Genomic DNA, 57,671 nt, shown 5'->3' with positions numbered 1-57,671 from the left:
TTTTCTAAACTTTGCAAGAATTCATTTTTGTTTAACCCAGGATATATTGGGGGCAATATTTCTATTACTGCCTTTCCGGGATTCTTTCTTAGAGAAAGTATGCTTTTTGGCCAAAACAAACCAGTGTTTAAAGCAACCGGTAACACAGGAACAGATAATACGCTATATAAAGCAGCAATACCTGGTTGATATTTTATATTTTGGTTTATAGTTGTTCTTGTACCTTCAGGAAATATTATTATGCTTCTATTTTCTTTTATACGCATTTTTGCTAGTTTGATTATATGGCGTATAGAACTGATACCATCTGAACGGTTAATAAAAATCATTTTCAGCGCTATAAGATGCAAACCAATGAATGGAATCCATTTCAATTCACGTTTTAAAATAAAAACCGCTTTTCTAAATAGTAGTATAAAAATAAATGTTTCAAATGGAGATTGGTGTTTAGATGCAATGATAAAAGGTTGCTTAGGGATGTTTTCCATTCCCCTCACTTCATATTTAATGCCACATAATAAACGCAGCATGAATAATACAACTCTCACCGAACAGACGAGGAAAATGGTTATTACACACTCAGAAAAGAAAATTACAGGGAGAGTAATGAAAGTATAGAATACCTCCCATAATATAAGAAAGAAATTAAACAATAAACTTGAAATCACAAACTCACATAAATTTATTTAAATTTAACTTTATTACAAATTAAAAACAATAAATTTAATTATTGATCATCTGAGTAATAGGATGCGAATCAGCTAATTTGTCCTTTAACTTTTCGTTAGCAATATGAGTATATATTTGTGTTGTAGAAAGGTTAGTATGGCCAAGAACTTTCTGTATCAACACAATATTTGCTCCGCTATCCAGTAGATGGGTAGCAAAAGAATGCCTAATCACGTGTGGAGAGATCTTATTTTCATCAATATTGCATTTTCTTGCTAACTCCTTCATTAATTGACCGACCCTCTGCCTTGTAATTGGTTTATTAGGTTTATCACCTGGGAATAGCCAATCAGACTCCTTTCTGTTAGAGAGCAGATTGTCACGAACTGATAAATAATTTCTAAGGCTCTGCAATGCTTGTTCATTAAAAAGAATTTGCCTCTCTCTACCACTTTTTCCTTTTATTATTATATAGCATTCTTTGTTATTACTGTTTATTAAATGCGACACTTCACATAATTTCATACTAATTAGTTCAGAAACACGCATTCCAGAAGAGTAAAGGATATCTAAAATCGCACATAGCCTTTTACTGCTTATCTCTTTATTCGATTCGCTTGCTGATTTTCTCACTGCGTCCATTAGCAAAAATATTTCTTCGACACTTAAATACTTAGGCAAAGGACGAGAAACTTTTGGATTCTTTAATTCAGCATCATTAGCCGGCGCTGGATTAAAATCTATTATTCCGTCATTAAATAGACACTTATAGAAATTTTTCATAGCGGATATTTTTCTTGATATAGAGCTACTTTTATATTTTTTTTGTGTACATAAAGATTTCACATAATCTTTAATATTGGTTTTGTTTACACCAACCAAGGTAGTGCCGCTTTCCAATAAAAATTCTTCAAACTGGTGTAAATCCGAACGATAACTTTCCAGAGTATTTTGTGTAGCGGACCTCTCTGAAGCTAAAGCATCTATGTAATATGTTATGTAAATATTTTCTTTTTTATTTTGCGACTGTTTATTTTTCATTATCAGCTCCTATATTTATTTCTTTGGCTATAATTTGATTAGAAGTGTTCCCTGTGTTTCTTATGAGAAAATATGAGACAAATAAAGCATTTATCAATAGAGTGAACATCACAAACTTTTGCTTTAACCTTTTTCTTAAATTTAATCTTACTCTTATCATAGTTAAATTATAACGTTAAATCTATAAAAAACACCTTATAAAGTGAGCTCTACTATAAATATAGAATACTTCTTAGCTGTATCTATCTATATTTATTATAACATAACATTGATTATAATTCTAACATGGACAGATAGAGATTTCAATTACGTTAGTGTTATGGGTGTTAATAAATTTTTAATATACACCTTTACAAAAGAAGAAATCAAATGGCATCTTTTTTTAATAAAGTGCTAATAAAAGGAACGGTCACATTCGACCCTATAGATTCATTATCTATCTTCTCTATAATTTTATCAATGCTATAGAAAGAACGTTCTATTCTTGCTAAAATATAATTAATCACTTTTAAATCAATTTTTAACTGTTTATCTGAAAATCGTTTTATTAGCATAATTCTTAATAATTCCTCGCTTGCAGGCAAAATTTTTACGCTGATAGTTGATAATATTCGAGAACTTAAATCTCTTAATTTGAAGTTAAGCTTTTTTGGTGAAATTGAAGAAGTGATTAGCAGCCTCTTGTCACTTTCTTTCATGTAATTGTAACAATGTAATAACATTGCTTCATCTTTAATGTTTTGTACGTCTTCTAAAATAAAAGCATCGCTATACCTAATCTCGCTTACGAAGTTATTCACATTGATAAAAATTGCATCGTTTATTGATTGCCAAATATGAGCAAGATGAGTTTTACCGGAGCTTTTAGGTCCAAAAAGAATCAGACATTTCCAAGATAAATCATTAACTACCGAATTATACACGTGCTTATTTTCATCTAAGACGATGTAATTTTGCCGACTATAATCAGCTTGATTGTTGTTAAATAAATTTAATTGCACGTTGAACCTCTTACGTAACCTCTTTCTGGTAGTAATTTTTGCGCAGAAATTTACTTACGCTCCTCAAATGTGTCAGGTATTCTGGGCTCATTTCTCCTCTTACCATAAATTGATTATGCAAAAGGTCTGTTAGCCGTTTTTATAAAGCTCACTTTTAAAATATTTATTGATTGCATATTCTACTGATACATTGAACATTGCTATTATTGGAATAAAAAGTAATATACCTATAAATCCAAAATATGAAGCGCATATAGTAATTCCCAGAATAATTACAGTTGGATGTATATGAACTTTTTTTCCTATTAATAAAGGAACTAATATGTTTGAATCTATTAATTGCCCAACACCAAATAATAGCAAAACAGCAGCACTTTCAAACCATCCACTAAATTGAGTGATAGCGCTCAAAAACCCAATAATGGTATATAATAATGGCCCTACGTAAGGTATGAACGTTAACATTCCTGATAAAATTCCAATAACAATAGAGTGTTTCAATCCGATTATGCTCAGGCTTACAGAGTAAAAGATCATCATGACAATACATACATTTACCTGCCCCTTTAGATAATTAGATATAATGAAATCCACTTTGAAAAAATAATCTGCAATTTTTCCCCTGTAAGGAATAGGGATTAATTTATTAGCTTTTTCTATAATTAAAGGCCAATCACGTAATATATAGAAAAACACTACAGGAGTAATCACCATTAATGATACCGTGTTAAAGCTTGAACTTAACACTTGGATTATAAAGTTACTAGCAATATCAAGAGCATTCATGAAATAAGATACATAGTTGCTGTAATTTTCTGCTAGATTTTTAGATAAGTGATCAAATAAGCTATCCTCGATTTTTATATTAAGAAATTCTAATACAGAGGGGATTACTTTAAGCTCTAATGAAGGCACTTTACTCACTAAGAAATTTAATATTGAAGTAATTTGAACATATATAATAGGTAAAACAAATGTTATGACTAGTATAAAAGCTATTAATAAAACAAGTATTATAAAAATTACAGAACATGAACGTGGTATTCTATACTTTTCAAACTTAATTACTAGCGGATTAAACAAATATGCAATAATAATAGATATTAAACATGGAAAAATCATAGTACGCATCAGGAATAACATCCCTATTATAAAAAGCAGTATGAAACAAATAGTTATATGACGTTTTTGCATGTGTTTAGCATAGCTAATTTACTGAAAAATATGCAATTTATTTTTCCTATGTTGAAAGTATTTTACGATTTGTAATACTATCGTTTTTTACTAAAATTTAGTTGTTTAATCCGCAGGCAAAGATAGATTTTGAGCTCTCTAAATATCTCTTTTGCTATTATAATTATGCTAGTTAATAGGGGAAGTAACTTTTATATGATGTCAGAAATTTTATTTTTCGGAAAGAATCTTGGATAGAGAGGAAAGCTTCTACAAAAAGAAATATGTGCGCTAAGAAATACAAAATAGCAGCATTAATAGTTGCAGCGGGAGTAGGCAGTAGATGCAATTCTACGATTCCTAAGCAATATATAAAACTGGCAGGTAAATCTGTTTTATTTCATACAATTAAAAGATTTCTGGCTAACCAATATATAGATTACATAAGAATAGCAATTAATAGAGACCATGAAAGTTTCTATGAGAAAGCTATATCACTAATTACAGACACTAAATTACTAAGCCCTGTATACGGAGGAGAAAACAGGCAAAGTTCAGTTAAACTAGGGCTTGAAAGCTTACAAAAAGTTAACCCAGATTTTGTAGTTATACACGATGCTTGTAGGCCTTTTGTGTCAGATGTTCTGATAGATAACTTGGTTGAATCTATGATTAATGATCAATATACAGGAGTAGTTCCAGCAATAGAAGTTGAAGACACTATGTCATTGGTGAGTAATAGTTTTATTGAATCTACGATTTCAAGAGGAAAGCTCAGAGCCATACAAACCCCTCAAATTTTTAATTTCAAAGAATTATTATCATGCCATCAATCAGTCAAAGAATTTACTGACGATTCATCACTAATGGTAGAGCACAAAAAACATGTTGCGATTATTAAAGGTGAGAAAAGCAATTTTAAGTTAACCACAAAAGAGGATATCAATATGGCAAAGCTTCTTTTTGAAGAGCCAAAATTTCGTGTCGGAGCCGGTTATGATATACATAAGTTCATTAAAGTTCAAAATGGTGCTGAAAGCTTTATAAAAATTTGCGGTGTGAAAATTGAACACAACATGGCAATAGAAGCGCACTCTGATGGTGATGTTGCAATACATGCAATCGTTGATGCAATACTCGGAGCACTGGGATGTGGCGACATAGGAGAGCACTTTCCTCCTAGTTCCTCTGAATGGAAAGATTGCAATTCATCTCACTTTCTTGACTTTGCTGCTAAAAAAGCAAAAGAAAAAGGGTACAGCGTGTCTAATTTAGATATTACTATAGTTTGTGAAGAGCCTAAAATATCGCCTTACAAAGTAGAAATGAAGAAATTCATATCAAAAGCATTAGAAATTGATGATGAATTTGTAAATATCAAAGCAACCACTGCAGAGAAATTAGGTTATATTGGAAGAAATGAAGGAATAGCAGTGCATGCTTCTGTGTTATTGCATACAAACTTTTATTGGAAATAGAAACGAAAAAACTTACTTGACATCCTTCACCAGCCCCCTTATCATGAAACTGAAGCTATTTATTTATCTTCTCTGTACAGATTAAATGACAAAAAAACTCACGTATCTGGCGTCCCATGTTTAATTTTTTGCACTATGTGCACCTTATGTCTTTATAAAATTTCTAGGTTTTTACCTAATATAAGCTGAAATGCGCTTATAAAGCATTTAAAACATCAAAAAACGCCGATTTAAAAAATGGATAGTGAATAACTAGCTACCCTAGGGTTTCTTTTGCCTTTTTTTCTGTTTAGTAAATTTCTTAATGTTTATAATTTAGATTAGTTGCGGCTTAAAAGCAACTAAATCGCGGTTATTAAGCGTTTAGAATAAAAAAACGCCATACTTGAAAGTATAATGTAAGTAATTAGCCAACCACGGGGCTTCTTTTGCCTTTTTTTTTATTTGGTAAATTTCTTAATATTTATGGCTAAACGACAATCGTCATCCCGCTACTTGTTAGCGGGATCTAGAGATACCGCGGCGGCATGACGTAGGACTGCTGTCATTCAAGTAGCTGACGCTGGAACCCAGCCTTGCTGTAATCTCATCAAGAACGTTGTGTTTTAACATAAGATCAGCCACTTTTATGCTTACCAACTTAATAAAATTCCTGGATCCAAGTAGTCAGGCTACTCGGATGACACCTTCACAAAGTGAAATGAGATCCCGCTAACAAGCAGCGGGATGACGGGAAAAGAGGTGCTAGAATGACACCGTTTACTATGTAACATCTCATCATATCACAATGTTCGTACAGTTGTGGCGGTATGACGTAGAAAAACTGTTAACTTAAATCTATATTGACATGTCCCATTTTACGCTTATCCCTAACCTCTTTTTTCCCATATATGGTTAAACTAGCTTTTTCGTTGCTCAAATACTTATGAGAATCATATATATCATTACCTATTATATTTTTCGTCATACAAGGAAAGCATAATACTACTTCCTGCATAGGTAGCCCGCATATTATCCTAACTAGCTGTTCAAATTGACTAACGTTACATGCATCCAAGCTCCAGTGGCAAGAATTGTGAGGTCTGGGAGCTAGTTCATTAACTAACAATTCGTTATCTTTAGTAACAAAAAATTCAATAGCCAGAATTCCTATTACATCAAGCGCATTTGCTATTTTCTTTGCAGCTCGTTGTACCTCTTGAGTTAATTTGCTATCTATTTTAGCTGGCACTGTTGAAGTATCAAGTATTCCATCAACGTGGTAATTTTCTGCTATAGGAAAAAAAGCTACTTTACAGTTTTTATCTCTTGCAACGACTATTGAAACCTCTTTCAGTAAATCAACACTTGCTTCAAGAATGTACTCTGTATTCCAATCAAAGGAAGCAAATTGCTTCACTTCAGAATCATTCTCAAGCACATATTGTCCTTTTCCATCGTAACCCATTTCTGTTGTTTTCAGCCTTATTGGATAGCCAAAAGCTCTACTGCTTTTCAGTAGCTCATTATAATTTTGTATACTCTTATAGTTAGCAGTTTTTATACCCAAGTTTTTAATAAAATCCTTTTCTCTCAGTCTGTTCTGCGAAATGTGTAACGCTTTTTTACCCGGATAAAAATTTACATCGATATCAATTGCACTACATGGAATATTTTCAGACTCAATAGTAACTAAATCCACACTCTGTGCAAAAGATTCAAGAGCTTTCTTATTAGAGAAACCTGCTATTGTGAAATTATCAGCAACAGAGCAAGCCGGATCGTCTTTAGCACTGGCAAAAACATGTGTTTTTTGTCCAAGTTTTGTTGCAGCGATAGCAGTCATTTTACCTAATTGTCCACCACCTATTATTCCTATTACTTTTTTGCTCAGTGCATCTGGTTCATTCATACTATAAATTGATATTTCCTAATTAAAGTATACTTGAAAAATCTATGAAAAAAGCATATAATTAGAATATTATCTTTTTATCATGAATATTCTATAATGATTCTAGAATACACATTGACTACCAACTTTGTTGAAGTTACAGTTTTACCAATTTACATTGAAGAGCAATCCATTCCTTATGAAAATTGCTATGTATGGATGTATAACGTTAAGATAAAAAACAAAAGCCAATCAACTATTCAATTGTTAAGTCGTCATTGGCAAATAATAGATTATAAGGGCAAAGTAAATGAAATTGCCGGAGTTGGTGTTATCGGAGAACAGCCTGTGATAAAATCTGGAGAGGTATTTAAATACACAAGTGGAACATACTTAAATGTACCGTCAGGAATAATGCAGGGTAAGTATGAATTTCTGAATGAAGAAAGCATAAAAGTTTTTGAAGTTATGATACCACCCTTTTCTTTGGATAGTCCATACATCAAAACTAGACCCCATTAACTGTCAAAATAGTTTATTTGTAACCAGACTGCATTCTGTGATTTTTAGCAAAGCACGATCTTTCATTTGAGCTTTCTTCAATTTAAAATAAATACAGAAACTAGCTATCTTCAAAAATATGGTTGAATAATTGTGTGTATAATTATTAATATTTTCAAGCATTTTTGCCATGGCTCTTTCAAAATTTCTCGATCCTCGCAATGATTTGTGTTTCAAAAAAATCTTTGGAACGGAAAAAAATAAGAATATCCTGATCCACTTTTTGAACGATATTTTAGGGTTTACTGAGATAAATGCAATACAAGAAGTTGAGTTTCTTAGCACTATTATGGATCCCGAAGTTGCCTCTGATAAACAAAGTATTGTTGATGTTCTCTGCAAGGATTCTCACGGAAATAGATATATAGCAGAAATGCAGCTCGCTAGAGACAAGGGCTTCGAAAAACGCGCTCAATTATATGCCGCTAAAGCCTACTCAAGACAATTAGATAAATCTGGCAACTACATTGATTTAAAGAAAGTCTTCTTTATTGCTATATCAAATTGTAACTTACTTCCTGAAGAAGTTGATTATATTTCTACTCACAATATACGTGATATAAAAACTAACGGTCATTACTTAAAAGATTTTCAGTTTGTCTTTATTGAGTTGCCTAAATTCGCAAAAAATAAAGTAGAGCAGTTAGAAAGTATAGTAGAAAGGTGGTGTTTTTTTTTTAGTGCGACCTGGAAGGTCATGGTTTTGTGGTGGTTAAATTCCATCTTCCCAGACATCAGGGATAATGTATATCTCACATTTCAAAGAGTGGCAACCTCTGGGATGCAAGCATGAGATAAAAGCAGGTAACACTAAATCTCGTGGTGAATCCCTGCAAACAGAGTTAGATATGATTACGAGAGAAACCTATGTTTGAATTGTCGTCAAAGCATAATATGCGAAAAGAGATTGAACTACGCATAGACCAAAATGGTACGAAGCAAAAAGGGAACTAAAGATTGAAGACTTTAGTTATTGATGTTCCAAGCTTCCGGCAAATAGTAGGAATCTAAGTTTAACGTGAAACGAAGCCATGGAACAGAGTAACCACATAGAAGCTCTTATATTCATTAAAATATAAGTAAGTAGCCAGCCACAAGCTACTATGTGGAAGGATTGTTTAAGAAGCTAATGCCCAAAGTAATATCTGGGATATGCAGACGTAAACACTTTAATTTGGAAGGTAAAGTGGTGAATAGTAGTGAATATGTTATGGACCAGCAAAAAGTTAGGTATGAATGGAATGGAATTCCTTGGCGCAAGCTAAAGAAATCTTCATTTAAGCTACAAAAACGAATTTACCAAGCTTCTAAATGTAATGATATCAAAAAGATGCATAATCTTCAGAGATTATTACTCAAATCAACAAGTGCAAAAACACTCGCTGTTAAGAAAGTAACACAGGACAATAGGGGGAAGAAGACTGCAGGTATTGATGGAAAAGCTAACCTTAATCAAAAAGAAAGATTACAACTATCATATTCTTTAGATATAAAAGAAAAAGCAAAGCCATCAAGACGTGTCTGGATTCCAAAATCTGGTAAGCCATCGGAGCATCGCCCACTTGGTATACCCACTATATCGTGTCGAGCAAAACAAACACTTGTAAAAATGGCTTTAGAACCAGAATGGGAGGCAAAACTTGAGCCAAACACTTATGGTTTTAGACCTGGTAGATCATGTCATGATGCAATTGAAGCCATATTTGATGTGCTAAAACAGAAAACAGCATATGTATTAGATGCTGATATTTCTGGATGCTTTGACAATATTAACCATAATAAATTGCTTGAAAAGCTCAATACCACACCAACATTAAAGAAAATCATAAAAGGATGGTTAGGAGCTGGTGTTATGGAAGATGGAAAGCTTCAATCCACAAAACGTGGTACAATTCAAGGAGGGACGATCTCACCGTTGCTAGCTTGTGTTGCATTACACGGATTAGAGCAACATGTCAAAAAAGCATTAACAAACGAACTCTTTCAATGCATGAAAAGAAAATATGGTAGGATATCGCATAGAAACGCGCAAAAGTCTATTAGTGTAATTTTCTACTGTGATGATTTTGTCATCATACATGAAAACGAAGAGATTATTCTTAAAGCAAAAATTTTAGTTGAAGAATGGTTAGAAACCATTGGACTAAAATTAAAGCCCTCTAAAACAAGAGTTTCTCATACATTAAGAACCATTGACGAAACAAAACCAGGATTTGATTTTCTTGGATTTTCAATAAGACAATATCCAATAAAAGAAAGTAAGAAAGGTTACAAGTTATTAATCAAACCAAGTCGTAATTCTATAAAACAGCATACACTAGCTATTAAACATAAACTCAGAGAAATGCGTGGAGCACCACAAGAACGTGTGATAAAGGATCTCAATCCAATAAACAGAGGATGGAGTCAATATTACTCCTCGGTAGTTTCATGTAAAATCTTTAGCTCATTGGATAATATTATGCATAGAAAACTCTGGAAGTGGGCAGTTTTTAGGCACCCAAACAAAGGGAGATGCTGGATAAAAAGAAAGTACTTTAAGAAGTATAATAACGAAAACTGGCGCTTTATGACAAGTAACAAGGTACGTCTTACTATACACAGCGATCATGTTATTAAACGACATATCAAAGTGCAAAAAACCAGATCCCCATATGATGGTGATTGGGTATATTGGGGTAAACGTCTGAGAAAAATACCAGATAAGCCACTAGGAGTAATAAAATTATTGAGGTTGCAACAAAGTAAATGCGATAATTGTAGACTATGGTTTAAAAGTGATGATACAATAGAAATACATCACAAAGACCGGAATAGACGAAACAATATGATCACAAACTTATCTTTGTTACATGGACATTGTCACGATGAATTACACAGGAGGTGTGCATGAAAAGCACCAAATTAGAGAGAAGCCGTATGAGGCGCAAAGTCTCACGTACGGTTTTGCAGTCGAGTGAGGAAGGGCGACCTTCTTCACTTAGACAACAATATGCAGATGAAACAACGGACGAAGATCTCAGAAAAATTGCGGAAAAATCACCAATAATAAAGCTAGCATATGATGAATTAGATAAGTTTCACTGGAATGAAAAAGATCTAGTAGCTTATGAAGAAAGAATAATGGATCTGCGCAAAGAAGAAGCCATTCTTGAATACAGACTTGATCTTGCTAAAGAGGAAGGTAGAAAAGAGAGGGAAATTGAAGTCGCAAAGAATCTACTTAAAGCAGGTGTTTCTTTTAATATTATAGCTCAAACTACTGGTCTTTCTATGAGTGAGATCAAAGAATTGCAGAATTAAGTGTGAATGGTTACGAAAAATATAAGTTTTTGCGATAAACGACATAGTGATGTATTTGTTGTTCAGCATGTCAGTGGAATATTTTCTGGTATCTGTTCAGACAATGGCGTCAACTTAAGAGCCTCCATTAGCAAACTCTCCTAAAGATATGATGGCGTTTGGGCTTATCTACCTTATCGCGGCTATACAATCGTCCCGGTCGGATTTTAACTTTAGCGCGTATACTTGCTCTATCAAAAAGGGCTTGAAAGTTTTTTGGCGCAATAAGTACCTGATAGAGTTTCTGCCTCATTACACCAAATAAAACCGAAAAATTTAAACGATACTCAGCAATTTGATCTGGATTCCAAGGCCCTTGTGCATTACACATATGAAGCGACAATATATTACACATGACTAAGTTTGCCCAAAATTCTTGTAATACAGCCTCTAAATTTACGCCAGAAAAATTCTCTAATTCTGCACCTATTTTGAGTCGTTTATAGCACTCCTCTATATGCCACCTTAACACATAAGCTTTGCTGATATCTTCCAAAGTAAATTTTACTCGGTCAAAAAGTGAAGTAATCAATACCTCTGTTTCTCCGTTGGCTAATGTCAGCACTATAACTCTTACTTTCTGTCCTTTCATTTTATTTTTTAGCTTTTCATTTTCTAATATAAAATCAAAATCTAATTCGCCAGCGTTCCCATATCTTAGAGGTTGTCCACAAACCAAGGAATACGTAGTATATAAAGAAAGAATATTGAGGTAAGAGATGAGGAAAAAATATCCAACAGATTTAAGTACTTACTATTACCCACAAATATAAATGTTTGTTGCATAGCTCTTAGTGGCATAACTTTTGCTTGAAATAACTGTTTATATGGTGCAATTTACAGCTTTTAGTTGCTAAAATTATAACTCTTAGTTTAATAATTTTAATCTAATAAGCTTTCAGGTTAATAAAATTAAATTATTTGAGTAAATACAATACTATGTTTTTATTTGTGGGTAATAGTAAGATTTAAGTAAAAGGGAATGGGCAAGAATAGAAAAACACTTCAGAGTATCGTACAAGAAAGGAGGAAGGCCACCAAAATACAGTAAGTGTGAGATAGTAAATGCAATTCTTTATATACTGCGCACAGGATGTCAATGGCGCTATTTACCACACGATTTTCCGCCGTGGAAGGCTGTGCATGAACAGTTTAGAAGATGGAAAAAGCAGGGAATTTTTGAGAAAATGAACTATGATATCACTAAATATAGTAGGTCAAAAATGGGAAGCCGAGCGCATGCATAGTGGACAGTCAATCGGTAAAAACCACGGAAAAAGGGGGGTCAAAGGTTATGATGGTGCGAAAAAGGTAAAGGGGAGAAAAAGACATATAATCACAGATACTCAAGGATTTGTGCTTGGTTGCTATGTAGGAGCTGCAAGCGAAAATGACAGAGATGGGGTGAAGATGGCATTGGACAATATGAAGGAAAAATACAGCAATATTAAGAAAATGTGGGCTGATATGGGATACCAAGGAAAAGATTTAAAGGATTACGTAAAGAGAGAATATGGGATAGATATTGAAATTGTCAAAAGGCCTCCATGTAGGTTTTGGGTGCATAAAGATACACCACTAGAACTATTGCCACAACGGGATCCTGGATTTTCAGTACAGCCGAGAAGGTGGGTGGTAGAGAGGACTTTTGCTTGGATCAATAGAAATAGAAGGCTATCAAAGGAGTACGATTTACTTACAACATCTACTGAAAGTTTCATATATCTGGCTATGAGTAAAGTTATGTTAAGTAGGGAATATGCTTGATTTACTGGTTTGTGGACAACCTCTTATACCAATTCCCATTACACGGCAAACAGATGGACAAAGATGGAAGAAAAGCCATAATGAAGTAAGTAAAATAGTTGAGGTATAAATGGCATTAAGATCAAAATTATTGGATGAAAAAGTAGTAGAATCAGCAAAAGAAATGCTGAAGAAAGTAAGGAATAATGCATATGTTTCAAAAAAACTAAATGCTGTAGTTGCAGCAAAAAAGTACAGTATAATGGCTGTAGCAAAAATATATTGCATTTCAAGAAGCGCACTAACTTCGTGGGTAAAACTCTTGAAATTTGGCAGAGAAGAAAAACTGTTTGCTCCTCCACAACGCCGTAGAAAAACTAAATTAAATCAGGTTCAACTACAGCAAATTGAAGAGTGGATAGAAGAAAATCCTAATATTACCATTAAAGAAATGAGAATAAGAATCCAGGAAAAGTTCAGATTAAATATCAGCAAATCTACAGTACACCGCTATATGCAAAAGATGAAATTCTCATATATTACACCAAGACCAGTTCATAATGGACAAGATAAAAGCAAACAAGAGGAATTCAAAAAAAAATCTCAATGGAGCTATTAGCAAGTATCCAGAAAAAGAGCTATTTTTCTTTGATGAATCACGGTTTGGCACACATTCAAAGGTTGGACATGGGTGGTTTAAAAAGGGGATTAGAACACAGGTTAAAACAAAATTAGGTAGGCAAAATTTCTATCTCTATAGTGCGGTTAATCCTAGAAATGGAGAGAGTTCTAGCTTATTTGCACCAAATGTCAACACTGATTGCATGAACATATTTCTTGAGCAGATGTCGCAATATCTAGAAACACGAGAGGCTTTTCTTGTTATGGATTGTGCTAGTTGGCATAGGTCAAAAAATTTAAAGGTACCTAAAAATATCGATATTATATACCTACCTCCGTACTCACCTGAGCTAAATCCTTACTATTACCCACAAATAAAAACATAGTATTGTATTTACTCAAATAATTTAATTTTATTAACCTGAAAGCTTATTAGATTAAAATTATTAAACTAAGAGTTATAATTTTAGCAACTAAAAGCTGTAAATTGCACCATATAAACAGTTATTTCAAGCAAAAGTTATGCCATTAAGAGCTATGCAACAAACATTTATATTTGTGGGTAATAGTAAGAGCTAAATCCTTACTTTTACCCACAAATGTAAAAAGTGAGTAAGCTAAATAATTTAGGATCAAAATGATAGAAACAAGTACAAGCGTGCAATATACAGATGGCTTAGGGGATAAATGGCATAAGTGTTGAAAGTAACACAAAAAAGACATAAAGAACTATTATTGCAAGAAAATGGAGGCAATAATGGATCAAATAGAAAGAGTACTAAATTTAATAAAAGATGAGGATTTAGAAAGGCTAGGAAAATTAAGTGAAGTAGATAAATGTAATACTAAATTGTTGGGCAAGATTATATTTAAAGGTCTAATGAAGTTAATATTAATGGGGCAAAAAACAAGCCTAAGAGCGCTAGAAATGGTAATAAACAGGTGTATAATGGATAAGAATAGCGATAAAAGTACAGTAACATACAGTGGTTTGTCAAAAAGGTTAAAAGTTATAAATCCAGAATATTTTAAGGGAGTATATATTGATTTGATGAGCAAGATTAAAAAGCTATTACCCCAAAAAACATTAAATAACTTACATAAGTTTGATTCGACGATCATAAATTTATCGGGATATCTCATAAAAGATGGGCTAAAAATAGGCGGTAAAAGTAACGACAGTCAAGTTAAAGTGAGTGTAGGATTAAAGGATCAATTGCCGACAAGTATAAGATTTTGTAAAGGACAAGAAGAAAGTAGTGAAGATATAGCATTAGTGAGAGCAATTAATGAAGCTAAAGTTGAAAAAGAGGATATTTTATTATTTGATAGAGGAATCAGAAAAGTTGGAACTTTTGCCGAATTTGATGAAAAGGAGTACAAATTTATCACAAGAGTTAAAGTAGGAAGAAAACATGATGTTATAAGCAGGAACAAAGTTATAAGAGAACAAAAATCGGATGGATCAGAGATTTTAGAAGATATAATAGTTAATCTTTATCGTGCACGAGGTAAAGTGGCAGAAAAGCATGATCTACGGCTAATAAAAATCAGAAATAAAATTGGAGATGAAATATGGTTTTTGACAAACTTGTTTGAAATGCCAGCTTATGAAGTAACAGAGCTATATAGGCGCAGATGGGATATAGAAGTGTTCTTTAAATTTATAAAGCAAAATCTTGGATATAAGCACTTTTTAAGCCATACTATGAATGGCATGAAGGTGTATATTTACATGATTATTATTACGGCTTTGTTATTTCTTGTTTATAAAATCAAAAATAATCTACATGGGTTCAAAATAGCATTACTGCAATTCACATTGGATCTAAATGACGTTCGATTGTTTTACTGTCGGGAGGTAATTTACATGCCGTTGATCATCTCATATCACGTTATTTTTGATACTTTCAACACTTATGCCATTTATCCCCTAAGCCATCTGTATATTGCACGCTTGTACTTGTTTCTATCATTTTGATCCTAAATTATTTAGCTTACTCACTTTTTACATTTGTGGGTAAAAGTAAGGGTTTAATGGCGGTGGGTTTCTCACTTACACACGCAATACAAGGGATCATGGGTGCAATAATTGTAATCACCACGATTGTATTTTCTTTATTTTTAATGATACCATGTATATTTCATATATTCATGCTAGTAAAATTTGGCGGCACTCCAGGACACTTGTTATTTAGCATGCGCGTAAAAGACAAAGATACATTTGAGTCAATCACTACAATGCAAGCAATGAAAAGGACTATAGCTCTTTTTATAATTTATTGCATATCACTTTGTAATCCCATTTTATTCTTAGCTATACTAATCTTAGTTTTAGTATGTGCAGTAGGTGATGAACATAAACAAGCTTTTCACGACAAAATTGCAAACACGGTAGTGATAGATTATAAACCTAGTTGATATTTTCCTTTAGCTGTCTGCCACCAAGGGTGGGCTTTGTTGCATCGCTACTTATGAAAGGCTAACTATAGTTAGGATTATAAGTAACCTATTGAAAATCTTGTTTTTTTGCAATCAATCTGATCAAATTTAAGAATAGTAATTTATTATTTACATTAATAAATTTAATTCTATTGAAAATAGCTAAAGCATTGAAATTCTTGAATTTTAGCCGGATTAGTGAGTGGTAGTGAAATTTCTTTTACTCAAATTTAGGTATTCACTGACCGTTCTTGTTATAAATACCAGAATAATAAGCTACTGATATTCTCCATCTTTTTTATCTTTAATCCATCATAGCTAGCGATGCAACAAAGCCCCAAGGGTGTCATTCCAGTGTCACGCGCTAACTTAAGGTAAATTGCCAACTTAACTATAAATATATTTTGGTAAATCCAAATTATTTTAGCTATAAGAGCGTTTTACTTTTTGCTCAGCATATCCATCATAACTGGCTTACTTTTAGTGATTAATGGAGTTAAAAAAGTCAGCATTGCTCTTTGTTAAAAGTAGTTTGTCACGTAAAAATTCCATTGCTTCAACGGGTCCCATAGGATTGAGTATCCTACGCACCACCCATATTTTATTTAGTATAGCCTTATCAACTAATAGCTCTTCCTTCCTTGTTCCGGATTTTGTAATATCAATAGCTGGAAATATACGTTTATCAGAAAGTTTTCTATCAAGTATGATCTCAGCATTTCCTGTACCTTTAAACTCTTCAAAAATAACTTCATCCATTTTTGAACCAGTCTCTATAAGAGCTGTGGCGATTATAGTTAAAGAACCCCCATTCTCAATATTACGAGCTGCTCCAAAAAAGCGTTTTGGTCTCTGCAGTGCGTTTGAATCTACACCACCAGTTAGAACTTTCCCAGACGAAGGAATAACCGCATTATAAGCACGTGCAAGTCTAGTAATATTGTCAAGTAGAATTACCACATCTTTTTTATGCTCAACCATTCTTTTAGCTTTTTCTATTACTATTTCAGCAAGCTGTACGTGACGGTAAGCAGGCTCATCGAACGTAGAACTTACTACCTCACCTTTTACAGAACGTATCATATCTGTTACTTCTTCAGGTCTTTCATCTATAAGTAACACTATTAATTCTACTTCAGGGTGATTTATAGCTATAGAGTTAGCCATTTGCTGAAGCAATACAGTTTTTCCTGTGCGAGGTGGAGCAACTACTAACGCTCTTTGCCCTTTTCCAAGAGGAGCTACTATATCTATAGCACGCATGCTTAAGCCTTTTTTATCATCACCATTATTACACTCAAGTACTATGCTTTCCTCAGGATAAAGAGGAAGCAAATTATCAAAATGGACGTACTTTCTTAATTCACTTACTTCAGTAGAGTTTATACTTTGAACCTTAGTTAAAGTAAAATATCTCTCTTTATCACCAGGTGGCCTTATTTCTCCATATGCCATATCTCCTGTACGTAAATTAAACTTCTTTATTTGCCCGTTAGAAATATAAACATCATCGGTACTTGGGGCATAATTTGCACTTGCTGAACGTAAGAAACCAAAACCATCAGGCAATATTTCCACTATTCCACTCCCTGTGGTTATGCCTCCTTCTTCACTCATTTTTTTCATTAAGCTGAATATTATTTCCTGCTTTAGCATTCTACCATTGCTTTTACCGTTAGTTGAAATTTTTCTTTCTTCAGCTAACTCTAACAATTCTTCTGCTGTTTTCTCTTTTAATTCGCTCAGATCTAATGTTTTTCTGTTTTTCTCAGTACCTTCATTAACCATCTGTTTTACTGTATCGTTATTGTAAATTTGCTCACTTTTTTCAGGTTGAGCTGTAACCTTTCCTTTTGCCAAAACATCTTCATTGATTGTTGCCATAATCCTCCAAAAATTTTAATTGATGCTTACTAACCTAAAATGTGACTATAAGATAATAAATTAGGCTGAGTTAGTTTCAGTGCGTATTAAGCTTAATTATCATTAAACCCCGTACTTTACTTACATTATACTAATAAACACTAGCAAGTCAAGTTAATTTAATGTTAACAAAGCACAAAAATTTGAGGATTTTCAATAGCTATTCTTTATATTTTTTTAACCTTTCTTGCTTCTCCTCTTCTACTTTTGCTTTTTCCACTTCTGCTTCTAAATTTTCTTGACTACATAAGCCGAGTAGTACAGGATCTTGGGGTTTTATATTTTGCATGTTATGATGAGATCCATCTCTTACCTGCTCAACTGTGTAATTTGTTGTACTAATTAATTTAGCTATAACGTTATTGTCCAAGATAGGAAATTTTTTTACTAAATAATAAATCGCATCAGGTTTATCTCTACGTCTTGCCGTAGAGACAAAGCCAAGAATGCTACCAATCGCTTTACTCCTTTTTTTTATATTTTTTATAATCAAATTTGGTACACGATTTGGATTTTTTTTGCAATCATCAATTTCTTTTTCAGTAATTATTCCAGAAATAATAGGGTTATATTTTTCTACTTCTATTTTCTCATCAGCTATGTCTTGTACTTCTTCAAGGGCCAATCTGCAACATTGTGCTATTTGATTAAAAGTTAAACCAGTGTTGTCTACTAACCAAGCAGCTATTTGCACTAGAAACTGTTTATTTCTATCGTTATTGCCCTTAGAAGATTCCATTGACATCAAAAAAGCATCTCCCATTTAAAGTATCCCTTACTGTTATACAGAGCTAAAATATAAACTATTAAAACTAAAAAAGCATTAATTTTGTCATTCAATAACTTTTTGTTTGTCACTTCCCACCTCTTAAGTTAATTAAATGCGCTTACCTTTAAGCATATTTCAAACAAAATATTTCCCCTTCCTAAGGTATAGTATAACTCAGTTAAACATATGTTCCTATTTAAGATTAGAGAGTTAAATTTTAAGTTAATATATTGTAATATTATATATATTAGCTAATAAAGCAACAGGTTTACAAGCATTAAATTATCACTATTCTATAATTAATCATTAATTAACTGGGTTTAAAATGAATGTTAAAAATTTTTTCACTAAAGTAACCGTTGTCCTTTTAGCTTGCTTGTTAATCTTCATGGGAATTGGCAACCTTTTATCAGGTGATGATGAAAAAGAAGAGGTAGCTAGGGTTGGAAAAGAAGTTATAACGTCAGATGAGTATAAATCACTATATCAAAATTATGAAAAGCAAATTTCTGGATCTGATGCGAGTAGAGAACAAGTAAAAAAGCTGAAATATGATTTGCTTAACGCACTTATAGAGCAAAAACTATTGTTTAACCTAACTAGTGAGCTGGGGTTGACAGTTGGAGAAGAATCTATAAAAAACCATATTAAAAACACCAAATACTTTCAAAATGATAAAGGTGAATTTGACAAAAATAAATTCTATGAAACGCTAAATGACCTGCATATGACAGAGAAAGAGTATATAGCAAAGCTAGAGAAAGTCCTGCCTGCAATGATGTTCATGACTTCATTATTTAAAGATAATTATCCAGTAACTTTTGGCGAGAAAATTGATGAGCAGATATACAAAAGTCGCTACCAAACTAGAGTAGTTGATATTGTTAAAATAACTGAAGATGCAGTTACAAACATTCCTGAACCAGATGATCAAGCCTTACTTGATTTGTACGAAAGAAATAAATCCCATTTTTATTATCCTGAGTATCGAACTGCGCAATATATTTCCCTAGGCCAAAAGTATTTTGAAGATCAAATCAAGATCTCAGATGAAGAAGTTGATGGTATAATAGAACAACAAGAACTTAAAGATCAAAGAGATATATTCAATGCAATATTTTCTACCAAAGAAGAAGCTGAGACAGCAAGAAGAGCATTTGAGGAGGGTAAAACAAGCTTTGAACAGATAGTAGAAGAGTTTGGCAAAGCAAAACTTGAGGAAACTAGAGTAAATAATATAACTAAGGATTTTTTACCAGAAGACGTGAGAGAGAAGGTATTTGCTCTCAAAGTAGGTGAAGTAAGTGAAGTTTTAGCAAGCAGTTTTGGTTGGCACATAGTAAAAGTGGAAAGTGCGCATCAAATCTCTGATGAAGACTTAGTTGATTTAAAAAAAGACATAAAGTCAGTTCTAACTAACCAAAAGTCTTTTGAAAGAGTCAATGATTTCATAAACCAAGTGAACTATAAGATATACAATGGTTCAGAAATTGAAGAAATATTGAGTGAATATAATTTACCTATACAAACTATTGGTCCAGTAGATGCGAGTGGAAAAGATCAAAGCGGTAATAACGTAGGAGATTCTGGTGATTTGATTTCTTTCATTTTTTCGCGAGAAAAGGATCAGAAAGGTTATTTTAAGGGCGTTGGGGACGCTGTTGTTAGTGTAAAAATCGTCGATATCGTTCCACCCAAATTGCAAAGTTTTGAAGAAGGCAAGGCATTAGCGGTAGAGCTTTGGCGTAGTGAGTTTATAAAAGAAAGAATGTTTAAATTCGGGCAAGAGGTTGCAGTCCAACTAAGAGAAAAAACAGATTTGGAAGAAATTCAAGGTGTGGAATTAGTTAAAGGTCAGCAGATGCACCACAATAAAGTGGATCAACAAAACTACCCCTTTTCTTTTGTAGAAGAGATTTTCAATATGAAAACAACTGGTTCAGTGACAGATCCTATTCAATACAATAATGAAATTATAATAGGTGTTCTAAAAGAAATGCATTCATCAAATGGCAAATTAAACACGCTTGACACCGGAAAACGTGTGATGATATCGCTAAAAGAGCAATTAATTAGCTATCTGGAATCAAAGTATAAAGTCGAAGTTAATCACGCTATACTTGATGATATATAATCAAAAATCTTATAAGTTGCTTCAAACGCATCCAGTGCCCAGACACACAACTGTACGAACATTGCGATTTGAGAGCAATCTTCACTAGAAAGGATGTCATCCCAGTGCCCAGACACTGGGATGGCTTTGTTGCATCACACTTTATGAGATGGTGATTTATGGTAAATTCATGTAACTATCTCAAATTTAGCCATACCAATATCAGTGAATTTATTAAGCAAATAGCATTTGATTAGCAGTTCTTTTTCTCGATTTATCTCAGATTTATTCCTAAAACTAAATCCGAATATTTGCTTTAATCTTGAGAAAAACCCTTCAATATAAGATCTTTTCCCATAATTTACTTCTTTTTTCCATTCTTTCATGCCATCTTCACCGTATAATTTTATTAACCTAATAGCAGCATTCCTGTCAGACATATAATCTATTTCTGGATGTTCTGCCGCATTGTTTATTGGTGGAATTTTTGTCTTTATATCATATTTGTTACACAACTTATAAAACTTGTGCCTATCACATGCTCTATCTGCATATAGTGCTTTTATGGCATGCTGAAAATCAACTTCTTTTAGCAAATCACAAGCTCCATAGTGATCAGAGTAGACACCGTTACTGTATTTTACAGCTATGGCTTTTTTGTTGTTTATATTCAACATTACGTGCAATTTTCTCGTTTGCTCATAGCCACGATATTTTCTGTCAGTGCTATTTTCCTTGCTGTGACCAGGAGTGTTGTTGTATATACTAATTCCTGTACTGTCTATAGCAATTTCGATATCTTCCATATTATTTTTATCAATTCTGCAATCATTTATCTTAATATTAAGTTTCTTAAACCTTCTTGATGCTTGTGAATAGCTGATAACTGCCAAATCTCTTCCTATTTGTTGCAAATACCCTTTTATAAACCCGACTGTTTGTCTTAAACCAATTCTAAAGAAACTGACGATTATATGCACCAAAATCACAACTTTATCACTATAAATATAGTTGCCGCCCTGCATTTTTGGACAATTCTCGTACCAATTTTCTATGGCGTCATTGATATAACAAAAAATGCTTCCTCTTTCTTGGAGAAATTTGTTATATTCATGGCAGTTACTGACTCTCATTTTTTGTGGCATATTTTTTCTTCAACAGTTAAATGGCTATTTATAATGAATTTTGTCAGTAACTGCCAGTTCTTTTCACTTGAGCGATGCAACAAAGCCATCCCAGTGTCACGCACTGGGATGACATCATCCTTTTTTTGGGATTCCAGCGTCACGCGCTGGAATGACAGGAGAAGGGGCTACTTTGATCCTTGAGGGTGCAATTATTGTGCATGAATTTAAATGGTACAACTTATGACAATTATCTTCGCACCACAACGCTTGTGGAACTCAACATTTACTCGCCTATTTGGCTAATTTTTATTACAATTACAACAAAATAATTTTAGCTTTGATGAAAACTGTATATGTATGTCAATTCTGTGGTCATAGCACTGGCAGGTGGGTAGGGAAGTGTATTGCATGTGACAATTGGGATACAGTTGTTGAAGAAATAGCAGTAAAAACGGGCAAAAGAAGTATATCTGCGCCAATTTTAATAAAGACGTTATCGGGTAGCGAAATTATCACTCCAAGTCGTTTTTTAACAGGAATAGAAGAATTAGATAGAGTTTTTGGTGGGGGTATCGTTCAAGGTGCTAGCATTTTAATTGGTGGCGAACCTGGAATTGGGAAATCCACCCTTTTGCTTAGAATTGCAGCTAATGTTGTGCAACTTTCCTCTTTTGAATGTCTTTATGTATCTGGCGAGGAATCTTTAGAGCAAGTGAGCCTCAGAGCAAAGCGTCTTAAGATAGATGAACCTAAAATCAAGCTTTTGTCTACAGTGTCTTTAACTGATGTGGTAGCAACAATAAAGGAAAATAAAAGTATTAAATTCTTAGTAATTGACTCTATACAAACAATGTATGATAGCAGAATTACATCAGCACCAGGAACTGTAACTCAGGTCCGCACTTGCGCTCATGAATTAACCATTCTTGCGAAACAATATGGTATTTCTCTCTTAATAGTTGGTCATATAACTAAGGATGGACAAATAGCTGGACCTAAAACTTTGGAGCATATGGTGGATACGGTATTATATTTTGAAGGTGAAAATAGCAATCAATACCGCATTTTACGCACTATTAAAAATAGATTTGGCCCTGCAAATGAAATTGGTGTTTTTGAGATGTCTGAAGCAGGACTTGTGCCTGTTGATAACCCATCATCATTGTTTCTGATGGCCCATGACAGAGAAGTAGTTGGCAGCGCCGTATTTGCAGGAATTGAAGGTTCAAGACCAATTTTAATGGAAGTGCAAGCATTAATAGCAGGGACTAATATGGCAACCCCAAGAAGGGCAGTAGTTGGGTGGGATATTAATCGATTGGCTATGATCATCGCGGTGCTAAATGCTCGTTGCAAAATGTTTTTGCATGATAAAGAGGTATACCTAAACATTGCAGGGGGACTCAAAATACAGGAACCATCGGCTGATCTTGCTGTTGCTGCTTCCCTTATTTCAAGTGTAGTAAATTTACCGCTGCCAACTTCTTCAATAATCTGCGGTGAAGTTGCACTTTCAGGAGAAATTAGGAATGTCTCGCATGCTGATCTCAGACTAAAAGAAGCACAAAAGTTAGGATTCAAAAAAGCAATTATGCCTAAAAATGGCAATTATTCTTCTCATGATATTGAGATAATTAAGCTTGGTCATGTAAGGGAATTAAGAGAAGTCTTTAATTACAATTAAATAATGCTTCAGCAAATTCTTTACTAGTAAACTCCCTTAAGTCCTCTATATTTTCGCCAATTCCTATAGCATGTAACTTTACCTTATAAGCTTCTGCAAGTCCAATTACTACTCCGCCCTTAGCGGTGCCATCTAGCTTTGTTACGATTAGCCCGGTAACATTGACCATCTTACTAAATGCCTCTAATTGGCTATAAGCATTTTGGCCGGTAGTTGCATCAAGAACTAAGATAACGTCATGAGGGGCAGTGTCATCCAATTTCTTTATCGTTCTATATATTTTTGATAATTCCTCCATAAGGTTCACATTATTTTGCAGCCTTCCTGCTGTGTCAATTAGAACAACATCAACGCTATCTTTCATAGCTTGACTTACAGCTCTATATGCCACACTCGCAGAATCGCTACCGTACTCTCCAGTAACGATAGAACAACCAGAGCGTTCTGCCCAAATGTTTAATTGTTCACTAGCAGCAGCTCTAAATGTATCGCATGCAACAAGCATAACGGACTTTCCCATCTCCTTATATTTATATGCGAGCTTACCTATAGTTGTGGTTTTACCATTACCGTTTACTCCGCATACCATTATTATGTGGGGTTTTTTATCCAAAACTAACGGCTGCACGACTGGATTTAATATAGCTTCTATTTCATTCACTAATTGCTGCGTGATAATATTATACTCAACTTCCTTGTCAAACTTGATGCTTGTGAGCCTATCGATAATCAACTTAGAAGTTTTATGACCAATATCCATGCTAATTAGCAATTCTTCTAGCTCATCTAAAAGCGACTGATCTAATTTTTTTTTGCCAGAAAAAATACTTTTCACCCCGTCGCTAAAGCGAGAAGAAGTTTTTAACAAGCCTTTATAAAGGTTACTAAACAAACTCAAGGGAATACTCCTTTTTAAATTATAAACTTAATACAGAGAATGACATGCACTACGTGAATTTGTAAAGTAAAATGCACTCACAAACCACATATTTTACTTTGCAAAAATTACTCTTTTTGAGTGTATTTTACTTTAGTTTTTAACCTAAATATGTTATAATGTAAAATAGCAGTTTATAGGTAATTTTATGAGTTATAATGAGAAAATTTTAGATCATTATGAAAATCCAAGGAATGTTGGCTCTCTGGATAAAAATGATCCAAATGTTGGTACTGGTTTAGTTGGTGCACCATCGTGCGGTGATGTAATGAAATTGCAGATAAAGGTCAATGACAAAGGTGTTATTGAAGATGCAAAATTTAAAACTTTTGGTTGTGGTTCTGCCATTGCTTCAAGTTCCTTGTTAACAGAGATGATAAAGGGAAGAACCATCAGTGACGTTACACAGATAAAGAATACTCAAATAGTGGAAGAGTTGTCTTTACCTCCAGTGAAGATACACTGTTCGGTACTTGCTGAAGATGCTATAAAGGCTGCTATTCATAACTATCAAAGTAAACAAAAGAATTAAGAAGCTACGAACATGGGTGAATATCAAGAAGTAGGCGGAGGTGAAACTGTAAAAAAGAATAAAAAACTTATCACTATAACTGCGGAAGCAGTAGAAAGGATAAGGTATTTATTGGACCAAAAGAAGCATACTAACCTTGAGAAACCGGAAGAAGCAATAGGAATAAGAGTGCTAATTAAGCAAAAAGGATGTTCTGGTTTAAAATATGATATTGAATATGCATATGATACTCGTCCTTTAGAGTCGGTAATTGAAGAAAACTGTAGTGATGGCCAAAAAGTTAAAGTGTTGATCGACCCAAAATCCGTCATGTTTATTCTTGGCTCTGAAATGGATTATGTAGAAGAAAAATTTTCATCGGGTTTTGTTTTCAAAAATCCTAATGAGAAAGGAAAATGTGGTTGTGGAGAGAGTTTTCATGTCTAGCAACTATTTTGCATTGTTTGAAATTGAACCAGCTTTCAATATCAGCTTTGATGAGTTAGAGAAAAAATATATCGAGCTAAGCAGGACTGATATAAATGAAAGACAGTCCCAAAACATGGAAAATATTAACAGAGCTTATCAGATACTAAAGTCACCGCTAAAACGTGCTGAGCATTTGTTGAATCTTTTTGGTGTGGCAAAGGATCATCCGAATTCTGAAATATTAAATGAATCAATAGAAATAAGAGAGTACTTACTAGACTGCAACGATCTACAATTTGCAAGCAGGATGATTGATGAAAAAATAAAAGGTTGCATTAAAAACCTAATTAACACTTTTGCTGTAAAGAATTTTGATGGAGCTGCTACACAAGTCTTAAGATTGAAATATTTATATAAGTCATTTGAGGAGGTGAAAAAAAATGCAACCAATTCAAATTTCTGAACCAAATTCAAATGAAGTAGTTTTTGGTATAGATCTTGGTACTACCAATTCTTTAATTGCCATGGTAAATAAAGCTGGCAATGTGGAGATATTTAAAGATAAGCAGGGAAGAGAGCTACTGCCTTCTGCTCTTTCATATGAAAATAATACATTGAAAACTGGCTACGATGTCGGTCAAAATGCAATCTACTCAATAAAGCGTTTAATGGGTAAAAGTGTTGAAGAATTAAATAAAGAAGGCCTCAATTTTGAAATAGATCATGAAAGCGAAAAAGTTATTAGAATAAAATGCGCAGAGGAAAAGTATCTTACTCCTATTGAGATTTCTGCTGAGATATTAAAAGCTTTATGTGAGAGGGTAAAAAAGTCTAAGGGACTGGAAGTAAAAAAAGCAGTGATTACTGTGCCAGCTTACTTTGACGATTCAGCACGTAACGCAACTAAATATGCGGCAAAATTAGCTGGCATAGAAGTTCTTCGCCTCGTTAACGAGCCAACCGCTGCAGCGCTTTCTTACTCCATTGAAAAGAACAATAGCAGTGGAATATATGCAGTGTATGACCTTGGTGGCGGAACGTTCGATATTTCGATATTGAAATTGCACCAAGGAGTGTTTCAAGTCCTTGCGGTTGGTGGTGACACCAACCTCGGCGGTGATGATTTTGATCATTTGCTGAGTTCAATTGTGATTGATAAGTATAGAGAGAAAGTATCAAATATCATTCCAGCGCTTGACGCGCAACTGTACGAACGTTGTGATGTAAGTATGATTTCCATTAAGAAAGATGTCATCCCAGTGCCCAGACACTGGGATCCAGAAAATTTAATTGCAAATGAGCACACCAGGCAATTGTATAGTAAGAACTGGATTCCAGTGTCAAGCACTGGAATGACACCACCTGCTGCGCAAACTACCTGCAAATTGCAACGTTCGTATGCTGAAGCGCGTGACGCTGGAATCTACAATATGCGTACTGTGAAGGAATATCTGAGCAAAAATACTGTAGGCACTTTTAAATTCAACATTAACGGCGAATTATTTGAATGCGAAATTACTAGAGAAGAATTCGAGCAGGCAATCAGTTCTTTGGTCAATAAGACTATCAATATAGTCACTTGTACTATAAGCGATATAGATCTTAAAATTGATGATATAAAAGGAGTAATTTTAGTTGGTGGTGCAACTAGAACACCATTGGTTCAAAATTCACTAGTCAAACTCTTTGGAAATAAAGTACTAAATGACGTGGATCCAGATAAAGCAGTTGCCATTGGGGCAGCTCTGCAGGCTCATGATTTAATTTCGAGCTCAAAAGATAGGAATATTCTCCTGGATGTTCTACCTTTATCACTTGGCATAGAAACTATGGGAGGCATAGTTGAAAAAATCATACCAAGAAATACGCCACTACCAGTTTCAGAAATAAAAGAGTTTACAACTTATGTCGATGGACAAACAGCAATGAAAATTCATGTTTGTCAGGGAGAACGTGAAATGATAGAGGATAACAAATCTCTAGCGCAGTTTGAACTAAAAGGTATACCGCCACTACCTGCAGGTTCTGCAAGAGTTGAAATAGAATTCACAGTTAACGTTGACGGAATCTTGACTGTTACTGCAAGAGAAAAAACCACCAGAATCGAGCAGACAGTTGAAGTAAATTCAAGTTTTGGCTTGAGTGAAGCTGATGTTCAAAATATGGTTAACCAGTCAATAAACAGCTTTGATGAAGATATGAAGGCTCGTTCCCTTGCAGGCGCTAAAATTAATGGAAATAAACTCATACACTTGGTTGAAAACAATAATAACCTTTCCACTGATCAAAAGTTGAAAAACCTATTACAAAACGCAAAAAACGCTTTACAAGGCAATGACTTGAATGAAATTAACAACGCTATCGCCGAGTTAGAAAATTCTTCTTTAGAGTTGTGTGAATTAACAAATAGGTAGAAAAAGCTTACACAACCTTGTGCAATACTCTATTTAATCTCAGAGCGACAGGTAGTCTGAAGTTAAATGGTAACCAATCGACCTTTCCTAATTTAAATGATAAACCAACTATGCTTACACGCCCAATGATATTTTCCATTGGTACAAAACCAACTTCAGGAAACCTGCTATCCAAAGAATTATTTCTATTGTCTCCCATAACAAAAAATTGATCGTTAGGTACATAATAAACCGGAGTGTTATATGATAGCTTATTAGAAATGTTATCTACCAAAATCTCATGCTCCTTGCCACTTAAAAGCGTTTCTATATATCTTGGTATGTTACGATTCGACTCATAATCAAAAAAACTTTCAATTTGCCTTCGCTCTACTTTCTGATCATTTAGGTATAATTCTCCCTCTATCATTTGCACTTTGTCACCTGGTGTTCCTATTACTCGCTTAACAAACCTGATGCTGTCATTTCTTGTGGGTTTGAAAACTACTATGTCGCCACGCTTTGGAGGGGTATAAAAAATCCTGCCGCTAAAAATGTTTGGAGAAAATGGAAAGGAGTGTTTACTGTAACCGTATGAATATTTACTAGTAAAAATGTAATCCCCTTCAAGTAGGGTGCTTTTCATTGAACCAGAAGGTATATGAAATGGCTCGAATAAAAAACTACGTATTGATAGCGCAATCAACAGTAAAAAAAACAATGAAGATAAAAATCTTCCCGTTCTTATCACCCAGTTTTTGCTTAGTTCTTCCAACTTTTCCAACTTTGTTTTTCTTATAGATTAAGCTTATTATAATACATAAATTAAAAAATGGTAATATGAAATTTTACTTGTGAATGTTATTCCTCTATTCAAAACAATTTTGAAAAGGCGGTTCATTTCTTTCAACGGTGTCATCCAAGTAGCGTGACACATAACTGTACGAACATTGCAATTTGCAGGTGGCAGATGAAAGTAGCTGATGCACATCTGTACGAACATTTGCTTTTGTTAAGGTAATATGGTGTTATGAAAGTAGCTGACACTGGAATGGCTTTGTTGCATCGCTACTTATGAAAGGCTAACTATAGTTAGGATTATAAGCAACCTATTGAAAATCTTGTTTTTTTGCAATCAATCTGATCAAATTTAAGAATAGTAATTTGTTATTTATATTAATAAATTTAATTCTATTGAAAATAGCTAAAGCATTGAAATTCTTGAATTTTAGCCAGATTAGTGAGTGGTAGTGAAATTTCTTTTACTCAAATTTAGGTATTCACTGACCGTTCTTGTTATAAATACCAGAATAATAAGCTACTGATATTCCCTATCTTTTTTATCTTTAATCCATCATAGCTAGCGATGCAACAAAGCCCACTGGAATCCAGGTTGTAACCGTTCACGCAATGGCGTCAACTTAAGAACTTTCATTAGCAAACTCTCCTAAAGACATGATGGCGTTTGGGCTTATCTACCTTATCGCGGCTATACAATCGTCCCGGTCGGATTTTAACTTTAGCGCGTATACTTGCTCTATCAAAAAGGGCTTGAAAGTTTTTTGGCGCAATAAGTACCTGATAGAGTTTCTGCCTCATTACACCAAATAAAACCGAAAAATTTAAACGATACTCAGCAATTTGATCTGGATTCCAAGGCCCTTGTGCATCACACATATGAAGCGACAATATATTACACATGACTAAGTTTGCCCAAAATTCTTGTAATACAGCCTCTAAATTTACGCCAGAAAAATTCTCTAATTCTGCACCTATTTTGAGTCGTTTATAGCACTCCTCTATATGCCACCTTAACACATAAGCTTTGCTGATATCTTCCAAAATAAATTTTACTCGGTCAAAAAGTGAAGTAATCAATACCTCTGTTTCTCAGTTGGCTAATGTCAGCACTATAACTCTTACTTTCTGTCCTTTCATTTTATTTTTTAGCTTTTCATTTTCTAATATAAAATCGAAATCTAATTCGCCAGCGTTCCCATAGCTTGCTATAATTTCTTTTTTGCAAGCGAAAAATAAAATCTACTTCCAAATCATAATGCTGCTGAATGAATTTTACTGAAGACGATCATAGATAAATAATAATTTCTTTTGATTTAATGAACGCATTTGAGTGATAACTTCGGGTAATTGCTCTTCCGCCAACGTTTGTTCACCTATATTCCAAGCCGCAAGACGAGCACTACAAATCAGCGAAGTACACAAATCAACAAACAAATTGCCAATGGTGGCATTGTGCCTGTTGTTCCATTTGGTTTAAAGCGGCCAAACTCGGATACAATTTCCTCAGAGCTGGGTAATCTCATACCAGAACCATCTGCTGCAATAAGTCTATAGCCTCTCCAACTCAGGTTCATCCTGATAGGCTGTTTGGATGCTTAAATTCTTGAAAGCCTGTATGGCAAATCTTATACCTTGCTTTAGAAAAAGCTTGCTTTGAGGGTACATGTCAATGGCTCCATAAGTTCACATTCTATTCCCAAACTTTTTTTAACTAACTTTAAAATCATAGAAAATACTGTCGAAAAAGGAAGTTTTCTTGTTCGTGTAAAACTCAACACAATGGATTCTCTGAAAAGCTTTCGAGTATATTATATTTTTAATTTGTAGAATAAAATTTTTTCCTTTTTGTTTGGTAGAAGTCATAGTTTTAAATCCTCCTGATTAAGTTTTATCGCTATGACTCCCCCACCAGAACCGTGCTTGCAGCTTTCCCGCACACGGCTCCACAATGTAGTATTCACAGCATTTCCTATTTTGTATATAATGAGTAGCATATTCTTGGTTTTGGTAATGGATTAACTTGTAGATAGTGTATAAATTGCTTTGAATTCATACTCTTCTTCTGACTACGTCGGTTTATCCATTTATACGCTAGCTTGATTACCCGCCAGAAGAATTTATTCAACCACCGGTAATTTCCGCTAACTCCGAAGTAGTTATAGTGTCCTGTTAGTTTTGCTTTAAGTGTAAAAGACAAGACTTAATCTGACAGACAAGAATTAACTGACAGAAGAATTGAGGTAGTCAAAACTAATATCAGTCTCTTGTGTAATGCTACTAATATTTTTCTGAAAAGCAACATGTTTGCTATCAAGAAAAGTCTGCATAGGCGTCTTACCATAGCAATATTTACCTGAATGCGGTCTTGTTTCATTGTAAGAACGCAACCAATAATCAACATCAATCTGTAGACCTTCCAAAGAATTGTAGATTTTCTTTCTGAAGATAATATTGTAACACTCATCTTGCATAGTTCTATGAAACCTTTCACATATGCCATTAGTCTGTGGAGAATTGGCTTTGGTCCTAGAATGATCGATATTTTCGATTCCCAAATAAAGCTGATAAGCGTGATTTTCAGGCTTACCACAATACTCTGTTCCTCGGTCTGTAAGGATACGCAATAATGGCACATTTTGCTCATCAAAAAATGGTATCACTCTATCATTCAGCAAGTCAGCAGCAGTAATAGCCGTTTTGTCTGTATAAAGCTTGGCAAATGCTACTCGAGAATAAGTATCAATGAAGGTCTGCTGGTAGATTCTTCCTATACCTTTTATATTACCTACATAATAGGTATCTTGAGAACCCAAATAACCTGAATGTTCGGTGTCAATTTCACCATGTGCTTCTCTTTGTTCTTTAACTTTTTCTAAAGCTGCAAGTTGCTCTTCGGTTAATATAATTCCATCTTGAGCTACTTTTGCTTCCAGTGCTTTAAGTCTTTTCTTGAAAGTTTCAAGATCATTTCTCAGCCATATAGATCTCACTCCTCCCTGAGAAATTATTATACCTCTTTTTCTCAGTTCATTTGCAGCTCTTTCTTGCCCATATGCTGGAAATTCTGTTGCTATACCAATCGCTGCTCTTTCTATATCGTCGGAAACTCTATTCGCTAATAGAGGTTTTTTCTTACTTATCTCATGTAATGCTTCTTCTCCTCCATTTTCGTACAACTCTTTGAATCGATAAAATGTATCTCTTGAGTATCCCATCACTTTGCATGCTTGAGATACATTTCCTAGTTGTTTTGCTAGTTCTAATAACCCTAGCTTTGGTTTTAGTATTTTTGTTTGTATTGTACTCATTTCTAACACTCCTTTCTTTTATTATTTTATAACTTACTTTTTTAAAGTGTCAGATCAAGTCTTGTTTAATACAAAAATAAATTCGTTTAGTATTACTTGCAGCGACTTTACACTTTTTCTTAAAATTAAGATAAATATGTCAATAAAAGATAACTTCCTCTTTCTCATAAAATCTTTTGAAGATGATTTATGGGATTCTATAAATTCTAGACTTGCCAATTCATTTTGAATAAATTTTATTACTGCCTTTTTTACTCATACTACCTTTAAACTTATTGGTATACATCATTATCCCATAAAATCTATCTTTTTTCCTTAACTTAATGCTTACTATTACCCACAAATAAAAACATAGTATTGTATTTACTCAAATAATTTAATTTTATTAACCTGAAAGCTTATTAGATTAAAATTATTAAACTAAGAGTTATAATTTTAGCAACTAAAAGCTGTAAATTGCACCATATAAACAGTTATTTCAAGCAAAAGTTATGCCATTAAGAGCTATGCAACAAACATTTATATTTGTGGGTAATAGTAAGAACTTAATGGCAGTGAGACGAGGTTATTGTCATGCCGCCACGAACCGTCATACCGCGATTCATTCGCGGTATCTCTTAGCCGCTAACAAGTAGCTGGATGACGATTGTCAGGGTGTAATCCCAGTGTCCCTATGATGTCATCCCAGTGCCCAGACACTGGGATCCAGGAAAGTTTGCTTGTAAGCAAGCAAACTAGCACAGAAAGTGGTTACAACATTTTCGATGAGATTATATGGAAAACTGGATCCCAGTGGGCTTTGTTGCATCGCTCAAGTGAAAAGAACTGGCAGTTACTGACAAAATTCATTATAAATAGCCATTTAACTGTTGAAGAAAAAATATGCCACAAAAAATGAGAGTCAGTAACTGCCATGAATATAACAAATTTCTCCAAGAAAGAGGAAGCATTTTTTGTTATATCAATGACGCCATAGAAAATTGGTACGAGAATTGTCCAAAAATGCAGGGCGGCAACTATATTTATAGTGATAAAGTTGTGATTTTGGTGCATATAATCGTCAGTTTCTTTAGAATTGGTTTAAGACAAACAGTCGGGTTTATAAAAGGGTATTTGCAACAAATAGGAAGAGATTTGGCAGTTATCAGCTATTCACAAGCATCAAGAAGGTTTAAGAAACTTAATATTAAGATAAATGATTGCAGAATTGATAAAAATAATATGGAAGATATCGAAATTGCTATAGACAGTACAGGAATTAGTATATACAACAACACTCCTGGTCACAGCAAGGAAAATAGCACTGACAGAAAATATCGTGGCTATGAGCAAACGAGAAAATTGCACGTAATGTTGAATATAAACAACAAAAAAGCCATAGCTGTAAAATACAGTAACGGTGTCTACTCTGATCACTATGGAGCTTGTGATTTGCTAAAAGAAGTTGATTTTCAGCATGCCATAAAAGCACTATATGCAGATAGAGCATGTGATAGGCACAAGTTTTATAAGTTGTGTAACAAATATGATATAAAGACAAAAATTCCACCAATAAACAATGCGGCAGAACATCCAGAAATAGATTATATGTCTGACAGGAATGCTGCTATTAGGTTAATAAAATTATACGGTGAAGATGGCATGAAAGAATGGAAAAAAGAAGTAAATTATGGGAAAAGATCTTATATTGAAGGGTTTTTCTCAAGATTAAAGCAAATATTCGGATTTAGTTTTAGGAATAAATCTGAGATAAATCGAGAAAAAGAACTGCTAATCAAATGCTATTTGCTTAATAAATTCACTGATATTGGTATGGCTAAATTTGAGATAGTTACATGAATTTACCATAAATCACCATCTCATAAAGTGTGATGCAACAAAGCCATCCTAGTGTCAAGCACTGGGATGACAAAAAAAGGAGCACTGGAATGGCACCATTTGTTATGTTTAACAAAGTTCGTACTTAGCTTCATGTTAGCCATAAATATTTAAGAAATTTACCAAATGGAAAAAAAGGCAAAAGAAGCCCCATGGTTAACTAGTTCTGACACTGGTTTCCATCCAAGACGGCAGTAGCCCCTTCGGTGTCATTCCAGTGTCAAGCACTGGAATGACACCATTTTGGATGGAAACCAGTGTCAAGCACTGGAATGACAAAGGAGAGCAGTGTCAGCTACTTGGATGACACCTTTTTTCTACTTAGTGTGGGTTATACAAGAAGTCTATTGTATGGCTATTGCTGGTCGTATATTACTTATAGCTTATCTATTCAAATTGCAACTTTGTTTTTCATAATTAATTATTGACAGAAATTATTAATTGGGTTATTATTAAATTATCGTTAACAAGTGAGGCAAAGAAATGATGATATCCAATAATTCTTCATTGCTAAAAGATAGTCAGGAGCTTACTAAAACTAAGCAGACTATATGGAAACCTTTAATTGCTGTTTCATTATTATCTATATTTAGTTTCATATCTGGTCAATATCTTCCTTATGTTATTATAGCAGTTTCTGGTTCTGGTCCTATTGCAGCAGTTCCTTTAGCAATTTTTGCTGTTTCTACGGCTGTTGCATTGATTTCAAAAATATATCTCATTAGACTGGCCGTTTCTAGAGCTGACAATAAGAAAGAAGAACCACAAAAATTTGTGTGTGAAAATTGTACTAATCTGGAGAATAAATCAAGTGTGCCTACTCCTACACCGCCTCCAGTAACATTGGGTACACAACCAAATCCAAGTGTCAGTGTACCACCGCCGCCACCTCCTCCATTGCCACAAGATGCTGCACTACCACCTCCGCCTCCGCATTTTTTTACAGCTTCCAAGCGTACGGAGCAACCTAAGAATGATGCACCGAAGAAGGCTGGTGAACCTGAGAATAATAATCATTCTACTCTGTTTGAACAGATAAGAGGAGGTACTACGTTAAAAAGAGTGGGCAGCAACAAAATTTTACAAATGAATTGAAAGCAAAATTAGAAAGTAGTGGGGGCACTGACAAAAAAGAAACACCAGAAGAGTTTGCTGCAAGAATAGATAGGGAGCAAGCAGAGAGAAAGAAGTCGGATGATAATGATTCAGATTAGACAAAGAGACTTAAGGAGAGAGTAGCAGTCATGCAATTCTCAGATAGTGAAAGTGAGGATTCTGATTCTATTAGCGATTCAGATTGGACTACAGATGAAAGCAAAGACAAACAAAAAGAGATAGAGCAGGAAAAAGAGGAGCAGACAAAACACACAAATTCCCCATCAAGCAAGGAAGAAGGAAGCGGGGGTCTTGACAGTGGTATAGGATCTAGAGCCACATCTCCGATACATCCTGAACAAGAAACAGAGGAGTCACCGGTACCGCCAAGTTCGTGTGTTGATTCACCACAAGTAAATAATGTTGACTCAGTGGATAATGAGGTGCAAGATTCACCTCCTCTTTCTGTTGAGGATCGCATAGCACAGTTTGGTGGAAAAGCGTTGCGATGCCAAAAGGAAAATGTTGTATAAGGACTATGATAACTATGAAATGGTCAGCCATGCACTTTCCTTCCTTTTCAAAATAAGTTTACCTACAGGTCTGATTGTATTAAGATTACTTAATACAATCAGATCTATTATATGCGTTTATCCAAATATTACCTGCCAACTCTAAAGGAAAAGCCTGCCCATGCTAAAATTATCTCCCATCAATATTCTTTGCGTGCAGGTTTAATAAAGCAGATAGCATCTGGCATCTATACGTGGTTACCACTTGGTCTCTTAGTGCTTAAGAATATTGAAGATATTATCAGAGATGAAATGAACAAATCCGGTGCTATTGAAGCATTAATGCCTTGTGTGCAACCAGCAAGTCTTTGGCGAGAATCAGGGCGTTACGATGATTACGGTAAGGAAATGCTACGCATAAAGGATAGGCATGAGGAAGATATGCTTTTTGGTCCAACGCATGAGGAGATAGCAACTGATTTAATTAGAGATGTGGTAAAAAGTTACAAAGATTTGCCACTTTGTTTATACCAAATTCAATGGAAATTCCGTGATGAGGTAAGACCACGTTATGGTGTTATGAGGGGCAGGGAATTTTTGATGAAGGATGCATACAGTTTTGATGTAGATTACGAAGGTGCACTGAATTCATATAATTTGATGTACAAAACTTACATAAAAATCTTCAAACGCATGGGATTTACTCCAATTGGAGTTCGAGCTGATACGGGGCCAATTGGAGGAAATTTGAGCCACGAGTTTCATATATTGGCAAACACTGGTGAGAGCACTTTATATTATGACAATAAATTTTCTGAACTACTAGAGGGTGAAGATATTGAAAGTTTAAAGAGTATATATGCAGTTGCAGATGATATGCATGATCCTGAGACTTGCCCTATATCACAAGAACAGTTAAATGTTAGTAAGGGTATTGAAATAGGGCATATTTTTTATTTTGGTGATAAATATTCGAAGCCTATGAAGGCAAGTGTTACTTCTCAAGATGGAAAAAATGTCAATATACATATGGGTTCGTATGGCATTGGGGTTTCAAGACTTGTTGGTGCAATAATAGAAGCTTTTCATGATGATAAAGGAATTATCTGGCCAGAATCGGTAGCTCCTTTCAGAATTGGTTTAATCAATTTACAACCGAAAGTAACGGAGGCTGCAGATAAAATATATAAAGCTTTGAAAAGCGATGAAGTGCTTTACGATGATACGGAAGGGAGTGTAGGAGTAAAATTTTCTAGAATGGATCTGATAGGCTTGCCGTGGCAAATAATTGTCGGAAAAAAGGCAATAGATGAAAAGATAGTTGAAGTAAAAAATAGAGCAACTGGAGAGGTAAAGGAAATGCAGATTGAAGAAGCAATAAATCACTTTAGCACAAAATGATACACGGTATCGGCACTGACATAGTATATATACCAAGAGTATCGAGGATATTACAAAAATACGGGGAAAAATTTCTCAATAGAATCTACACTGAAAAGGAAATAGAGCTAAGTAGAAAGTATAATAGTCAAGAAATGCGAGCAAGGTATTTTGCTAAACGCTTTGCAGCAAAAGAAGCTTTTGTTAAAGCACGAGGTAGTGGTCAGGGTATTACAATGAAAGATATAGAAATATACAATGATGTAAGAGGCAAGCCATATCTTACCGTTAGCAAGGATTTTATCTCCAAAATTCATCTTTCTTTAAGTGACGATGGAGATTACGCTACTGCATTTGTTGTAATTTGCGTCTATAGCTCACACAGATAAAGTTTACTCTTTTGTCATCTTATGGCTTACTGTATGAACATTCATTTTTAAAGGTAAACTGCACAGCAAATGGTCAGTGCTTGACACTGTCCTCCTTTGTCATCCCAGTGCCCAGACACTGGTTTTCTGCAATCTCATCGAAAACGTTTTTCTATGCTAGTTTGCTTGCTCACAAGCAAACTTTCCTGGATCCAAGTAGTCAGGGCACTGGGATGACATCTTTGTTGTGTTTAACAAAAACAAATGTTCGTACAGTTGTGGAATGAATCGCAGTATAGCTATAGCATACACAAACGACTAGTTTGCCAAAAAAACATAGCGGTTTTTCTATGATTTTAGTATAATTCTAGCTTTACCTAAACAAAAAGATGAATTATTTAATGGACTGTGTTTTAACGTCTCTTTCCTTACCATTTTCAATTACTGAGAATTATTTATTAATTACTGCGTTGATTCCACTTTTAAGTGCGTTAGTTATTTTTTTTACTGGTAAATGGCCCGGAGTGAACAATAGTATTACTGTCACTTCTTCTGTACTTCTGTTTACGTATACGTGTCTGTGCACTTTATATTGGGTATATGGTGATCATTCTCAATTTATTCTCATGGATTTTGGTAATAATTTGCACATTAGTTTAAAGCTAGAGTCTACCGGAGTAATATTCAGTTTATTAATATCGTTTTTATGGGTGCTGACCAGTATATATGCAATATGTTATATGCAGAATAACTATGCTGATAGCAATCACTCAAGTTTTCTATGCTTTTTTTCAATATCGATTGGCTGTGCAATGTTTATTGCTTTTTCTGGAGACTTGCTCACTACATTTGTCTTTTATGAGCTTCTAACTATTAGTACATACCCTCTGGTTACTTACAACTCAACAAATGAATCAATGATTGCAGGACGCTATTACTTTGGCGTGCTATTTTTCTCTTCTTTGGTATTATTTTTTCCTGCAATAGGCCTTTTATATCATGAATTTCATACTTTAGACTTTGTAAGCGGTGGAATATTCAAATTTGATACTTCACTCATCACTTTCATTGCAGTGTGTTTTGCTATGCTGATTTACGGAATAGGAAAAGCTGCATTAATGCCAATGCATTTTTGGTTACCAAAAGCAATGGTTGCACCAACTCCTGTGAGTGCACTACTGCACGCTGTTGCTGTTGTGAAATCCGGAGTTTTCATCATCATAAAAGTTATATTATACACTTTCGGCATCGATAATATGCAACGTTTTGTGCAGCAAAATTGGTTTGCTGGAGGGTGGCTTCCGTACGCTGCTGGATTTACTATTATTACTGCATCATTGATTGCACTAAAGCAAAAAGAATTAAAGAAATTGCTTGCTTACTCTACCATCTCTCAATTGTCGTATATTATATTATTCGCTTCAATTTTTAGTGATCTCAGCATGAAGGTTGCAATTTTTCAATTAGTTTGCCACGCATTTGCAAAAATCACTTTGTTTTTCGTTGCCGGAGCAATAATAACGAGAGCAGGTGAGAAATATATAGATAAGATTTACGGTATAGGACGCAGTATGCCAATTAGCATGACAGCATTTGCTATAGGTGCATTGTCTATGATAGGGGTGCCGCCTGCTCCGACTTTTTGGGGTAAATTTCTCATTTTTCAAGCTGTTTTCAACTCTGGCAATGTAATACTTTCTGTGTTTGTAACTCTAGTGTTAATTGTTAGTACTATACTCAACGCTCTGTACTTTTTACCGATAATTTACAACGCCTTTTTCTTAAAACCTTCTCAGAATTACTTTATTAAAAAAACACCAATTCTTCTAGTTTTACCTCCAGTTATTACTGCTATGTGCACTTTGGTTATTTTTTTTAGCTACCAAGTAATATTTTAAAATCTGTATTTATAACCATTAACAATAAATTTAAATGGTATTATACCAGCCAGAGTTGCTTTTATATTCGACAAAGTGAAGCTAATCTCCACAGTATCCTCCTTATTTTGCTCGGTTGTAAAAACTACAGTAGCATTTCCAGCAAATGTAACTAAGTCCTTGGTCGATCGATCAATAGATAATGTTATTACATTTATGTTGGCGATTTTTCTTTTAGATAAAGACAAATTACCAGCTTCATTATTCGTTTTTTCCTGAAAGCCTTGATAGATTTTATGTATAGAATTGTTTCTTATAAAATTTTCTTGGTACTTCGGTTCAACGATCTTAATGGACTCGTATATTTCAATGTATTTACTTATTAAGTACCTCGCTGTGGAAGTGTATTCATCTTCCTTTTTACTGAAACTAAGCTTATGCATTGCAGAGAACTCATCTTCTGTGTGGTTCATATACTTCACAAAATTTAAATCTTTTTTAATAGGAAATAACAGGTATATGTTTAATGTTAATAAACATAAGCATACTAGGAGAAGCGATACTATTAATGCCATCCAAGATCTTTCTGCTACACAAAACAGATACCTATGGCAGTACCATTCGACTGCTTTACTGAAATAACTTTTGTTTTTTACTGATTCAAGCAATTTATCTTCCATAACACAATACTACCAGACCTAATCGGATCATTATAATAACAATAAGCTTAGATACTCTAAAAAAAACTTTAAAATATGTCTAAATTTTCCCAAATAGGATGAATGATTATATCACCTTGTTCTGCAATGAGGTAGAATTTATCGATTTTGCTCACATCTATATTTATCATTTTTACACTGAAATTTTCAGGATCATAAGTATTACTTTCTACACTTTTGTGATAATTATAATAATGTAATTTATTTTGATCATCAAAATAACCAAATTCATCAGCAAAGGTTCCCACTTTTCTACCTTTACCACTTTTGACTAGCTCAAATAGATCAATTACATGGTTTTGGGATCCAGGCTCAATAGGCCCTTCTGCAGCAAAAAATTTAGGTGCATGACCAATGTATTCCTTAAATTTTAGATTATGAGTCTTTTTTACACTACCAAAATCCACAAATTTATATTCATCTGAAATACCAGAATATTGTGGATCATACTTTTTATATTCAAAAAACTCATTACCTAAAAAATTACAAAACGTTAATTTATAATTATCATGATCGGATTTTACGACTTTAAGGTAATGAAAATCTCCAGGAATCTTTACTTCCTCTTCCGTAATATGATTACGTACAACAAGCTCACCATTTAGCATATGATAGCCAATTTTTGGCAAAGTAGCTATATTGATTGTCTTGTTTAGCTTAAAATTTGCTTCATAAATGCCACTTAACAACTCCTTTCCTTTTTCTAGGGTTATGTCTTGATCTGAAGCTATATTCTTAATTAAGCTTAATTTTTTCTGCATGTTCAATATGGCTTTCGTCAAAACTTCTATTGATTGCCATACAGTTAATTTATTATCAGTCAAATTATATACTTCGAGTATTAAATTAACAGAATTTTATCATGAATTTATGTTAAAAGTATTATACTTCGTAAACTTATGTCATGATATTAACTACATTAGCTAAAACATGCTTTTTATCTAAGTGAAGTTGCTTAGCAACAACGAAAAGTTCATCTATTTTTTTCCACTGACTTAGCAGAATTTCAACACCATTTACCTCTCTCTTTATGCTTTCTAAAATGAAGGCCTGAATTATATATGATGCTAGTTCTAGTTCGATTTCGCTATTAATTACTTTATTAATCATATTGGGATTCTTTAAATCATGAAGAAATTTATAAAAGCATTTGTATGCTTCATAAGCATCACTACTTATTGCATTTATTATCATTCCTGGCATTCCAGGAAATAAAGTAATCATTTCATCAAACGTTTGATCATCAAACTTACATTGAGATGAAGCAACTTGCTTTGTTTCATCATAAGTTAATGGAAGTAAATTCAGCTGAAAGCACCTACACAAGATAGTGGTTTGTATATCATATGGCTTATGGCTAATTATAAATATTTTAGAATTTTTTGGCGGCTCTTCTAATATTTTCAATATTGCGTTTTTAGCGTTATTAGTCATTGCCTCTAAGCTATCTATTATAGCTATTTTGTGTTCTGATTGAATGGGACTTAAGTGTAAAAAGTTTTTCATTTCTCTGACTTTTTCTATTCCGATAGCATCACCTTCAACAATGTGTAAGTCCAATGCTACTTCATTATAGTTTTTTATGAGTAACCAATTGGAGAAGGATTTTGCAAGTGTTGCTTTTCCTATACCTTTTTTACCACAGATCAGCCAAGACTGAACAGATAAGTTGTTCATTAATTTTTTTTTGGCCTGGTTGTGACCTATTACTCTTTTCATTTTTTCTCCTATAGATCTTAGTTTGGAAATGCGTTGTTTACTGTTTGTAATAAAATTGCACCTTCCCTTAAAACCTTAATCTTATCTTCGGTTAAGTCAATAATAGTAGATTCTATACCAGAAACTAGTTCGTCATCTTCAATCACTACAGATAAATGTTGCTTAATGGATTGTGGTATATCGTTTGCCTTACATACACTTTTTTCTCCTGAAATATTTATACTAGTTGCAACTATTGGAACTTTCAGTTTGTTTAGTATTGAAATTGCAATAGGATGATCAGGGATTCTGATGCCTATATTATCTTTAAAGAATTCGTTTGGCAATATGTTGTTGTTTTTAAGTGGTAAAATATAGGTAATTGGTCCAGGAGAAAAGTGGTTTATTAAATCAATATATCTTTCCTTTACCTTTGCTATTTTTGTCAAATTGTAAATATCACTAACAAATATAGACAGTGGTTTATTTTGAGAGCGTTTCTTTATCTGATATATTTTTCCTATAGATTCATTATCTAGTGCATTACAAGCAAGAGCATACACTGTTTCTGTTGGAAAACACACTAACAAGTTGTTCTGTATTGCATTTATTATTTTAGATACCATATAGCTCAAAACTTATTTATAACAACTAGATCAGTTTTGTTGCATTGTATCTTATATAGTAACTGCTAGTTTGTATCCGTTCAGGCAATGGCGTCAACTTAAGGAAAAATATCAGCGATAGTGTATAAAATTTCTCTCTAAATTTTTTATCATTAAATTATCCAAAGAGTGCAATAAACAGCACTTTTGTTTCTGTTTTATTTCAATAAAGAAGTCTAAAATGTGTCCTTTTTAGGTGAAACATGCGTGCGCCAAGCAAAGTGCGTAAAGTCCAGTTGGTGAAAATCCAACCCAGGCAAAGCCTAGCCAGCAGGCTGGAACAAACCACTATGCTGCGTAAGGTAACGAGCGTAGTAAAGCTAGTGGAATGGACAACACAGGGTACAACGAAAGTGAAGGTATTGAGTCCCGAAATTCTCGATGTCATAGAGGTCGACACGTTGCATATAGTGGAAGACAGCAAGAAGGGTAACAATAGGGCAAGTTATCACTCACTCTATCGGGATCTGAGGCCGTATCACGTGTTGAGATGGAGTTTACGTAAACTTGGGAGATCCTTTGTATTCCTATTAAGGTACGTTGGAACAAGTCAACAAAGGCGAGTACTGACGGAAGATATAAAGGAAGTCGGACTGATTGATAGTACTCAGAGTGTGGGAAAGCCACATACAAGGGGAAGCGGTCAGCAATATAGTGACTGGTTTAGGAATTGCTATGCCAATACAACGGAGGTTGGAATAACGTGCAAAGAAAACTAAATCAGATAGCAGTAAGAGCCAGGCAAGATAAACGATTGAAATTTAATCGTTAATTCATCTGATAAACGCAGAGAATCTTGCTGAATGTTATAAAGAGCTAAAGCATAACAAAGCATGCGGTATAGACCAGGTGACAGTAGAAGCTTATGGAGAAAATCTTGAAGAGAAGCTCAACACTCTGGTGGATAGTATGAAAAGAAAGCGATATCAACCGCAACCAGTGAAAAGAGTATATATACCAAAAGCTGGAAGCAAAGAGAAACGCGGGCTTGGAGTACCGTCTACAGAAGATAAGTTAGTCCAGATAATGCTGAAGAAGATATTAGAAAATATTTATGAAGCTAACTTTCTGGATAACTCATATGGTTTTCGTCCTGGTAGAAGCTGTCATCAAGCGGTAAATGCACTAAATAAAGCAGTTATGTACAGACCAACTAACTATGTAGTAGAAGTTGATATCAAGAAATTCTTTGATAATGTCCAGCACAAATGGCTAATGAGATGCTTGAGAGAACGGATAACAGACCCAAACATACTGTGGTTAGTAAAACGATTTCTTAAGGCAGGAGTAGTCGAAGCAGGACATTATGAAGCAACTGAACTAGGCACACCTCAGGGGGGAATAGTAAGTCCTATACTAGCTAATATATAGTTGCATTATGTGCTGGATTTGTGGTTTGAAAAGAAATTCAAGCTAAGATCTAAAGGTTATATGGAGCTAGTTAGGTATGCAGACGATCACCTGATTTGCTGCGAAAGAGAAAAAGATGCTAGAGAACTCTTAGAGTCACTGAAACAAAGGCTAGGAAAATTTGGACTGGAAATATCTGAAGACAAAACAAGAATAGTAAAGTTTGGCAAAAAGGAGTGGCAACAAGGAATAAGGGAGAAACGAAAAACGGAAAGTTTCAACTTTCTAGGATTCACCCATTATGGTACAAGGAGTCGTAAAGGTAGAGTAATGGTAGGTCATAAAACCTCGAAAGAAAATCTATCTAGAAAACTTAAAGAAATCAAAGAATGGGTGAAAAAGATCCGAAATAAAGTTCACCTTAAAGATTGGTGGTCAATACTTAAAGCAAAACTAACAGGACACTATAACTACTTCGGAGTTAGCGGAAATTACCGGTGGTTGAATAAATTCTTCTGGCGGGTAATCAAGCTAGCGTATAAATGGATAAACCGACGTAGTCAGAAGAAGAGTATGAATTCAAAGCAATTTATACACTATCTACAAGTTAATCCATTACCAAAACCAAGAATATGCTACTCATTATATACAAAATAGGAAATGCTGTGAATACTACATTGTGGAGCCGTGTGCGGGAAAGCTGCAAGCACGGTTCTGGTGGGGGAGTCATAGCGATAAAACTTAATCCTTACTATTACCCACAAATATAAATGTTTGTTGCATAGCTCTTAATGGCATAACTTTTGCTTGAAATAACTGTTTATATGGTGCAATTTACAGCTTTTAGTTGCTAAAATTATAACTCTTAGTTTAATAATTTTAATCTAATAAGCTTTCAGGTTAATAAAATTAAATTATTTGAGTAAATACAATACTATGTTTTTATTTGTGGGTAATAGTAAGAACTTAATCAGGAGGATTTAAAACTATGACTTCTACCAAACAAAAAGGAAAAAATCTTATTCTACAAATTAAAAATATAATATACTCGAAAGCTTTTCAGAGAATCCATTGTGTTGGAAAAAACAGTTTTACACGAACAAGAAAACTTCCTTTTACGACAGTATTTTCTATGATTTTAAAGTTAATTAAGAAAAGTTTAGGAATAGAATGCGAGCTTATGGATCCATTGACTTGTAAAGTTCCACCCTCAAAGCAAGCTTTTTCTAAAGCAAGATATAAGATTTGTCATACAGGTTTTAAAGAATTTAAGCATCCAAACAGCCTATCAAGATGAGCCTGAGTTGGAGAGGCTATAGGCTTATTGCAGCAGATGGTTCTGGTATTCGATTACCGAGCTCTGAAGAAATTGTATCCGAGTTTGGCCGTTTTAAACCAAATGGAACAACAGGTATAATGCCACCATTAGCAAGGGTTTCTTTGTTTGTTGATTTATGTACTTCGCTGATTTGCAGTGCTCGCCTTGCGGCTTGGAATGTGGGTGAGCAAACGTTAGCAGAAGAACAATTACCTGAAGTCGTTACTCAAATGCGTTCATTAAATCAAGATAGATTATTATTTATCTACGACCGTCTTCATTAAAATTCATTCAGCAGCATTATGAATTGAAAGTAGACTTTATTTTTCGCTTGCAAAAAAGAAATTATAGCAAGCTATGGGAACGAATTTCATCTGGTGAATTAGATTTTGATTTTGTGCTAGAAAATAAAACGAAAAGCCAAAAAGTAAGAGTAATAGTGCTGACATTAGCCAACGGAGAAACAGAGGTATTGGTTACTTCACTTTTTGATCGAGAAAAATTTACTTTGGAAGATATCAGCAAAGCTTATGTATTAAGGTGGCATATAGAGGAGTGCTATAAACGACTCAAAATAGGTGCAGAGTTAGAGAATTTTTCTGGCGTAAATTTAGAGGCTGTATTACAAGAATTTTGGGCAAACTTAGTCATGTGTAATATATTGTCGCTTCATATGTGTGATGCACAAGGGCCTTGGAATCCAGATCAAATTGCTGAGTATCGTTTAAATTTTTCGGTTTTATTTGGTGTAATGAGGCAGAAACTCTATCAGGTACTTATTGCGCCAAAAAACTTTCAAGCCCTTTTTGATAGAGCAAGTATACGCGCTAAAGTTAAAATCCGACCGGGACGATTGTATAGCCGCGATAAGGTAGATAAGCCCAAACGCCATCATGTCTTTAGGAGAGTTTGCTAATGAAAGTTCTTAAGTTGACGCCATTGGTTGAACTCATCCTTGGTAAAGGTGCTAATATTGAAGCTAAAGATAGGGATAGTTGTACACCTTTGCACTATGCTGCATTGGGAGGTCAATTAGAGAATGCTAGGTTTCTAGTTGATAAAGGTGCTAATATTAATGCTATCTGTCATACCGATCGTAGAAAGCCTATCCACACTGCTGCTATGGAAGGCCATAAAAATGTTATAGAGTTCTTCATCAGTAAGGGTATAAATGTTAACGATGTTGCCACTGGAAATGGTTGGACATCACTACATTATGCTGCTTACTATTACCCACAAATAAAAACATAGTATTGTATTTACTCAAATAATTTAATTTTATTAACCTGAAAGCTTATTAGATTAAAATTATTAAACTAAGAGTTATAATTTTAGCAACTAAAAGCTGTAAATTGCACCATATAAACAGTTATTTCAAGCAAAAGTTATGCCATTAAGAGCTATGCAACAAACATTTATATTTGTGGGTAATAGTAAGATTATGCTGCTAGCGCAGGTAAATTAGATGCAGTTAAAACGCTTGTAGAGAAGGGGGCTAACATTGGAGCTAAAAATAAGGATGGTAAAAACCCTTTAGATGCAGCAAATCAAGATGGCAAATCACAAGTGGCAGGCTTTTTAAGGCCGTTAATGCCCACTACTACTACTCCCACTACTACTCGCTCTCTTCGCAGAAGAAATTGCAACGGTTGGAATAAATTTTGGTCTCCGGGGTGGTGCGCAGAACTCGTTCGCCGCCGTCGCTCTATGGATCAATCCCACATAGAACCACCTTTCTCAACTAATTCTGATAATCAGGCTTTAGCTCCTAATATAACAAGAGCATTACCTTCACTAAATCTTGAATCAAAGATTAAGGGTTCTACGGAATCTCCAGCTTTAGGTGTACCGGAAGTAAACGCTGCTCTAGTAAATAACACAATAATATTAGGCATTTTAGCTGCTGGTCTGTTTAACAAAACACAACATAAGCAACCAATTCATGAAAACCTTTTGTCACCAAGAGAGCAATCGATGAGGTTAAATACTTACTATTACCCACAAATATAAATGTTTGTTGCATAGCTCTTAATGGCATAACTTTTGCTTGAAATAACTGTTTATATGGTGCAATTTACAGCTTTTAGTTGCTAAAATTATAACTCTTAGTTTAATAATTTTAATCTAATAAGCTTTCAGGTTAATAAAATTAAATTATTTGAGTAAATACAATACTATGTTTTTATTTGTGGGTAATAGTAAGGGTTAAATAACATAGATGAGGACATGATTATAAGAGCTATGCAGCAGAGTGAAGAATTTGGGGATCCTGATACTAAGATGGATGAAGTGAAAATTAGTGGTAACAAGACTGGGATGTGTAAAGGAGGTAAATAGTTAATATGCCTCTTACGGAGATAAACAAAGTTAGAGATTTAAGACTGAGGTGAAATATTAATTTCTTAACTTCTGAATTTCATCTATCGAAAGGCCGGTAATTTGAGCGATAACATCAATAGAGACACCGGCCTTAAGTGAATTTTTAGCCACTGCTATTTTAGCCTTACTTTTACCCACAATTTTGAGAGGTTATGATGTGAAGCATAACAATGCTCTCCTTAAGGTTTTCATAGCCCCGCCATAGAGTCATAGACCCTGGTAAATTATCACTTTTTCTATTCATAAATCACCCAATTTTCCTAACCAAATAATAGCTTGTTTTATGTTTGGAGGTTCTTCGGGTAATGTTGCTACCCGATACTCACGCATGTAAAGGACCTTCCACTCTTCGTTGCTTAAAATTTTAGTACAAATTTCCATGGGATTTGATAAAGCCACTTTTGTCAAATATAAAATTTTAAACGCGATTATACTTTTTATAGCAATTAACTTCTGTAATCTTTCTTTTGTAGCTAAGCGGGAGCTTTCTATCTTACATCCTGATTTTAAAATCCTAAAATACTCTTCAATTTTCCACCTTAGCTTATACCAATTTATCTTTTCTATGGCATCTAAAGTATTATTAATCGGTACATTAGTTAGTAGAGTCCAGTCGATAGCTTCCAATCCATCAGGAGGATTTGTTTCTTTTGCACTTACCACATATACAGGGATTTTATCACTTATTTTATGTATTGTATCTTTTGACCCATAAATGGAAGAAGATCTGATAGGTATATAGCCTTTCATATACTTAACTTCAATATTAGCTTTCCTTGATCTCTGGTTTCCACCTTTAGTAACTTCTAGAGAAATTTTCTTTTTTACTGGCAGTTGAGTGATGCGTGTTTGCAAATCTGTTTTTCCGACTTCAGTACAGATAAATCTTCTATTAGCTCGATTGCGGATTACATAAAAACTACCTAACGTCTCAGCCACCCATAAAAATTTGAAGATGTCTGCTTCCCTATCACCAAGGGTAACAAGTTGTACATTTGGAGGAAGGTTGTTTATAGTTTCTTTAAGAGCTGTTATCCACTTATAACTTTCTTTTTCTTCTATGGAGGTACGGTATTTTCTGTTTGCTTTTTCTTGTGCCGTTTCTTCTTCCCTAATAGAACGCGCCCAACATTGTTGGGAAGATAGACCTAAAGGTAATCCGTCTCTGCTGACTATTAAGGCACTATGCAACAGTAAACCCATTTTTTCATTGCTAAATAATCTATATGCACCCTTAGCTTCTTTCCACCCACTACAGCTTTGATTAATTGAACCAGATGCCTTACCCTCTATGCAATAACTTGTTTTTATAAGCCTTTTATTAAGCCTTTTATCTCCCAAATTAATGTGTTTTAACTCTCTTTCCAGCCATTTATCCCATAAGTGTTGAAAGTAACACAAAAAAGACATAAAGAACTATTATTGCAAGAAAATGGAGGCAATAATGGATCAAATAGAAAGAGTACTAAATTTAATAAAAGATGAGGATTTAGAAAGGCTAGGAAAATTAAGTGAAGTAGATAAATGTAATACTAAATTGTTGGGCAAGATTATATTTAAAGGTCTAATGAAGTTAATATTAATGGGGCAAAAAACAAGCCTAAGAGCGCTAGAAATGGTAATAAACAGGTGTATAATGGATAAGAATAGCGATAAAAGTACAGTAACATACAGTGGTTTGTCAAAAAGGTTAAAAGTTATAAATCCAGAATATTTTAAGGGAGTATATATTGATTTGATGAGCAAGATTAAAAAGCTATTACCCCAAAAAACATTAAATAACTTACATAAGTTTGATTCGACGATCATAAATTTATCGGGATATCTCATAAAAGATGGGCTAAAAATAGGCGGTAAAAGTAACGACAGTCAAGTTAAAGTGAGTGTAGGATTAAAGGATCAATTGCCGACAAGTATAAGATTTTGTAAAGGACAAGAAGAAAGTAGTGAAGATATAGCATTAGTGAGAGCAATTAATGAAGCTAAAGTTGAAAAAGAGGATATTTTATTATTTGATAGAGGAATCAGAAAAGTTGGAACTTTTGCCGAATTTGATGAAAAGGAGTACAAATTTATCACAAGAGTTAAAGTAGGAAGAAAACATGATGTTATAAGCAGGAACAAAGTTATAAGAGAACAAAAATCGGATGGATCAGAGATTTTAGAAGATATAATAGTTAATCTTTATCGTGCACGAGGTAAAGTGGCAGAAAAGCATGATCTACGGCTAATAAAAATCAGAAATAAAATTGGAGATGAAATATGGTTTTTGACAAACTTGTTTGAAATGCCAGCTTATGAAGTAACAGAGCTATATAGGCGCAGATGGGATATAGAAGTGTTCTTTAAATTTATAAAGCAAAATCTTGGATATAAGCACTTTTTAAGCCATACTATGAATGGCATGAAGGTGTATATTTACATGATTATTATTACGGCTTTGTTATTTCTTGTTTATAAAATCAAAAATAATCTACATGGGTTCAAAATAGCATTACTGCAATTCACATTGGATCTAAATGACTCTTTTATACGTTCGATTGTTTTACTGTCGGGAGGTAATTTACATGCCGTTGATCATCTCATATCACGTTATTTTTGATACTTTCAACACTTATGGGATAAATGGCTGGAAAGAGAGTTAAAACACATTAATTTGGGAGATAAAAGGCTTAATAAAAGGCTTATAAAAACAAGTTATTGCATAGAGGGTAAGGCATCTGGTTCAATTAATCAAAGCTGTAGTGGGTGGAAAGAAGCTAAGGGTGCATATAGATTATTTAGCAATGAAAAGCTTGAAGATAAGGAAATTTATTCTTCCCATTATAAAGAAACTAAGGAAAGAATAAAAGGAAACCAGTTGGTCTTTTCAGTTCAAGATACAAGTTATTTGGATTTTGACTCTCATATAAAGACCAAGAGACTAGGCAGTATTTCTAAAGCTTATACAAAGCATAAAATGGGTTTACTGTTGCATAGTGCCTTAATAGTCAGCAGAGACGGATTACCTTTAGGTCTATCTTCCCAACAATGTTGGGCGCGTTCTATTAGGGAAGAAGAAACGGCACAAGAAAAAGCAAACAGAAAATACCGTACCTCCATAGAAGAAAAAGAAAGTTATAAGTGGATAACAGCTCTTAAAGAAACTATAAACAACCTTCCTCCAAATGTACAACTTGTTACCCTTGGTGATAGGGAAGCAGACATCTTCAAATTTTTATGGGTGGCTGAGACGTTAGGTAGTTTTTATGTAATCCGCAATCGAGCTAATAGAAGATTTATCTGTACTGAAGTCGGAAAAACAGATTTGCAAACACGCATCACTCAACTGCCAGTAAAAAAGAAAATTTCTCTAGAAGTTACTAAAGGTGGAAACCAGAGATCAAGGAAAGCTAATATTGAAGTTAAGTATATGAAAGGCTATATACCTATCAGATCTTCTTCCATTTATGGGTCAAAAGATACAATACATAAAATAAGTGATAAAATCCCTGTATATGTGGTAAGTGCAAAAGAAACAAATCCTCCTGATGGATTGGAAGCTATCGACTGGACTCTACTAACTAATGTACCGATTAATAATACTTTAGATGCCATAGAAAAGATAAATTGGTATAAGCTAAGGTGGAAAATTGAAGAGTATTTTAGGATTTTAAAATCAGGATGTAAGATAGAAAGCTCCCGCTTAGCTACAAAAGAAAGATTACAGAAGTTAATTGCTATAAAAAGTATAATCGCGTTTAAAATTTTATATTTGACAAAAGTGGCTTTATCAAATCCCATGGAAATTTGTACTAAAATTTTAAGCAACGAAGAGTGGAAGGTCCTTTACATGCGTGAGTATCGGGTAGCAACATTACCCGAAGAACCTCCAAACATAAAACAAGCTATTATTTGGTTAGGAAAATTGGGTGATTTATGAATAGAAAAAGTGATAATTTACCAGGGTCTATGACTCTATGGCGGGGCTATGAAAACCTTAAGGAGAGCATTGTTATGCTTCACATCATAACCTCTCAAAATTGTGGGTAAAAGTAAGGGTATTAGAAGGTGATACTGGAAGTGGAGAGGTATGGGGAAAACTTTCAGAGCTTTTGAATCATCATTTTATCGGTGAAAATGGGCTTGAATACATGATAAGTATGATGGCGGTAGATGCTGGGTATGCAACACAAGAAGTATACAATTGGGTAAGGGGTCACCAAGGGTCAGGGAGAGTAATGGCAGTAAAAGGGGCAAACAAAGCGCTAGTGCCACTGAGCAGCCCAAGTAGAGTAGATGTAACAGTTAGCGGACAAAAGCTAAAGAGAGGAATGAAGCTGTGGCCAGTTGGAGTATCGATATTGAAGTCCGAGCTTTTCCAATTACTTAATGTTTTAACAGAAGGGGCGCCGGGGTATTGTCATTTTCCAGAGTATACACCTGAATATTTTAAGCAACTTACTGCAGAACAACTAATTACCAAGGTAGTAAAAGGGTATACCAAACAAGAATGGCAAAAGATAAGAGATCGAAATGAAGTACTAGATTGCAGAGTTTACGCAAGAGCAGCATCGATAGCACTGGGAATAGATAGGTGGCCAGAGAGTAAATGGGAGAGTTTAGTAGGTGAAAAAACTAAAAAGTCAAAAAGAGTGAGAAAGAGTCAATGGTTAAGCGAGAAAAATGTACAGTGAAGAGTACTTAGCGCAAGTAGAAGAAGCGATAAAGAAGCTACAGAGCGGGGAAAGGGTTGTCTCAATTGCATACGGTGATCATGTGGTTAGGTATGGAGAAGTTCAGATAAAAGATCTATTGGACTTAAGACAACGAATTAAATCTGAATTGAAAATCGCAGGTGTGAGGCCAAAGAGAAAGATTATTATTTCAACGAGTAAGGGGATTGACAAAATTGTGTAAAAATGTTATAGTCTATAGTTGATGTTTTCTGGTTAATCATATGGCTCAAAGTCAAAAAAAGCTCAATATTAATGTAAGTTTCGAGGGTGAATTTGCTCAGTATCTTACAGAGGTCGCAAAAGCATGGAATAAAACTATACCAGAAGTTTTAGTGTGTCTTGTGAAAGAAGAATTTGAAGCAGAGAAAGAGATGGCTGAAATTATAAAAGAACGTGATGTGCCAGATGCAAAGACGGTCAGAAATGAGGATGTCGATTGGGATAAAATATTATCTGCAAAGACAATTAAAGATGAGTGAAATACAATATTATCTATTCAGAAAAGGTTCTTGAGAGAGATTTCCTTACTTTACCACCAACAATAAGATCAAGAATTAGAAGAGCTATAGACGAGCGGCTTACAATTGATCCAATTAATCTTGGTAAACCATTAAGTGGTAGATTAGTAGGAAGTAAAAGATTAAGAGTAGGCGATTATCGGATTATTTATAAAGTAGATAAATTAGAGAACACAGTAATCATCACAGAAATAGGACACAGAAGTACCATTTATTAAGAGGTAAATGCACTATAAAAAGTCAATGACCAAATTCTCCAGCAGCTTGCTGAAATTTCTCAATATTAAACCATAAATTTGTGCAACAACCTGCTGCATAATTAAAACAATCAGAGGCTAAATGTTATTGAAATCATTCAAACAGTTATTTCACAAACGACCAAAACCAAAAAGTTCAGCCTGGGATGCATCAGGTTCAGGAAGAAGATTATTGCACTTTCAACCAGAGTCAGGAAGTATAAATAGCTTACTCTCTCACAGTCTTGAAACTTTGCGTAGTCGATCTCGAGATATGGTAAGAAAGAACTCCTATGCGGATCGATACGATAGTGAGTAATTGCGTTGGAACAGGAATAAAACCGCAGTCAAAGGCGAAAGATGCAGAATTTCGGAAAAAAGTGCAAGAATTATGGCTGAGATGGACAGATGAAGCAGACAGTAGCGGAGTAAGTGATTTTTATGGATTACAAGCTTTGGTTTGTAGGAGCATGATAGAAGGAGGAGAATGTTTTGTACGGCTGAGAACGAGAAAACGAGAAGATGGTCTTTGTGTGCCGTTGCAACTGCAAGTACTTGAATCAGAGCATTTAGACAATAAGAGCAATCAAACCCTTGCCAATGGTAATGTAATAAGAAACGGCATTGAATTTAACCGACTTGGGCAAAGAGAAGCATATTACCTATTTAGAGAACATCCAGGTGAAGGCTCGTTTGGCGAATCAGTAAGAGTACCAGCAAATGATGTTTTACATATTTACAGACCATTAAGACCTGGGCAGATTCGAGGAGTACCATGGTTGTCCAGTGTACTGTTAAAGCTCTATGAACTTGATCAATACGATGATGCGGAATTAGTGAGAAAAAAGACTGCTGCAATGTTTGCTGGGTTTATTACGAGACTCGATCCAGAAGCAAATATTTTAGGAGAAGGTGAAGCAAATGAGCAAGGAGTAGCACTATCAGGTTTAGAGCCAGGAACTATGCAACTGCTTGATCCAGGTGAGGACATAAAATTTTCAGAACCATCTGATGTTGGAGGAAGTTATGAGGCATTCATGAAACAGCAGCTCAGAGCAATAGCAGTAGGCATGGGAATAACTTACGAGCAGCTAACAGGTGACTTAACAAATGTCAATTATTCATCAATCCGAGCAGGATTAATAGAGTTTCGCCGGAGGTGCGGAATGTTACAGCATAACGTAATGGTATTTCAATTTTGCCGTCCGGTATGGGATAGGTGGTTAGAATTAGCAGTACTATCTGGAGAACTGGATATAGGTGAAAAAAAAGGGGGAAAAGAAGAGGTAAAATGGATAGCGCAAGGGTTTGATTGGGTAGATCCACTGAAAGACCAGCAAGCACAGCAAATGGCGGTAAGGAATGGATTTAAGAGCAGGTCAGAAGTAGTATCAGAGCTAGGTTACGATATAGAAGAAATCGACCAAGAAATTGCTGAAGATCAAAGACGTGCAAGTGAACTGGGCTTAAATTTTGATTCTGATGTGAATTCTAATGCTGAAATGATATAAAATTCTATTTCTATGACAAATGGGTTTTTATTGCCCCAGACACAAATAAAAAATTTTAAAAACATATGATGACACAAATAAATTGGATGAACAAGCCAATGATGATAGAGGCAAGAAGTTTTGAATTACTGTCATTACATGCAGGAAAGCAGCCAATTTTTAAAAACATAAAACATGCAGTAAGAAATAGTGAAAGGGGAATAAAAGTACATGGAATCTTGACGAAGAATTCAGAAGCTTTTGATGATGTGTTGGGGATGACATCGTATGAGAAGATACGTGAAGAGATAGAAGAAGCTTTAATAGATGAAGAAGTAGAAACAATAATTTTGGACATAGACAGCCCTGGAGGAGAAGTAAACGGTTTATTCGACCTTTCGGACTTTATTTACGAAGCAAGGGCATTGAAAAAGATCGTAGCAATAGCAAATGATGATGCATATTCTGCGGCGTATGCAATTGCATCAAGTGCTGAAAAGGTGTATGTAAGCAGAACATCAGGGGTAGGAAGTATAGGAGTAATAGCAAGTCACATTGATCAAAGTGGATTCGATGAAAAGCAAGGTATTAAGTACACAACTGTTTTTGCTGGAAGTCGAAAAAACGATTTAAACCCGCATGAGCCAATAACATCTGAAAGTCTGGAAAGCTTACAAGAGGAAGTAGATCGTCTATATGAGATGTTTGTCCAGCTTATAGCACGAAACAGAAATCTATCCACGGAAAAAATCAAATCAACGGAAGCAGGGCTATATTTTGGAGAAAAAGCGATAGAGGTAGGACTTGCTGATGGAATTACAACATTTTCAGAATTTATAGATAATTATAGGAGAAATAATATGACTAAAACTGAGATAAAAGAACAAGCAATAGATATTGATGAGCAAGGAAGATGTTTAGGGTACGAGAGCTGCCGTAAAGAAGTATTAGAGGTGATAAGATTATGTAATTTATCAAAGATGCCAGAGAAGATAGGAGAATTTATCGAGCAGAATGTAAATGCCAAACAAGCGCAAGAGATATTAATGTCGATACTAGCAGAGAGAACAAAGAAGACAGAGATTTTGAGTACAATACCGCAAAGTACACCGGAAGACTTGATGATGCAGGTAGCGAAAAGTCGAGCAAAATCGGGCATTTGATGGTAGCCTACTCTTAACCGCGGTATATAATGCTAACATACGCTGTAAAAGACAAGACTTAATCTGACAGACAAGAATTAACTGACAGAAGAATTGAGGTAGTCAAAACTAATATCAGTCTCTTGTGTAATGCTACTAATATTTTTCTGAAAAGCAACATGTTTGCTATCAAGAAAAGTCTGCATAGGCGTCTTACCATAGCAATATTTACCTGAATGCGGTCTTGTTTCATTGTAAGAACGCAACCAATAATCAACATCAATCTGTAGACCTTCCAAAGAATTGTAGATTTTCTTTCTGAAGATAATATTGTAACACTCATCTTGCATAGTTCTATGAAACCTTTCACATATGCCATTAGTCTGTGGAGAATTGGCTTTGGTCCTAGAATGATCGATATTTTCGATTCCCAAATAAAGCTGATAAGCGTGATTTTCAGGCTTACCACAATACTCTGTTCCTCGGTCTGTAAGGATACGCAATAATGGCACATTTTGCTCATCAAAAAATGGTATCACTCTATCATTCAGCAAGTCAGCAGCAGTAATAGCCGTTTTGTCTGTATAAAGCTTGGCAAATGCTACTCGAGAATAAGTATCAATGAAGGTCTGCTGGTAGATTCTTCCTATACCTTTTATATTACCTACATAATAGGTATCTTGAGAACCCAAATAACCTGAATGTTCGGTGTCAATTTCACCATGTGCTTCTCTTTGTTCTTTAACTTTTTCTAAAGCTGCAAGTTGCTCTTCGGTTAATATAATTCCATCTTGAGCTACTTTTGCTTCCAGTGCTTTAAGTCTTTTCTTGAAAGTTTCAAGATCATTTCTCAGCCATATAGATCTCACTCCTCCCTGAGAAATTATTATACCTCTTTTTCTCAGTTCATTTGCAGCTCTTTCTTGCCCATATGCTGGAAATTCTGTTGCTATACCAATCGCTGCTCTTTCTATATCGTCGGAAACTCTATTCGCTAATAGAGGTTTTTTCTTACTTATCTCATGTAATGCTTCTTCTCCTCCATTTTCGTACAACTCTTTGAATCGATAAAATGTATCTCTTGAGTATCCCATCACTTTGCATGCTTGAGATACATTTCCTAGTTGTTTTGCTAGTTCTAATAACCCTAGCTTTGGTTTTAGTATTTTTGTTTGTATTGTACTCATTTCTAACACTCCTTTCTTTTATTATTTTATAACTTACTTTTTTAAAGTGTCAGATCAAGTCTTGTTTAATACACATACGCCGCGGTAAAATACTTACTTTTACCCACAATTTTGAGAGGTTATGATGTGAAGCATAACAATGCTCTCCTTAAGGTTTTCATAGCCCCGCCATAGAGTCATAGACCCTGGTAAATTATCACTTTTTCTATTCATAAATCACCCAATTTTCCTAACCAAATAATAGCTTGTTTTATGTTTGGAGGTTCTTCGGGTAATGTTGCTACCCGATACTCACGCATGTAAAGGACCTTCCACTCTTCGTTGCTTAAAATTTTAGTACAAATTTCCATGGGATTTGATAAAGCCACTTTTGTCAAATATAAAATTTTAAACGCGATTATACTTTTTATAGCAATTAACTTCTGTAATCTTTCTTTTGTAGCTAAGCGGGAGCTTTCTATCTTACATCCTGATTTTAAAATCCTAAAATACTCTTCAATTTTCCACCTTAGCTTATACCAATTTATCTTTTCTATGGCATCTAAAGTATTATTAATCGGTACATTAGTTAGTAGAGTCCAGTCGATAGCTTCCAATCCATCAGGAGGATTTGTTTCTTTTGCACTTACCACATATACAGGGATTTTATCACTTATTTTATGTATTGTATCTTTTGACCCATAAATGGAAGAAGATCTGATAGGTATATAGCCTTTCATATACTTAACTTCAATATTAGCTTTCCTTGATCTCTGGTTTCCACCTTTAGTAACTTCTAGAGAAATTTTCTTTTTTACTGGCAGTTGAGTGATGCGTGTTTGCAAATCTGTTTTTCCGACTTCAGTACAGATAAATCTTCTATTAGCTCGATTGCGGATTACATAAAAACTACCTAACGTCTCAGCCACCCATAAAAATTTGAAGATGTCTGCTTCCCTATCACCAAGGGTAACAAGTTGTACATTTGGAGGAAGGTTGTTTATAGTTTCTTTAAGAGCTGTTATCCACTTATAACTTTCTTTTTCTTCTATGGAGGTACGGTATTTTCTGTTTGCTTTTTCTTGTGCCGTTTCTTCTTCCCTAATAGAACGCGCCCAACATTGTTGGGAAGATAGACCTAAAGGTAATCCGTCTCTGCTGACTATTAAGGCACTATGCAACAGTAAACCCATTTTATGCTTTGTATAAGCTTTAGAAATACT

The 57,671-nt window shown here is 34.5% G+C and carries 48 protein-coding genes and 13 pseudogenes (2 of these 61 only partly in view); 35 read left to right on the top strand and 26 right to left on the bottom strand.

Annotated features, from left to right (window positions below; all coding sequences use genetic code 11):
• The 4 genes from NL281_RS07765 to NL281_RS07750 form a co-directional block, all read right to left on the bottom strand.
• Nucleotides 1–668 carry the 5' portion of a lysophospholipid acyltransferase family protein gene (locus tag NL281_RS07765; protein WP_010963063.1) on the bottom strand. 58 nt of this gene lie to the left of the window's left edge, so only the first 668 of its 726 coding nucleotides appear in the window; the start codon lies at nucleotides 666–668; its stop codon lies off the left edge, out of view.
• A 55-nt stretch (nucleotides 669–723) separates the two neighbouring features.
• Nucleotides 724–1,710 carry a tyrosine recombinase gene (locus tag NL281_RS07760; RefSeq protein ID WP_253303296.1) on the bottom strand — a complete coding sequence of 329 codons (987 nt, stop codon included), beginning with the start codon at nucleotides 1,708–1,710 and terminating at the stop codon, nucleotides 724–726.
• Between the two features lie 365 nt (nucleotides 1,711–2,075).
• Entirely contained in the window at nucleotides 2,076–2,711 is a 636-nt protein-coding gene (locus tag NL281_RS07755; protein ID WP_077188602.1) for a DnaA ATPase domain-containing protein, read from the bottom strand.
• 129 nt (nucleotides 2,712–2,840) lie between these two features.
• A complete protein-coding gene (locus tag NL281_RS07750) occupies nucleotides 2,841–3,905 on the bottom strand; it encodes an AI-2E family transporter (RefSeq protein ID WP_077188603.1) in 1,065 nt (354 codons plus the stop codon).
• Nucleotides 3,906–4,168: 263 nt separating this feature from the next.
• On the opposite strand from NL281_RS07750, the gene NL281_RS07745 reads away from it, so the two are divergent.
• The gene (locus NL281_RS07745; RefSeq protein WP_155969285.1) at nucleotides 4,169–5,362 is read left to right on the top strand and encodes a bifunctional 2-C-methyl-D-erythritol 4-phosphate cytidylyltransferase/2-C-methyl-D-erythritol 2,4-cyclodiphosphate synthase; all 1,194 of its coding nucleotides are present in this window, start codon (nucleotides 4,169–4,171) and stop codon (nucleotides 5,360–5,362) included.
• An 826-nt stretch (nucleotides 5,363–6,188) separates the two neighbouring features.
• On the opposite strand, the gene NL281_RS07740 is transcribed toward NL281_RS07745, so the two are convergent.
• Nucleotides 6,189–7,253 (bottom strand): 5-(carboxyamino)imidazole ribonucleotide synthase, encoded by a 1,065-nt coding sequence (locus NL281_RS07740; protein WP_253303295.1) that lies wholly within the window; start codon nucleotides 7,251–7,253, stop codon nucleotides 6,189–6,191.
• Nucleotides 7,254–7,352: 99 nt separating this feature from the next.
• Here NL281_RS07740 and apaG point away from each other — a divergent pair, with 99 nt between their 5' ends.
• From apaG to NL281_RS07720, 4 genes and pseudogenes are all read left to right on the top strand, one after another.
• Nucleotides 7,353–7,754, top strand: a complete 402-nt coding sequence (gene apaG, locus NL281_RS07735; protein ID WP_179951370.1) for a Co2+/Mg2+ efflux protein ApaG — start codon at nucleotides 7,353–7,355, stop codon at nucleotides 7,752–7,754.
• A gap of 169 nt (nucleotides 7,755–7,923) precedes the next feature.
• Nucleotides 7,924–8,472: pseudogene (locus tag NL281_RS07730) on the top strand (Rpn family recombination-promoting nuclease/putative transposase); the annotation flags it as partial.
• Nucleotides 8,473–8,898: 426 nt separating this feature from the next.
• Nucleotides 8,899–10,686 carry a group II intron reverse transcriptase/maturase gene (ltrA, locus tag NL281_RS07725; protein WP_253302976.1) on the top strand — a complete coding sequence of 596 codons (1,788 nt, stop codon included), beginning with the start codon at nucleotides 8,899–8,901 and terminating at the stop codon, nucleotides 10,684–10,686.
• A 95-nt stretch (nucleotides 10,687–10,781) separates the two neighbouring features.
• Nucleotides 10,782–11,096: pseudogene (locus NL281_RS07720) on the top strand (nuclease/transposase family protein); the annotation flags it as partial.
• Nucleotides 11,097–11,223: 127 nt separating this feature from the next.
• Here the strand turns inward: NL281_RS07720 and NL281_RS07715 are convergent.
• Nucleotides 11,224–11,781: pseudogene (locus tag NL281_RS07715) on the bottom strand (IS4-like element ISWosp8 family transposase); the annotation flags it as partial.
• A gap of 346 nt (nucleotides 11,782–12,127) precedes the next feature.
• Between NL281_RS07715 and NL281_RS07710 the strand changes: the two are divergent.
• The 4 genes and pseudogenes from NL281_RS07710 (at nucleotide 12,128) to NL281_RS07695 (ending at nucleotide 15,923) form a co-directional block, all read left to right on the top strand.
• Nucleotides 12,128–12,902: pseudogene (locus NL281_RS07710) on the top strand (IS5 family transposase).
• Nucleotides 12,903–13,011: 109 nt separating this feature from the next.
• A pseudogene (locus tag NL281_RS07705) lies at nucleotides 13,012–13,861 on the top strand (IS630 family transposase); the annotation flags it as partial.
• Between the two features lie 386 nt (nucleotides 13,862–14,247).
• A complete protein-coding gene (locus NL281_RS07700) occupies nucleotides 14,248–15,483 on the top strand; it encodes an IS4 family transposase (RefSeq protein ID WP_253303293.1) in 1,236 nt (411 codons plus the stop codon).
• A gap of 35 nt (nucleotides 15,484–15,518) precedes the next feature.
• Nucleotides 15,519–15,923 carry an RDD family protein gene (locus NL281_RS07695; RefSeq protein ID WP_253303292.1) on the top strand — a complete coding sequence of 135 codons (405 nt, stop codon included), beginning with the start codon at nucleotides 15,519–15,521 and terminating at the stop codon, nucleotides 15,921–15,923.
• Between the two features lie 501 nt (nucleotides 15,924–16,424).
• On the opposite strand, the gene rho is transcribed toward NL281_RS07695, so the two are convergent.
• Nucleotides 16,425–17,828, bottom strand: a complete 1,404-nt coding sequence (gene rho / locus NL281_RS07690) for a transcription termination factor Rho (RefSeq protein WP_253303291.1) — start codon at nucleotides 17,826–17,828, stop codon at nucleotides 16,425–16,427.
• A gap of 199 nt (nucleotides 17,829–18,027) precedes the next feature.
• On the bottom strand, nucleotides 18,028–18,630 hold the full coding sequence (locus NL281_RS07685) for a cell cycle transcriptional regulator TrcR (RefSeq protein ID WP_253303290.1): 603 nt from the start codon (nucleotides 18,628–18,630) through the stop codon (nucleotides 18,028–18,030).
• A gap of 331 nt (nucleotides 18,631–18,961) precedes the next feature.
• Between NL281_RS07685 and NL281_RS07680 the strand changes: the two genes are divergently transcribed.
• Nucleotides 18,962–20,770, top strand: a complete 1,809-nt coding sequence (locus NL281_RS07680) for a peptidylprolyl isomerase (RefSeq protein WP_253303289.1) — start codon at nucleotides 18,962–18,964, stop codon at nucleotides 20,768–20,770.
• Nucleotides 20,771–20,937: 167 nt separating this feature from the next.
• Here NL281_RS07680 and NL281_RS07675 read toward each other — a convergent pair whose 3' ends face one another.
• Nucleotides 20,938–21,894: an IS5 family transposase gene (locus NL281_RS07675; RefSeq protein ID WP_253303014.1), complete on the bottom strand. Its 957-nt coding sequence runs from the start codon at nucleotides 21,892–21,894 to the stop codon at nucleotides 20,938–20,940.
• On the bottom strand, nucleotides 21,879–22,037 hold the full coding sequence (locus NL281_RS07670) for a hypothetical protein (RefSeq protein WP_209472578.1): 159 nt from the start codon (nucleotides 22,035–22,037) through the stop codon (nucleotides 21,879–21,881). Before NL281_RS07670 ends, NL281_RS07675 begins: the two co-directional genes overlap by 16 nt.
• Before the next feature lie 179 nt (nucleotides 22,038–22,216).
• On the opposite strand from NL281_RS07670, the gene radA reads away from it, so the two are divergent.
• Nucleotides 22,217–23,560, top strand: a complete 1,344-nt coding sequence (gene radA / locus NL281_RS07665) for a DNA repair protein RadA (protein WP_253303013.1) — start codon at nucleotides 22,217–22,219, stop codon at nucleotides 23,558–23,560.
• Here the strand turns inward: radA and ftsY are convergent.
• Nucleotides 23,547–24,458, bottom strand: a complete 912-nt coding sequence (ftsY, locus tag NL281_RS07660; protein WP_253303012.1) for a signal recognition particle-docking protein FtsY — start codon at nucleotides 24,456–24,458, stop codon at nucleotides 23,547–23,549. The two genes, radA and ftsY, sit on opposite strands and share 14 nt — an antisense overlap.
• Nucleotides 24,459–24,645: 187 nt before the next feature.
• Between ftsY and iscU the strand changes: the two genes are divergently transcribed.
• Genes iscU through NL281_RS09015 form a run of 4 tightly spaced genes read left to right on the top strand, consistent with a single transcriptional unit; the run spans nucleotide 24,646 to nucleotide 27,851 of the window.
• Complete coding sequence (gene iscU / locus NL281_RS07655; protein ID WP_253303011.1) at nucleotides 24,646–25,029, top strand: Fe-S cluster assembly scaffold IscU; 384 nt, start codon at nucleotides 24,646–24,648, stop codon at nucleotides 25,027–25,029.
• A 12-nt stretch (nucleotides 25,030–25,041) separates the two neighbouring features.
• A complete protein-coding gene (locus NL281_RS07650; RefSeq protein ID WP_038199190.1) occupies nucleotides 25,042–25,455 on the top strand; it encodes a HesB/IscA family protein in 414 nt (137 codons plus the stop codon).
• Entirely contained in the window at nucleotides 25,448–25,900 is a 453-nt protein-coding gene (locus tag NL281_RS07645) for an iron-sulfur cluster co-chaperone HscB C-terminal domain-containing protein (protein ID WP_370274063.1), read from the top strand. Before NL281_RS07650 ends, NL281_RS07645 begins: the two co-directional genes overlap by 8 nt.
• Nucleotides 25,878–27,851, top strand: a complete 1,974-nt coding sequence (locus NL281_RS09015) for an Hsp70 family protein (RefSeq protein WP_253303009.1) — start codon at nucleotides 25,878–25,880, stop codon at nucleotides 27,849–27,851. Before NL281_RS07645 ends, NL281_RS09015 begins: the two co-directional genes overlap by 23 nt.
• A gap of 7 nt (nucleotides 27,852–27,858) precedes the next feature.
• Here NL281_RS09015 and lepB read toward each other — a convergent pair whose 3' ends face one another.
• From lepB to NL281_RS08525, 6 genes and pseudogenes are all read right to left on the bottom strand, one after another.
• Complete coding sequence (lepB, locus tag NL281_RS07635; RefSeq protein ID WP_077188309.1) at nucleotides 27,859–28,605, bottom strand: signal peptidase I; 747 nt, start codon at nucleotides 28,603–28,605, stop codon at nucleotides 27,859–27,861.
• Between the two features lie 659 nt (nucleotides 28,606–29,264).
• A pseudogene (locus tag NL281_RS07630) lies at nucleotides 29,265–30,494 on the bottom strand (IS4 family transposase).
• A gap of 106 nt (nucleotides 30,495–30,600) precedes the next feature.
• Nucleotides 30,601–30,828: a hypothetical protein gene (locus NL281_RS09375; protein ID WP_253303288.1), complete on the bottom strand. Its 228-nt coding sequence runs from the start codon at nucleotides 30,826–30,828 to the stop codon at nucleotides 30,601–30,603.
• A 22-nt stretch (nucleotides 30,829–30,850) separates the two neighbouring features.
• Complete coding sequence (locus NL281_RS07620) at nucleotides 30,851–31,939, bottom strand: IS481 family transposase (protein WP_253303703.1); 1,089 nt, start codon at nucleotides 31,937–31,939, stop codon at nucleotides 30,851–30,853.
• 60 nt (nucleotides 31,940–31,999) lie between these two features.
• Nucleotides 32,000–32,179 (bottom strand): annotated as a pseudogene (locus tag NL281_RS07615) (IS4-like element ISWpi18 family transposase); the annotation flags it as partial.
• Nucleotides 32,160–32,282 (bottom strand): hypothetical protein, encoded by a 123-nt coding sequence (locus NL281_RS08525; RefSeq protein WP_256469367.1) that lies wholly within the window; start codon nucleotides 32,280–32,282, stop codon nucleotides 32,160–32,162. The gene NL281_RS08525 and the pseudogene NL281_RS07615, both read right to left, overlap by 20 nt.
• Before the next feature lie 372 nt (nucleotides 32,283–32,654).
• Between NL281_RS08525 and NL281_RS07610 the strand changes: the two genes are divergently transcribed.
• From NL281_RS07610 to NL281_RS07580, 8 genes are all read left to right on the top strand, one after another.
• Nucleotides 32,655–32,837, top strand: coding sequence for a hypothetical protein (locus tag NL281_RS07610; RefSeq protein ID WP_253303287.1), 183 nt, complete (start codon nucleotides 32,655–32,657; stop codon nucleotides 32,835–32,837).
• Nucleotides 32,822–33,778, top strand: a complete 957-nt coding sequence (locus NL281_RS07605; RefSeq protein ID WP_253303014.1) for an IS5 family transposase — start codon at nucleotides 32,822–32,824, stop codon at nucleotides 33,776–33,778. The genes NL281_RS07610 and NL281_RS07605 overlap by 16 nt, the downstream gene beginning before the upstream one ends.
• A gap of 525 nt (nucleotides 33,779–34,303) precedes the next feature.
• Nucleotides 34,304–34,912, top strand: a complete 609-nt coding sequence (locus NL281_RS07600) for a hypothetical protein (RefSeq protein WP_253303761.1) — start codon at nucleotides 34,304–34,306, stop codon at nucleotides 34,910–34,912.
• Nucleotides 34,909–35,031 (top strand): hypothetical protein, encoded by a 123-nt coding sequence (locus NL281_RS08520; RefSeq protein ID WP_255324038.1) that lies wholly within the window; start codon nucleotides 34,909–34,911, stop codon nucleotides 35,029–35,031. The genes NL281_RS07600 and NL281_RS08520 overlap by 4 nt, the downstream gene beginning before the upstream one ends.
• A 30-nt stretch (nucleotides 35,032–35,061) precedes the next feature.
• Nucleotides 35,062–35,445, top strand: a complete 384-nt coding sequence (locus tag NL281_RS07595; protein WP_253303286.1) for a hypothetical protein — start codon at nucleotides 35,062–35,064, stop codon at nucleotides 35,443–35,445.
• A 111-nt stretch (nucleotides 35,446–35,556) separates the two neighbouring features.
• Entirely contained in the window at nucleotides 35,557–36,825 is a 1,269-nt protein-coding gene (gene proS, locus NL281_RS07590) for a proline--tRNA ligase (RefSeq protein WP_253303285.1), read from the top strand.
• Complete coding sequence (locus tag NL281_RS07585) at nucleotides 36,822–37,193, top strand: holo-[acyl-carrier-protein] synthase (protein ID WP_253303284.1); 372 nt, start codon at nucleotides 36,822–36,824, stop codon at nucleotides 37,191–37,193. The genes proS and NL281_RS07585 overlap by 4 nt, the downstream gene beginning before the upstream one ends.
• 380 nt (nucleotides 37,194–37,573) lie before the next feature.
• On the top strand, nucleotides 37,574–39,070 hold the full coding sequence (locus NL281_RS07580) for a proton-conducting transporter transmembrane domain-containing protein (RefSeq protein WP_253303749.1): 1,497 nt from the start codon (nucleotides 37,574–37,576) through the stop codon (nucleotides 39,068–39,070).
• Here the strand turns inward: NL281_RS07580 and NL281_RS07575 are convergent.
• The 4 genes from NL281_RS07575 to NL281_RS07560 form a co-directional block, all read right to left on the bottom strand.
• Complete coding sequence (locus tag NL281_RS07575) at nucleotides 39,067–39,729, bottom strand: hypothetical protein (RefSeq protein WP_010082435.1); 663 nt, start codon at nucleotides 39,727–39,729, stop codon at nucleotides 39,067–39,069. The genes NL281_RS07580 and NL281_RS07575 overlap by 4 nt on opposite strands.
• Before the next feature lie 68 nt (nucleotides 39,730–39,797).
• Nucleotides 39,798–40,592, bottom strand: coding sequence for a hypothetical protein (locus NL281_RS07570; protein ID WP_022626354.1), 795 nt, complete (start codon nucleotides 40,590–40,592; stop codon nucleotides 39,798–39,800).
• Nucleotides 40,593–40,665: 73 nt separating this feature from the next.
• On the bottom strand, nucleotides 40,666–41,487 hold the full coding sequence (locus NL281_RS07565; protein WP_253303283.1) for an AAA family ATPase: 822 nt from the start codon (nucleotides 41,485–41,487) through the stop codon (nucleotides 40,666–40,668).
• A 17-nt stretch (nucleotides 41,488–41,504) separates the two neighbouring features.
• The gene (locus NL281_RS07560) at nucleotides 41,505–42,092 is read right to left on the bottom strand and encodes an L-threonylcarbamoyladenylate synthase (RefSeq protein ID WP_253303282.1); all 588 of its coding nucleotides are present in this window, start codon (nucleotides 42,090–42,092) and stop codon (nucleotides 41,505–41,507) included.
• A 948-nt stretch (nucleotides 42,093–43,040) separates the two neighbouring features.
• Here NL281_RS07560 and ltrA (NL281_RS09370) point away from each other — a divergent pair.
• From ltrA (NL281_RS09370) to NL281_RS08935, 4 genes and pseudogenes are all read left to right on the top strand, one after another.
• Nucleotides 43,041–44,138: pseudogene (ltrA, locus tag NL281_RS09370) on the top strand (group II intron reverse transcriptase/maturase).
• Between the two features lie 331 nt (nucleotides 44,139–44,469).
• Nucleotides 44,470–45,715, top strand: a pseudogene (locus NL281_RS07545) (IS4 family transposase).
• A complete protein-coding gene (locus NL281_RS07540) occupies nucleotides 45,715–46,050 on the top strand; it encodes an ankyrin repeat domain-containing protein (RefSeq protein ID WP_253303281.1) in 336 nt (111 codons plus the stop codon). Before NL281_RS07545 ends, NL281_RS07540 begins: the two are co-directional and overlap by 1 nt.
• Before the next feature lie 198 nt (nucleotides 46,051–46,248).
• Nucleotides 46,249–46,332, top strand: a pseudogene (locus NL281_RS08935) (hypothetical protein); the annotation flags it as partial.
• A 221-nt stretch (nucleotides 46,333–46,553) separates the two neighbouring features.
• Here the strand turns inward: NL281_RS08935 and NL281_RS07535 are convergent.
• The 3 genes and pseudogenes from NL281_RS07535 to NL281_RS07525 form a co-directional block, all read right to left on the bottom strand.
• Nucleotides 46,554–46,718, bottom strand: a complete 165-nt coding sequence (locus tag NL281_RS07535; RefSeq protein ID WP_253303280.1) for a hypothetical protein — start codon at nucleotides 46,716–46,718, stop codon at nucleotides 46,554–46,556.
• Nucleotides 46,719–47,193: 475 nt separating this feature from the next.
• Nucleotides 47,194–47,313 (bottom strand): annotated as a pseudogene (locus NL281_RS07530) (Rpn family recombination-promoting nuclease/putative transposase); the annotation flags it as partial.
• Nucleotides 47,314–47,418: 105 nt separating this feature from the next.
• Nucleotides 47,419–48,588 (bottom strand): IS4 family transposase, encoded by a 1,170-nt coding sequence (locus NL281_RS07525; RefSeq protein WP_253303279.1) that lies wholly within the window; start codon nucleotides 48,586–48,588, stop codon nucleotides 47,419–47,421.
• Between the two features lie 22 nt (nucleotides 48,589–48,610).
• Here NL281_RS07525 and NL281_RS07520 point away from each other — a divergent pair, with 22 nt between their 5' ends.
• From NL281_RS07520 to NL281_RS07485, 8 genes and pseudogenes are all read left to right on the top strand, one after another.
• Complete coding sequence (locus NL281_RS07520) at nucleotides 48,611–49,780, top strand: IS4 family transposase (protein WP_253302993.1); 1,170 nt, start codon at nucleotides 48,611–48,613, stop codon at nucleotides 49,778–49,780.
• Nucleotides 49,781–49,807: 27 nt separating this feature from the next.
• The gene (locus NL281_RS07515; protein ID WP_370274075.1) at nucleotides 49,808–51,100 is read left to right on the top strand and encodes an IS4 family transposase; all 1,293 of its coding nucleotides are present in this window, start codon (nucleotides 49,808–49,810) and stop codon (nucleotides 51,098–51,100) included.
• A 106-nt stretch (nucleotides 51,101–51,206) separates the two neighbouring features.
• Nucleotides 51,207–51,854, top strand: a pseudogene (locus NL281_RS07510) (terminase gpA endonuclease subunit); the annotation flags it as partial.
• Nucleotides 51,844–52,077, top strand: coding sequence for a gpW family protein (locus NL281_RS07505; RefSeq protein WP_253303278.1), 234 nt, complete (start codon nucleotides 51,844–51,846; stop codon nucleotides 52,075–52,077). The pseudogene NL281_RS07510 and the gene NL281_RS07505, both read left to right, overlap by 11 nt.
• Nucleotides 52,078–52,117: 40 nt before the next feature.
• The gene (locus tag NL281_RS07500; protein WP_253303277.1) at nucleotides 52,118–52,375 is read left to right on the top strand and encodes a hypothetical protein; all 258 of its coding nucleotides are present in this window, start codon (nucleotides 52,118–52,120) and stop codon (nucleotides 52,373–52,375) included.
• Nucleotides 52,372–52,632 (top strand): type II toxin-antitoxin system RelE family toxin, encoded by a 261-nt coding sequence (locus NL281_RS07495; RefSeq protein ID WP_253303276.1) that lies wholly within the window; start codon nucleotides 52,372–52,374, stop codon nucleotides 52,630–52,632. Before NL281_RS07500 ends, NL281_RS07495 begins: the two co-directional genes overlap by 4 nt.
• Before the next feature lie 121 nt (nucleotides 52,633–52,753).
• Nucleotides 52,754–54,161: pseudogene (locus NL281_RS07490) on the top strand (phage portal protein).
• Nucleotides 54,162–54,226: 65 nt separating this feature from the next.
• Nucleotides 54,227–55,303, top strand: coding sequence for a S49 family peptidase (locus tag NL281_RS07485; RefSeq protein ID WP_253303275.1), 1,077 nt, complete (start codon nucleotides 54,227–54,229; stop codon nucleotides 55,301–55,303).
• Between the two features lie 77 nt (nucleotides 55,304–55,380).
• On the opposite strand, the gene NL281_RS07480 is transcribed toward NL281_RS07485, so the two are convergent.
• Together NL281_RS07480 and NL281_RS07475 are read right to left on the bottom strand one after the other, a co-directional pair.
• Nucleotides 55,381–56,469 (bottom strand): IS481 family transposase, encoded by a 1,089-nt coding sequence (locus tag NL281_RS07480; RefSeq protein WP_253303703.1) that lies wholly within the window; start codon nucleotides 56,467–56,469, stop codon nucleotides 55,381–55,383.
• A 209-nt stretch (nucleotides 56,470–56,678) separates the two neighbouring features.
• On the bottom strand, nucleotides 56,679–57,671 hold the 3' portion of the coding sequence (locus NL281_RS07475) for an IS4 family transposase (RefSeq protein ID WP_253303192.1). 354 nt of this gene lie beyond the right edge of the window; only the last 993 of its 1,347 coding nucleotides appear in the window; its start codon lies off the right edge, out of view — the gene reads right to left on this strand; its stop codon occupies nucleotides 56,679–56,681.

The organism is Wolbachia endosymbiont of Phyllotreta cruciferae, from assembly GCF_918697765.1.
Classification (GTDB): domain Bacteria; phylum Pseudomonadota; class Alphaproteobacteria; order Rickettsiales; family Anaplasmataceae; genus Wolbachia; species Wolbachia pipientis.
The sequence above is the reverse complement of the archived record's forward strand: the minus strand, read 5'-3'. Positions and strand labels throughout refer to the sequence as shown.

Bases quoted from the DNA above. Each gene is read 5' to 3' on its own strand.
- NL281_RS07680 (WP_253303289.1), top strand. From the start codon at position 18,962: ATGAATGTTAAAAATTTTTTCACTAAAGTAACCGTTGTCCTTTTAGCT.
- NL281_RS07480 (WP_253303703.1), bottom strand. From the start codon at position 56,469: ATGAGTACAATACAAACAAAAATACTAAAACCAAAGCTAGGGTTATTA.
- NL281_RS07620 (WP_253303703.1), bottom strand. From the start codon at position 31,939: ATGAGTACAATACAAACAAAAATACTAAAACCAAAGCTAGGGTTATTA.
- NL281_RS07485 (WP_253303275.1), top strand. From the start codon at position 54,227: ATGATGACACAAATAAATTGGATGAACAAGCCAATGATGATAGAGGCA.
- NL281_RS07565 (WP_253303283.1), bottom strand. From the start codon at position 41,487: ATGAAAAGAGTAATAGGTCACAACCAGGCCAAAAAAAAATTAATGAAC.
- NL281_RS07500 (WP_253303277.1), top strand. From the start codon at position 52,118: ATGGCTCAAAGTCAAAAAAAGCTCAATATTAATGTAAGTTTCGAGGGT.
- NL281_RS07540 (WP_253303281.1), top strand. From the start codon at position 45,715: ATGAAAGTTCTTAAGTTGACGCCATTGGTTGAACTCATCCTTGGTAAA.
- NL281_RS07685 (WP_253303290.1), bottom strand. From the start codon at position 18,630: ATGGGAGATGCTTTTTTGATGTCAATGGAATCTTCTAAGGGCAATAAC.
- rho (WP_253303291.1), bottom strand. From the start codon at position 17,828: ATGGCAACAATCAATGAAGATGTTTTGGCAAAAGGAAAGGTTACAGCT.
- NL281_RS07740 (WP_253303295.1), bottom strand. From the start codon at position 7,253: ATGAATGAACCAGATGCACTGAGCAAAAAAGTAATAGGAATAATAGGT.
- NL281_RS07645 (WP_370274063.1), top strand. From the start codon at position 25,448: ATGTCTAGCAACTATTTTGCATTGTTTGAAATTGAACCAGCTTTCAAT.
- NL281_RS07675 (WP_253303014.1), bottom strand. From the start codon at position 21,894: ATGCCACAAAAAATGAGAGTCAGTAACTGCCATGAATATAACAAATTT.
- NL281_RS07760 (WP_253303296.1), bottom strand. From the start codon at position 1,710: ATGAAAAATAAACAGTCGCAAAATAAAAAAGAAAATATTTACATAACA.
- iscU (WP_253303011.1), top strand. From the start codon at position 24,646: ATGAGTTATAATGAGAAAATTTTAGATCATTATGAAAATCCAAGGAAT.
- proS (WP_253303285.1), top strand. From the start codon at position 35,557: ATGCGTTTATCCAAATATTACCTGCCAACTCTAAAGGAAAAGCCTGCC.
- NL281_RS07525 (WP_253303279.1), bottom strand. From the start codon at position 48,588: ATGTCTTTTTTGTGTTACTTTCAACACTTATGGGATAAATGGCTGGAA.
- NL281_RS07600 (WP_253303761.1), top strand. From the start codon at position 34,304: ATGATATCCAATAATTCTTCATTGCTAAAAGATAGTCAGGAGCTTACT.
- NL281_RS07580 (WP_253303749.1), top strand. From the start codon at position 37,574: ATGGACTGTGTTTTAACGTCTCTTTCCTTACCATTTTCAATTACTGAG.
- NL281_RS07520 (WP_253302993.1), top strand. From the start codon at position 48,611: ATGGAGGCAATAATGGATCAAATAGAAAGAGTACTAAATTTAATAAAA.
- NL281_RS07585 (WP_253303284.1), top strand. From the start codon at position 36,822: ATGATACACGGTATCGGCACTGACATAGTATATATACCAAGAGTATCG.
- NL281_RS07505 (WP_253303278.1), top strand. From the start codon at position 51,844: ATGTACAGTGAAGAGTACTTAGCGCAAGTAGAAGAAGCGATAAAGAAG.
- NL281_RS07745 (WP_155969285.1), top strand. From the start codon at position 4,169: ATGTGCGCTAAGAAATACAAAATAGCAGCATTAATAGTTGCAGCGGGA.
- NL281_RS09015 (WP_253303009.1), top strand. From the start codon at position 25,878: ATGCAACCAATTCAAATTTCTGAACCAAATTCAAATGAAGTAGTTTTT.
- NL281_RS07595 (WP_253303286.1), top strand. From the start codon at position 35,062: ATGCAATTCTCAGATAGTGAAAGTGAGGATTCTGATTCTATTAGCGAT.
- NL281_RS07750 (WP_077188603.1), bottom strand. From the start codon at position 3,905: ATGCAAAAACGTCATATAACTATTTGTTTCATACTGCTTTTTATAATA.
- NL281_RS07700 (WP_253303293.1), top strand. From the start codon at position 14,248: ATGGAGGCAATAATGGATCAAATAGAAAGAGTACTAAATTTAATAAAA.
- radA (WP_253303013.1), top strand. From the start codon at position 22,217: ATGAAAACTGTATATGTATGTCAATTCTGTGGTCATAGCACTGGCAGG.
- NL281_RS07605 (WP_253303014.1), top strand. From the start codon at position 32,822: ATGCCACAAAAAATGAGAGTCAGTAACTGCCATGAATATAACAAATTT.
- NL281_RS07560 (WP_253303282.1), bottom strand. From the start codon at position 42,092: ATGGTATCTAAAATAATAAATGCAATACAGAACAACTTGTTAGTGTGT.
- NL281_RS07575 (WP_010082435.1), bottom strand. From the start codon at position 39,729: ATGGAAGATAAATTGCTTGAATCAGTAAAAAACAAAAGTTATTTCAGT.
- NL281_RS07650 (WP_038199190.1), top strand. From the start codon at position 25,042: ATGGGTGAATATCAAGAAGTAGGCGGAGGTGAAACTGTAAAAAAGAAT.